The sequence below is a fragment of the Actinomadura litoris genome, from assembly GCF_009733595.1.
Classification (GTDB): domain Bacteria; phylum Actinomycetota; class Actinomycetes; order Streptosporangiales; family Streptosporangiaceae; genus Spirillospora; species Spirillospora litoris.
In genome coordinates, this window is the sequence record NZ_WOFH01000007.1 from 171451 (window position 1) to 229121 (window position 57671).

The 57671-nt window shown below is 73.7% G+C and carries 47 protein-coding genes (2 of these 47 only partly in view); 28 read left to right on the forward strand and 19 right to left on the reverse strand.

From position 1 onward, the window contains the following. Both GNZ18_RS21195 and GNZ18_RS21200 read right to left on the reverse strand, forming a co-directional pair. Positions 1–876, reverse strand: the 5' portion of a protein-coding gene (locus GNZ18_RS21195; protein WP_156218271.1) for a hypothetical protein. It extends 291 nt beyond the left edge of the window; 876 of the gene's 1167 nt are visible here — the first part of the coding sequence; the start codon lies at positions 874–876; its stop codon lies beyond the left edge, outside the window. 684 nt (positions 877–1560) lie between these two features. After that, complete coding sequence (locus tag GNZ18_RS21200) at positions 1561–2055, reverse strand: luciferase domain-containing protein (RefSeq protein WP_156218272.1); 495 nt, start codon at positions 2053–2055, stop codon at positions 1561–1563. A gap of 241 nt (positions 2056–2296) precedes the next feature. Between GNZ18_RS21200 and GNZ18_RS21205 the strand changes: the two genes are divergently transcribed. Next, on the forward strand, positions 2297–4150 hold the full coding sequence (locus GNZ18_RS21205) for a substrate-binding domain-containing protein (protein ID WP_156218273.1): 1854 nt from the start codon (positions 2297–2299) through the stop codon (positions 4148–4150). A gap of 5 nt (positions 4151–4155) precedes the next feature. Here the strand turns inward: GNZ18_RS21205 and GNZ18_RS21210 are convergent, their stop codons facing one another. Further along, entirely contained in the window at positions 4156–4326 is a 171-nt protein-coding gene (locus tag GNZ18_RS21210; RefSeq protein ID WP_156218274.1) for a hypothetical protein, read from the reverse strand. Positions 4327–4420: 94 nt separating this feature from the next. Beyond that, complete coding sequence (locus GNZ18_RS43725; protein ID WP_156218275.1) at positions 4421–9154, reverse strand: non-ribosomal peptide synthetase; 4734 nt, start codon at positions 9152–9154, stop codon at positions 4421–4423. Between the two features lie 392 nt (positions 9155–9546). On the opposite strand from GNZ18_RS43725, the gene GNZ18_RS21220 reads away from it, so the two are divergent. From GNZ18_RS21220 to GNZ18_RS21255, 8 genes are all read left to right on the forward strand, one after another. After that, a complete protein-coding gene (locus tag GNZ18_RS21220; protein ID WP_156218276.1) occupies positions 9547–10236 on the forward strand; it encodes a LuxR C-terminal-related transcriptional regulator in 690 nt (229 codons plus the stop codon). Positions 10237–10441: 205 nt separating this feature from the next. Then, a complete protein-coding gene (locus tag GNZ18_RS21225) occupies positions 10442–12463 on the forward strand; it encodes a hypothetical protein (protein WP_214617966.1) in 2022 nt (673 codons plus the stop codon). A gap of 16 nt (positions 12464–12479) precedes the next feature. Further along, positions 12480–13916, forward strand: a complete 1437-nt coding sequence (gene pelF / locus GNZ18_RS21230) for a GT4 family glycosyltransferase PelF (RefSeq protein WP_214617965.1) — start codon at positions 12480–12482, stop codon at positions 13914–13916. Next, on the forward strand, positions 13913–15292 hold the full coding sequence (locus GNZ18_RS21235) for a hypothetical protein (RefSeq protein ID WP_156218278.1): 1380 nt from the start codon (positions 13913–13915) through the stop codon (positions 15290–15292). Before pelF ends, GNZ18_RS21235 begins: the two co-directional genes overlap by 4 nt. Positions 15293–15383: 91 nt before the next feature. After that, positions 15384–16379, forward strand: a complete 996-nt coding sequence (locus GNZ18_RS21240; protein WP_156218279.1) for a GDP-mannose 4,6-dehydratase — start codon at positions 15384–15386, stop codon at positions 16377–16379. A gap of 15 nt (positions 16380–16394) precedes the next feature. Continuing rightward, the gene (locus GNZ18_RS21245) at positions 16395–17171 is read left to right on the forward strand and encodes a sugar phosphate nucleotidyltransferase (RefSeq protein ID WP_156218280.1); all 777 of its coding nucleotides are present in this window, start codon (positions 16395–16397) and stop codon (positions 17169–17171) included. Then, a complete protein-coding gene (locus GNZ18_RS21250) occupies positions 17168–18061 on the forward strand; it encodes an NAD-dependent epimerase/dehydratase family protein (RefSeq protein ID WP_156218281.1) in 894 nt (297 codons plus the stop codon). The genes GNZ18_RS21245 and GNZ18_RS21250 overlap by 4 nt, the downstream gene beginning before the upstream one ends. Beyond that, on the forward strand, positions 18049–18738 hold the full coding sequence (locus GNZ18_RS21255) for a spherulation-specific family 4 protein (protein WP_173390845.1): 690 nt from the start codon (positions 18049–18051) through the stop codon (positions 18736–18738). The genes GNZ18_RS21250 and GNZ18_RS21255 overlap by 13 nt, the downstream gene beginning before the upstream one ends. A 24-nt stretch (positions 18739–18762) precedes the next feature. Here the strand turns inward: GNZ18_RS21255 and pqqE are convergent, their stop codons facing one another. From pqqE to pqqA, 5 genes are read right to left on the reverse strand one after another with little or no spacing between them, the layout of a single operon-like run. Then, positions 18763–19884 carry a pyrroloquinoline quinone biosynthesis protein PqqE gene (gene pqqE / locus GNZ18_RS21260; protein WP_156218283.1) on the reverse strand — a complete coding sequence of 374 codons (1122 nt, stop codon included), beginning with the start codon at positions 19882–19884 and terminating at the stop codon, positions 18763–18765. Beyond that, complete coding sequence (gene pqqD / locus GNZ18_RS21265; RefSeq protein WP_156218284.1) at positions 19881–20147, reverse strand: pyrroloquinoline quinone biosynthesis peptide chaperone PqqD; 267 nt, start codon at positions 20145–20147, stop codon at positions 19881–19883. Before pqqD ends, pqqE begins: the two co-directional genes overlap by 4 nt. After that, positions 20137–20919, reverse strand: a complete 783-nt coding sequence (pqqC, locus tag GNZ18_RS21270; protein ID WP_214617963.1) for a pyrroloquinoline-quinone synthase PqqC — start codon at positions 20917–20919, stop codon at positions 20137–20139. Before pqqC ends, pqqD begins: the two co-directional genes overlap by 11 nt. After that, a complete protein-coding gene (pqqB, locus tag GNZ18_RS21275) occupies positions 20916–21839 on the reverse strand; it encodes a pyrroloquinoline quinone biosynthesis protein PqqB (RefSeq protein WP_156218285.1) in 924 nt (307 codons plus the stop codon). Before pqqB ends, pqqC begins: the two co-directional genes overlap by 4 nt. A 9-nt stretch (positions 21840–21848) precedes the next feature. Beyond that, positions 21849–21968 carry a pyrroloquinoline quinone precursor peptide PqqA gene (pqqA, locus tag GNZ18_RS21280; RefSeq protein WP_156218286.1) on the reverse strand — a complete coding sequence of 40 codons (120 nt, stop codon included), beginning with the start codon at positions 21966–21968 and terminating at the stop codon, positions 21849–21851. A gap of 231 nt (positions 21969–22199) precedes the next feature. Here pqqA and GNZ18_RS21285 point away from each other — a divergent pair, with 231 nt between their 5' ends. Beyond that, positions 22200–22793: a lytic polysaccharide monooxygenase auxiliary activity family 9 protein gene (locus GNZ18_RS21285; protein ID WP_156218287.1), complete on the forward strand. Its 594-nt coding sequence runs from the start codon at positions 22200–22202 to the stop codon at positions 22791–22793. A gap of 154 nt (positions 22794–22947) precedes the next feature. Continuing rightward, on the forward strand, positions 22948–23787 hold the full coding sequence (locus GNZ18_RS21290) for a DUF72 domain-containing protein (protein WP_512698846.1): 840 nt from the start codon (positions 22948–22950) through the stop codon (positions 23785–23787). A gap of 4 nt (positions 23788–23791) precedes the next feature. Here the strand turns inward: GNZ18_RS21290 and GNZ18_RS21295 are convergent, their stop codons facing one another. After that, positions 23792–27562 (reverse strand): nSTAND1 domain-containing NTPase, encoded by a 3771-nt coding sequence (locus tag GNZ18_RS21295; RefSeq protein WP_156218289.1) that lies wholly within the window; start codon positions 27560–27562, stop codon positions 23792–23794. Between the two features lie 399 nt (positions 27563–27961). Between GNZ18_RS21295 and GNZ18_RS21300 the strand changes: the two genes are divergently transcribed. The 3 genes from GNZ18_RS21300 to GNZ18_RS21310 all read left to right on the forward strand — a co-directional run bounded on the left by GNZ18_RS21300 (position 27962) and on the right by GNZ18_RS21310 (position 35792). Next, positions 27962–28309 (forward strand): MmcQ/YjbR family DNA-binding protein, encoded by a 348-nt coding sequence (locus GNZ18_RS21300; protein ID WP_156218290.1) that lies wholly within the window; start codon positions 27962–27964, stop codon positions 28307–28309. Between the two features lie 167 nt (positions 28310–28476). Next, positions 28477–29772 carry a class I adenylate-forming enzyme family protein gene (locus GNZ18_RS21305; RefSeq protein ID WP_156218291.1) on the forward strand — a complete coding sequence of 432 codons (1296 nt, stop codon included), beginning with the start codon at positions 28477–28479 and terminating at the stop codon, positions 29770–29772. Beyond that, positions 29769–35792, forward strand: coding sequence for a type I polyketide synthase (locus GNZ18_RS21310; RefSeq protein ID WP_156218292.1), 6024 nt, complete (start codon positions 29769–29771; stop codon positions 35790–35792). The genes GNZ18_RS21305 and GNZ18_RS21310 overlap by 4 nt, the downstream gene beginning before the upstream one ends. Positions 35793–35995: 203 nt before the next feature. Here the strand turns inward: GNZ18_RS21310 and GNZ18_RS21315 are convergent, their stop codons facing one another. Further along, on the reverse strand, positions 35996–36580 hold the full coding sequence (locus GNZ18_RS21315) for a TetR/AcrR family transcriptional regulator (RefSeq protein ID WP_156218293.1): 585 nt from the start codon (positions 36578–36580) through the stop codon (positions 35996–35998). Between the two features lie 73 nt (positions 36581–36653). Between GNZ18_RS21315 and GNZ18_RS21320 the strand changes: the two genes are divergently transcribed. Beyond that, a complete protein-coding gene (locus tag GNZ18_RS21320) occupies positions 36654–37082 on the forward strand; it encodes a nuclear transport factor 2 family protein (protein ID WP_156218294.1) in 429 nt (142 codons plus the stop codon). Between the two features lie 142 nt (positions 37083–37224). On the opposite strand, the gene GNZ18_RS21325 is transcribed toward GNZ18_RS21320, so the two are convergent. Further along, positions 37225–38388 carry an MFS transporter gene (locus GNZ18_RS21325; protein WP_216651393.1) on the reverse strand — a complete coding sequence of 388 codons (1164 nt, stop codon included), beginning with the start codon at positions 38386–38388 and terminating at the stop codon, positions 37225–37227. Between the two features lie 151 nt (positions 38389–38539). On the opposite strand from GNZ18_RS21325, the gene GNZ18_RS21330 reads away from it, so the two are divergent. Together GNZ18_RS21330 and GNZ18_RS21335 are read left to right on the forward strand one after the other, a co-directional pair. Further along, positions 38540–38887, forward strand: coding sequence for an ArsR/SmtB family transcription factor (locus GNZ18_RS21330; RefSeq protein WP_156218295.1), 348 nt, complete (start codon positions 38540–38542; stop codon positions 38885–38887). A 455-nt stretch (positions 38888–39342) separates the two neighbouring features. Then, positions 39343–39642: a putative quinol monooxygenase gene (locus tag GNZ18_RS21335; RefSeq protein ID WP_156218296.1), complete on the forward strand. Its 300-nt coding sequence runs from the start codon at positions 39343–39345 to the stop codon at positions 39640–39642. Between the two features lie 441 nt (positions 39643–40083). Here the strand turns inward: GNZ18_RS21335 and vph are convergent, their stop codons facing one another. The 4 genes from vph to GNZ18_RS21355 all read right to left on the reverse strand — a co-directional run bounded on the left by vph (position 40084) and on the right by GNZ18_RS21355 (position 44279). Beyond that, entirely contained in the window at positions 40084–40947 is an 864-nt protein-coding gene (gene vph, locus GNZ18_RS21340) for a viomycin phosphotransferase (protein WP_312874651.1), read from the reverse strand. A gap of 875 nt (positions 40948–41822) precedes the next feature. After that, positions 41823–42293, reverse strand: coding sequence for a hypothetical protein (locus GNZ18_RS21345; protein ID WP_156218298.1), 471 nt, complete (start codon positions 42291–42293; stop codon positions 41823–41825). A 149-nt stretch (positions 42294–42442) separates the two neighbouring features. Continuing rightward, complete coding sequence (locus GNZ18_RS21350; RefSeq protein ID WP_156218299.1) at positions 42443–43252, reverse strand: type IV toxin-antitoxin system AbiEi family antitoxin; 810 nt, start codon at positions 43250–43252, stop codon at positions 42443–42445. A gap of 211 nt (positions 43253–43463) precedes the next feature. Further along, a complete protein-coding gene (locus tag GNZ18_RS21355; protein WP_156218300.1) occupies positions 43464–44279 on the reverse strand; it encodes an alpha/beta hydrolase in 816 nt (271 codons plus the stop codon). 1045 nt (positions 44280–45324) lie between these two features. Here GNZ18_RS21355 and GNZ18_RS21360 point away from each other — a divergent pair. After that, positions 45325–45498, forward strand: a complete 174-nt coding sequence (locus tag GNZ18_RS21360; protein ID WP_156218301.1) for a hypothetical protein — start codon at positions 45325–45327, stop codon at positions 45496–45498. A 54-nt stretch (positions 45499–45552) separates the two neighbouring features. Then, entirely contained in the window at positions 45553–46194 is a 642-nt protein-coding gene (locus GNZ18_RS21365; protein ID WP_216651394.1) for a hypothetical protein, read from the forward strand. A gap of 3 nt (positions 46195–46197) precedes the next feature. Here the strand turns inward: GNZ18_RS21365 and GNZ18_RS21370 are convergent, their stop codons facing one another. Further along, positions 46198–46575 carry a VOC family protein gene (locus GNZ18_RS21370; protein ID WP_156218302.1) on the reverse strand — a complete coding sequence of 126 codons (378 nt, stop codon included), beginning with the start codon at positions 46573–46575 and terminating at the stop codon, positions 46198–46200. Continuing rightward, on the reverse strand, positions 46572–47177 hold the full coding sequence (locus GNZ18_RS21375; protein ID WP_246250111.1) for a TetR/AcrR family transcriptional regulator: 606 nt from the start codon (positions 47175–47177) through the stop codon (positions 46572–46574). Before GNZ18_RS21375 ends, GNZ18_RS21370 begins: the two co-directional genes overlap by 4 nt. 280 nt (positions 47178–47457) lie before the next feature. On the opposite strand from GNZ18_RS21375, the gene GNZ18_RS21380 reads away from it, so the two are divergent. From GNZ18_RS21380 to GNZ18_RS21395, 4 genes are all read left to right on the forward strand, one after another. After that, positions 47458–48378: an ABC transporter substrate-binding protein gene (locus GNZ18_RS21380; RefSeq protein WP_312874653.1), complete on the forward strand. Its 921-nt coding sequence runs from the start codon at positions 47458–47460 to the stop codon at positions 48376–48378. A gap of 64 nt (positions 48379–48442) precedes the next feature. Continuing rightward, a complete protein-coding gene (locus GNZ18_RS21385; RefSeq protein ID WP_156218478.1) occupies positions 48443–49459 on the forward strand; it encodes a FecCD family ABC transporter permease in 1017 nt (338 codons plus the stop codon). Further along, the gene (locus GNZ18_RS21390; RefSeq protein ID WP_214617947.1) at positions 49456–50226 is read left to right on the forward strand and encodes an ABC transporter ATP-binding protein; all 771 of its coding nucleotides are present in this window, start codon (positions 49456–49458) and stop codon (positions 50224–50226) included. The genes GNZ18_RS21385 and GNZ18_RS21390 overlap by 4 nt, the downstream gene beginning before the upstream one ends. Positions 50227–50228: 2 nt before the next feature. Beyond that, the gene (locus GNZ18_RS21395) at positions 50229–50918 is read left to right on the forward strand and encodes an adenosylcobinamide amidohydrolase (protein WP_156218480.1); all 690 of its coding nucleotides are present in this window, start codon (positions 50229–50231) and stop codon (positions 50916–50918) included. Here the strand turns inward: GNZ18_RS21395 and GNZ18_RS21400 are convergent. Next, on the reverse strand, positions 50901–51485 hold the full coding sequence (locus tag GNZ18_RS21400) for an SACE_7040 family transcriptional regulator (protein WP_156218303.1): 585 nt from the start codon (positions 51483–51485) through the stop codon (positions 50901–50903). The two genes, GNZ18_RS21395 and GNZ18_RS21400, sit on opposite strands and share 18 nt — an antisense overlap. Positions 51486–51561: 76 nt before the next feature. Here GNZ18_RS21400 and GNZ18_RS21405 point away from each other — a divergent pair, with 76 nt between their 5' ends. The 5 genes in view from GNZ18_RS21405 to GNZ18_RS21425 are tightly spaced (at most 44 nt apart) and all read left to right on the forward strand, a layout consistent with a single transcriptional unit that may run on beyond the window. Continuing rightward, positions 51562–53175 carry a carboxyl transferase domain-containing protein gene (locus GNZ18_RS21405; protein ID WP_156218304.1) on the forward strand — a complete coding sequence of 538 codons (1614 nt, stop codon included), beginning with the start codon at positions 51562–51564 and terminating at the stop codon, positions 53173–53175. A 31-nt stretch (positions 53176–53206) separates the two neighbouring features. Then, positions 53207–55159 carry an acetyl/propionyl/methylcrotonyl-CoA carboxylase subunit alpha gene (locus GNZ18_RS21410; protein ID WP_156218481.1) on the forward strand — a complete coding sequence of 651 codons (1953 nt, stop codon included), beginning with the start codon at positions 53207–53209 and terminating at the stop codon, positions 55157–55159. Continuing rightward, positions 55156–56088, forward strand: coding sequence for a hydroxymethylglutaryl-CoA lyase (locus GNZ18_RS21415; RefSeq protein ID WP_156218305.1), 933 nt, complete (start codon positions 55156–55158; stop codon positions 56086–56088). Before GNZ18_RS21410 ends, GNZ18_RS21415 begins: the two co-directional genes overlap by 4 nt. Beyond that, positions 56085–57233 (forward strand): acyl-CoA dehydrogenase family protein, encoded by a 1149-nt coding sequence (locus GNZ18_RS21420; RefSeq protein ID WP_156218306.1) that lies wholly within the window; start codon positions 56085–56087, stop codon positions 57231–57233. The genes GNZ18_RS21415 and GNZ18_RS21420 overlap by 4 nt, the downstream gene beginning before the upstream one ends. A 44-nt stretch (positions 57234–57277) precedes the next feature. Then, positions 57278–57671, forward strand: partial view of an NACHT N-terminal Helical domain 1-containing protein gene (locus GNZ18_RS21425; protein WP_156218307.1) — the start only. 2867 nt of this gene lie beyond the right edge of the window; 394 of the gene's 3261 nt are visible here — the first part of the coding sequence; it begins with the start codon at positions 57278–57280; its stop codon lies off the right edge, out of view.

Genomic DNA, 57671 nt, shown 5'->3' on the forward strand with positions numbered 1-57671 from the left:
GAGCAGCACGGCCTGGCTTCGCGTACCCGCCTTCAGCATCGCCTCCAGCAGGCAGGCCACATCTGCCGTGTCGCGCACGAACGCCTCGGCGGCCACACGGTCGGCGAGCACCTCGACCTGCTCGCGCATGGCGGCCTTCAGCATCGCGTCCATAAGGTCGGTGACGGCGTTGGGGTCCGTCAGGTCGATGCCTCTGAGGAAGTCGTGCGTGGCGGGAAGCGCGGGGCCTTCGAGCTGGTCGAGGAGCCGTTCGAGATGGTGGCATCGCGATTCGGCATCGGCGGCCCGCTCGCGTGCCCGAGCCAGCCGGGACGCGAGAGCGGCGATCTCCTGGTCGAGGTGGTCCTTCTCGGCACGCGCGGCCATCCGGTCGGCGTCCCATGCGGCACGCAGCCGCTCGTGCTGCTCCTTCAACTCGCCGACCTGACGGACGCGCTCGGCGAGTTCCTCCTCGATGCAGCGCGCGTAGCGTTCGGCCTCGTCCCGCCGGATGACGGCGATCTCCAGTTCGTCACTGGCCAGACGCCGCCTGTACTCGCCGGGCTGGGCGGACTCCAGCGCCGCCGGTTGCAGCCCGATCAGGTGATCGCGGACGTCCTTCGAGACCTCCTTGCCCCGCTCGGCCAGGAGGGTCAGCAGAGTGTTCAGGAACCACTGTTCGCGGGGGACGCGCTTGCCGTTGAGATAACGCGAAAGAGTGCCCTTGTCGATGGGGTAGCGCCCGGCGAACCGACTCAGCGACATCCCCGTGGCGACCCAGATCCTGCGCAGCTCGTTCGTCCAGGCCAGCACCTCGGGGCTTAACCCGGGATCCAGTGGCTTGAACCCGGTCGGTGTCCGGGGCGCAGCCGAGGTGCTGTAGGCGATGTCGGTCATGCCCTTCATCATCGGCTCCCGGCCCCGCCCGCGCAGGGTATGCCCGGACTCCGGTGTTGCCACCTGCGCGCAACCCGGCGGCGCCTCCTGTTGCGGTCTGGCGCAACGCCTCGTGGGGGTGGCCTCATGGAGGCCCCGCGTCGCTCCGGCGCGGGCCTCGGCAAGGAAGGTCCCCATGCGCCCGTCACCTCCCCCGGACAGGATGATCGGGCCGCGCGCGGCGGTCATCCTGGCGGCGTCCGCCGTCGTCGGCGTGGTCGCCGGTGGGCTCACCTGGTGGGGGACCAGGTCGGTCGTTCAGGCGCTGACGGCCGGCGCCGCGGCCGGGGGCGCGTGCGGGCTGCTCGAACGCCTCATCGCAGGCCCCGGTCCTTGCGCGTGCCGCCCCGGACGTCCGCGGAGGTGCGACGGTCGTGCCCGCGGGCGGAAGTGAGGGCCCTCCAGAGGCGGTGTTCGTCGGAGGTCAGGGGGTGCCAGCCTTCCGGATGGGCTCTCGGCAGGTCCGGGCCGGTCCATATCTGGTGCTCGGCGCAGTGGCCGTGAGCGAGGACCGCCATTCTGCTCGCGTAGCCGAGCAGGGCGGACGCCAGTTTGAGGGCTTTCGGCGGTACGGCCACGCAGTAAGCATCCTGGGCCGTTCTAAAGCGCCTCTAGTGGACCATTGGACCGGCCCGGTCCCGCCGGCTAGGGATGCGGTTGCGCGTCCAGGGTCCAGGGGAGGTCGAGGGGGGCCGGTTCGCCCCGGCGGGCGGGCGGGACGCCGTCGCGGGCGAGGATCCGCCGCCCGCGCACGGCGGGGCGCACGTGCGGGCAGTCCCGGACGCCGTGCCGGTACGGGCCCCGAGCGGACTCGTTGGCCTGGATGGCCAGGCTGACGAGCGACTGGAGCAGGAAGAGGTCGTTGTCGGTGTCCAGGTGCACCTGGACCCAGCCTGAGTCCGGGGGGATGATGACACGATCGGTCGCGGTGAGAGCATCGGTCATGCGGCGGGCGACCGACTCGGTGAGGAGCACCTCGGCCATGTTCCCCTGGTGCAGGTGGACGATCTGCCTACCGTGGACGGCGAGCGCGCGGCCGGGCGGACAGTCGGCGCGGCAGGCCGTCAACGGCCAGTCCCGGAACCGGCCGAGCGCGAGGTCGGCGTAGCAAACGGAGCGTGGGCTGCGTCCTCGTCTCATGGTTGCCAGCGTTGCCGGTTACCCGGGCGTAGCGGTGGACAGGGGACATCCTGGTTCGATTCGGCGGTTCCTGGTGTCTTCCAGGAATTCGTGGACCGTTCTGGAAGCGTCCAAGACGGGGCCGCGCGCCGACCAGTCGGCCACCAGTACGCGAACTTCTGGGGAACTCCGGGATCTTGCGCCCGTTCGGCCTGCATCGTAAGGGTTCGCCTCGTTGCGGTGTCGAGGCGGGCATAAGTGGATGGAGCAGGCGTTGGACTCCTATCTCGACCAGAAAGCGGATTTTCACCGTTATCTGGTCGGCCGGCTGGGAGAGAGCGGCGCGGCGGCGCTGGCGCGGCACACCGGCCTGCTGGAGGTGACGGCGCGGGCGCTGCTCGACGGCGAGTTCCTGTCGTGGGAGGTCGTCAGCGCGTGCCTGGCGGCGGCGGGCGTCGACAGCGGCGAGGTGGGGCAGGCGCGGCGCCGGTGGGCGGCGGTCGAGCACGCGATGTGGGACGAGCGGGGCGACGCCCTGCGCGCGGCGTTCGAGCAGAACGGGCACGCCAAGCCGGCGCGGCTCGTCGAGGCGCACCAGCGGGAGGTGCCCTGGCGGCGGCTCATGGCGCGGCTGCCGGTGACGTTCAAACCGTGGGTCGAGCCGGCGTTCGGGACCGGGCGCAGGCTGCCCGACCCGGCGGCGGCCAAGGACATCCGGGACTTCTACGCGCTGCTGCGGGAGCTGCGCGCCTGGGCGGGCTCGCCCCGGCAGTCGGAGATCGAGAAGCGCTCGTGGGGGACGCTGCCGGACGCCACGATCAGCGCGATGCTCCAGAAGGACCGCTGGCGGACGCCCAGCGACCGGGACCTCGCCCGGGTCGGGTACTTCGCGACGGCCTGCGGGCTCCCCCGGACGGAGGTGACGCGCTGGGTCGAGGCGTACGAGCGCGTCCGGCACGTCCCCCCGCCGGACGACCTGGCCATGGCCCGCGCTGAGGCGGCCGAGCTGAGGTCCGGGCTCGCCGCCGCCCAGGCCGAGGCCGACAAGCTCCGGAAACGGCTCATCGCGTATACGGAGCAGCCTTCCGAGGCCGCTCCCCCGGAGCCCGACGCGGAGACACCCGGCGCGCGGGAGCCGTGGGGCGTCCGCGGGCGGTGGACGGCGGTGGCCGCCGCGGCGGTGGTGTTCGCCGCCGGAGCCGGGACGGGCGCGGTCCTCGGGCGCGGGTCGTCCGCCGAGGCGCCGATGTGCTTCCGCGGGAAGCTGCGGCTGGTCGGCTCCACCGCGTTCGAGCGGACGGCGGCCGTCCTGCGGCGCGGCTATGAGGACCTGTGCCCCGACGCGCGCGTCAGCGTGGAGGCGGTCGGCTCCAACGAGGGGGTCCGCGTGCTCACCCGGGACAACGCCGGGGCGACGGTCGCGATGCACGACGGGCATCTCCGGGCCGATTCCGACGAGGTCCGGCTGCGGGGGTTCCGGGGGTTCCCGGTGGCGCTGGTGGGGTTCGCGGTCATCGTCAACAAGGACACGAACGTGACGGGGCTGAGCGTCCAGGAGCTGAGGTCGATCTACGCGCGGGACTCGGGGCCCACCAACTGGAGGCAGGTCCCGGGCGGCGCGAACGTCCCGATCCGGCTGGTCAGCAGGACGGAGGGCTCGGGGACGCGGGGGATCTTCGAGGAGCGGCTGCTCGACGAGCCCGAGCCGGACCTGTCGTCGGGCGACTGCCGGCGCAAGGACGAGATCCGCGCGAGCTACCGCACCATCCGGTGCGAGCGCAGCAGCCAGGGGCAGGTGCTGGAGACGGTCAACACGGTCCCCGGCACGATCGGCTACGCGGAGCTGCACGTGGCGGGGGACGCGCGCCGCTACCCGAACGTGCGGGTCCTCAGCCTGGACGGCCGCAGGGCCGGGGGCCCTCCGGCGATGGGGACCTATCCGTTCGTCGCCCCGGAGGTCTTCTACACCGCCGGTCTGCCGCCGAACGGCAGCCCGGCGGCGGCGTTCCTGACCTTCCTCGCCGGTGCCGAGGCCCGCGGGATCCTGCAGCGGGCGGGGTCGTCGGTGTGCGTCGGCGCGGACGCGCAGGTCGTCGCCCGCTGCCAGGTCACCTGAACGCCTCAGACGTTGCCGCCCGGCAGGACGGCGGTCACCGGCCCCGGCGGGAGGGCGTCCCGGTGGAGCGGGTGGGCGGCCGCGGCGACGGTGCCGCTGGGCTCGGCGCGTTCGGCCGGCGACGTGTGGAGCAGGTCCGCCGCCACGGTGATCGTCTCCTCGTCCACCGTGGGCATGTCGTCGACCGGGGGGCGCGCAGCCCGTCGGCGATGGCGCGGTAGGTCTCCTCCACGGGCCAGGCGACGTCGGCGTAGTGCAGCGCGGGCGGCGTCATGGCGCGTCCCCCGGGGTGGTCTTCGGATCGGTGGCGGCCAGCTCGGCCAGCAGGAGCTCCTCCAACGCCGCCGCGAAGTCGGCGAGCACCGGCCGGTCGAACAGCAGCCGGACCGGGACCGCGAGGCCGAGGGTCTCCCGGATGCGGCCGGTCACGCGGGTGGCGGCGAAGGAGTGCCCGCCGAGCGCGAGGAAGTCGTCGTCGGCCCACACGGTGGGCAGCTCCAGCACCGCCGACCAGATGTCGGCCACCAGGTGCTCGGCGTCGGTCCCGGGCGCGGGCCGGTCGGCCGCCGACCGCGCCTCCGGCACGGGCAGCGCGGACCGGTCGGCCTTGCCGCTCGGCAGCCTCGGCAGCGCGTCCAGCGCCGACCAGCGGCGCGGCACCATGTGCTCGGGCAGCCGGGCGCGCAGGTGCTTCTGGACGACGTCGAGGTCGACGTCGGCGGGGGCGACGTGCCCGACGAGGTGCGCCTCCGGACCCGACCCGGCGGCGGTCACGACGCCGTCGGCCACCTCGTGCAGGACGGCCTCGATCTCGCCCAGCTCGATCCGGTGGCCGCGCACCTTCACCTGGTGGTCGCGGCGGCCGTGGAACTCCAGCGTCCCGTCCGGCCGCCAGCGCGCGAGGTCGCCGGTGCGGTAGCGGCGACCGCCGGGGTGGTGGGGGTCGGCGGAGAACGCCGCGCCGGTCAGGTCGGGGCGGCCGCGGTAGCCGCGCGCGACCCCGGCGCCGCCGAGCACCAGCTCGCCGAGCGCGCCGGGGGGCAGCAGCCGCAGCCAGGGGTCGGTCACGTAGGCGCGCTCGCCCGCCATCGGCGTGCCGATCGGCACCGTCGTGGCGGTGGGCGCGATCGCGCCGGGGGCGACCGGGTGCATCGTGGAGCCGACCGTCGCCTCGGACGGGCCGTAGCCGTTCCACAGCCGCCCGACGAGGGGCGCGAGCCGCGCGGCCAGCGCCGGGTCGAGCGCCTCCCCGCCGCTGATCACCTGGAGGCGGGGGTCGCCCTCCCAGCCGGCCTCCAGCAGCATCCGCAGCGTGGTCGGGACGAGGTCCACCAGCGTCGCGCCGCAGTCGCGGAGCCGCGCGGCGAGCGCGTAGCCGTCCACGGCGTCGGCGCGGTCGAGCAGGACGCAGGTCCCGCCGGCGCTCAGCGGCAGCCACAGCTCCTCGGCGAAGATGTCGAAGGTGACGGGCGCGGCGGCCGGCATGACCTCCTCGGGCCCGAGCCCCATCAGCGCGATCGAGCCCGCGACGAACGCGGCCAGGTTCCCGTGGGTGATCTCCACGCCCTTCGGCCGCCCGGTGGAGCCCGAGGTGAACAACACGTAGGCGAGGTCGTCCGCGTGCGGCGGCTCCGGCTCGGGCGGGTCGCCCTCGACGGGCGGGAGAGCGTCCAGGTCGAGCGTCTCCATGCCGGGGAAGGCCGCCGCCCCCCGGACGAGCATCAGCCGCGCCCCCGCGTCCTCGGCGAGCAGGTGGGAGCGCTCCGGCGGATGGTCGGGGTCGAGCAGCACGTACGCCGCGCCCGCCCGCCACACCCCGAGCAGCGCGGCCGGGAGCCGGTGGTCGCGGGGCAGCACGGCGCCGACCAGCGCGCCGCGTCCGGCGCCGCGCGCCCGCAGCGCGGCGGCGACGCGGGCGGCCTCGGCGTGCAGGTCCGCGTAGTCGTGGGACGCGCCGTCCGGGCCGACCACCGCCGTGCCCCCGGTGCGCGGCAGCGCCTCCGGGACGGTCGCGGGGAACTCCGGCAGCCCGGGACCGGCGGCCCAGGCGAGCAGGGCCTCCCGCTCCTCCAGGCTGACCAGCTCGTACTCCGCGAGCGGACGGCCCGGGTCGGCCAGCGCCGCGCGCAGCACCCGCAGGAACCGGTCCAGCTCCGCCTCGGCCCAGTCCCGGTCGTAGCGGGCGGTGGAGTATTCGAGCTGGATCTCGGGGCCGTCCACGGTCCGGTTGACGAGCCAGCTCAGCTCCTGCGCCGCCGCGCCCGCCCCCGGGTCGGACAGGAGCTCGATCCGGACGCCGCCGCCGGTCGCCTCCATCGGCACCTCGCCGTGCTGGACGGCCAGCATCACCGGGACGCGCGGCAGCTCGGCGGACGGCGTCTCCTGGTGCGCGAGGGCCCGCGCGGTCGCGGCAGCGGCCCGCCGCACCAGCGCGCGGAAGTCGGCCGCGCCGCCCGGCCGCGCCCGCACGGGCAGCGCGTCCACCAGCGGGCCGATCAGCCCCGCCAGCTGGGGCCTGGCCCGGCGCGCCGCCGCCGCCCCGATCACCGGGTCGGCCTCGCCCGACAGCAGGACCAGCGCGGCCAGGTACACCGCGAACGGCGTCGCGCCGCAGTCGCGGGCCAGCGCGGCGACGGCCGGCTCCACCTCCCACGGCAGCGGCCGGCCGGCGCGCGCGGCCGACGGGTCGATGCCGAACGGCGCCGGTTCCGGCACGCCGTCCAGCTCCGCCCGCCAGAACGCGCGGTGCGCGCCGGGCGCCGTCTCGGCGGCCTGCGCGGCGGCCACGTCCCCGACCTGCACGGCCGGTTCGGGGACCGCGCGGCCGGCCAGCTCGGCGGCGAGCTCGTCCATCAGGATCCCGACCGAGGCGCCGTCGAAGGCGATGTGGTCCACGGCGACGGTCAGCTCGGCGGCGGTGTCGCCCCGCCAGGCCAGGTCGGCGCGGATCAGCGGCACCTCGGAGCCGAGGTCGAACACGTGCGCCGCGCGCGCCGCGTCCGCCTCGACCGGGCTCTCGGTGAGGGGGACGGGGACCGGCGGGTGGACGACGGCCACCGGGATCCCGTCCTCGCCGGTGACGACCGTGCTGCGCAGCACCTCGTGCCTGCGCACGACCGCGTCGAGCGCGTCGCGCAGCGGCGCGGCGTCGGGGAGGCCGCGTACCCAGAAGCGGAGCAGGAGCGTGGTGACCGGGCGGTCCGGGTGGAGCTGGCGCAGCGTCCAGAACTCGCGCTGCGCGTCGGTGAGCGGGACGGTCGTGCGGCCCGCGTGCCGGACCGGCGGCGCGGCGCCGGACGGGCCCACCGCCGCCAGGCCCGCCGCCGTGGGCGCGGCGAGGAACGCCGCCAGCGGGACGAGGTACCCGCGCCGCCGGGACATCTCGCTCACCACGCGGGCGGCCTGCAGGGAGTGCCCGCCGAGGTCGGCGAACACCGCGTGCGGCCCGACCTCCGGCAGGCCGAGCACGTCCGCGATGACCTCGGCCGCCTCCCGCTCGGCGTCCGCGCGGAACGCCTCGCCGGACGGGTCGGACGGGCGGGCCGCGCCCAGCTCGGGCAGCGCGTCGCGGTCGACCTCGCCGGTGGGGCCGGTCGGCAGCCGGTCGAGCACGCCGATCCCGGAGGGCACCATGTACTCCGGCAGCAGCCGCGCCAGGTGCGCCCTCAGCTCGTCCTCGATGTCGGCGCCGATGTCGGCGCCGATGGCGGGGTCGGCCTCGACGTACGCGACGAGGCGGTCGGCGCGGGCCAGCACGACGGCGTCGCGGACGGCCGGATGCCCGGTCAGCGCGTGCCGCACCTCCCCCGGCTCCACCCGGTACCCGCGGATCTTCACCTGGTCGTCGGCGCGGCCGAGGAAGTGCAGGACGCCGTCCACGGAGCGGACCCGGTCGCCGGTGCGGTACCCGCCCGCGGTGAACGACCGGGCGGTCAGGGCGGGGCGGTTCAGGTACCCGCGCGCCACGCACGGCCCCGACACCCACAGCTCGCCGGGCGTCCCGTCCGGGACCGGGTCGCCGCGCCCGTCCCGCACCGACGTCACCGCGCCGGTCACCGGGAACCCGATCGGCGGCGCGCCGGTCTCATCCCGGCGCAGCTCGTAGGCGGTGCACAGCGTGGTGCACTCGGTGGGCCCGTAGGTGTTCACGACGCGGCGCACGCCGGGGTTGGCCCAGATCCGGGCGGCCAGCGACGCGGTGAGCGCCTCCCCGCCGGTGCCCACCACGCGCACCCCGGGCGGGAGCGGCCGGGTGAGCACGGCGGCCAGCACCGACGGGACGCCGTGGACGGCCGTGACCTCCTCGCGCGCGGGCAGCTCGGGCAGCGCCAGCAGGTTCTCGGCCAGGATCACCGTGCCCCCGGCGGCCAGCGGCACCGCGATCTCCAGGATCGAGGCGTCGAAGCAGATCGAGGCGGCGGCCAGGTGGCCGGCCGTCTCCTCCCGCGAGTAGAAGCCGTCGGCCCAGGTGAGCAGGTTCACCGTGTTGCGGTGCTCCACGACGACGCCCTTGGGCCGCCCGGTCGAGCCGGACGTGTAGATCACGTACGCCGGGTCGCCGCCGCCGCCGGGCACCCGCGGCGGTTCGGCGCCCTCCGGCACGTCCTGGACGATCATCGGCTCGGCGCCGGTCGCGGCGGCCGTCGCGGCGAGCGCGGCGCTGGTCAGCACGACCGGGAACCCGGCGTCCGCGCCGATCAACCGCAGCCGCTCGGCGGGGTAGGCCGCGTCGAGCGGCACGTAGGCCGCGCCCGCCTTCCAGACCGCCAGCAGCGCCGGGACGAGCCATTCGTCCCGCTCCAGGCAGATCCCGACCAGGTCGCCGCGGCCGATCCCCCGATTCGCCAGCGCGCGGGCGAGCGCGCCGGCCCGGCGCTCCAGCTCGGCGTAGCTCGACCGGTGCGCGCCGGCGACGACGGCGGTCCGCTCGGGCGCGCGGCGTGCCCGGTCCTCGATGATCTCGTGCGCGCGCTCCGGCGCGCCCGACCCCGAACCCTGTGTCACGTGCTCACATCTCCTTCGATGTCAGTACGAGTCCGTGATCGCGATGTCTGACCGCGGGCCCCCGGCCCGAATGATCGGGATTGTCGATCATGAAGACTTATCTGACAAATCAGACACCGCCCCCGGATTCGGCCCCGTCGCGAGAACGCGCCGGCTCCGATCCCCCGCGGCCGCGGACCCGCCTTCGTGGCCACCGGATCTGACGGCGGACTCCGCCAATTCGACCGCCCCGAAGATGACCACATGTGGCCCTCCGATCGGGCACTCCGATGCCGGCGCACAGCGTGACCATCCCGTCTCGCTGCAGGAACACCGCTCCATCGACGGCAACTTTGTGAGATGTGTAATTAACACTGGAATGGCATGTCAATGGGCAGGGAGAATGATCTCCCATGAGGTCCGACGCCACCATGGAACAGCGTTCCCACGCGGTCAGGGTGCTGATTGTCAGCAATAACCCGGTGGTGCGCATCGGGCTGCACGCCTTGCTGCGCTCGGCTCCGATGTTGGATGTCGTCGGCAATGGCGGGCTCGGCAACTCCACGGCCGAGGCCCGCCGGCTCGCCCCCGATGTGGTGCTGCTGGACGCGACCCCGCCACCGACCGCTGATATCGGCGCGCTCGGCCGGGCCGGCCACGGCGGCCGAATCATCGTGGTGACCGCCGAGCATGATCCGGCCGTACTCGTCGAGACGCTCATGGCGGGCGCGCACTGCTGCCTCGTCTACGGTCATTTCGAGCCGCAGGGCCTCGCCGAGGTGGTGCTGGCCGCCGACCGGGGCGAGTCGCACCTGTCGCCGCCCGCGGCGACGGCGCTCGTCCAGTGGGTGCACGACGGGCGCCCGGCGCGGGTGCGGCCCGCCCCCGCGCTCACCCCCCGCGAGGTCGAGATCATCGAACTGATCGCCGGCGGGCTGACCAACCGGCAGATTGCGCGGCACCTCGTCATCTCCGAGAAGACGGTCAAGAACCACGCCCATCAGATCTATAAGCGGCTGGACGCCGACGGCAGGGAACATGCCATCACCCGCTGGCGAGAATTGAATTCGGCAGCCACCGGGGATGGCGCGGGCCGGTCATAAAACCGGTTACCGGCGAGTTCTATAGGGATAACCCCTGCCCAGGACAGTCCTAGGACCGGGCCCACGTCAAGTTGGGCCCCGCTCCCGCTTTACTTGAACATCGGCGTGCCGCATGCTCTGGGAGCCGAGTTCCCGACCCCCTCAATTCTATTTGAATGTGGATGTGAAGAGCTGTGAAATTCCTCGAACGCGCCGGAGATGCGTCGTGAGCCAGGCCCGCCGTCCCGTCCGCGGCGCCCTTTTCGGCGTCCTGACGGCGGCCGCCCTGACCGTCTGCCCGCAGCTGAGCGCATCGGCCGTCGGCCCCCGGATCGACCTGCAGGTCCTCGTCGTCACCAACGGCAGCTCCTCGGTGGCGGCGGTCGCCGCCCAGCTGAAGAGCGAGGGCGTCCCGTACCGGACCGTCGACCTGCGCCAGGCCGGCCGACCGGTGATCGACGCGGCGTTCCTGTCCGACACCGTCGACGGGGTGCCCCGCGCCAAGTACCAGGCGATCGTCCTGCCCAACGCCGCGCCGTTCGACCGGGCGAACCAGGCCGAGATGGACGCGATCGCGGCGTACGAGGCCAAGTTCGGGATCCGCCAGCTCGACGCCTACGTGTACCCGGGCGCGAACGTCGGGCTGAAGCCGCCCGGCTACTCCGGCACGCTGGACGGCACGCAGGCCCAGGTCACTCCCGCCGGGAAGGCCGACGCGTTCCGCTACCTGCGGGGGCCGCTCAAGTTCGACGACCTCGCCGCCGACGTCTCCGAGAGCTACGGCTTCCTCGCGAACCCGCTGCCCGACGACCCGGCGCACGGCAAGTCCTTCCAGCCGCTCATCACCGCCACCGTCAAGAACGTCACGGGGACGCTCGCCGGCGTCTACAACCACGACGGGCGCAGCGAGCTGCTGCTCACCTACTCGGCCAACAACGAGCAGTGGCAGTTCCGGACCGTCGCGCACGGCCTGGTCACCTGGCTCACCAAGGGCGTCCACCTCGGCCAGAACCGCAACTACTTCGGCGTCCACGTCGACGACGTCTTCCTGCCCGACTCGCGCTGGAGCGTCGAGGACGACTGCACGCCCGGCGAGGACTGCGCCGACGGCGTCGACACCCCGGACATCCGCATGGAGTCCGAGGACGTGGCGTACGCCAACCAGTGGCAGCGGCAGCACGGCTACGCCATCGACCTGGCCTTCAACGCCGCCGGCAGCGACGAGGAGATCAGGAAGCACGGCGACGACCCGCTCACCGACGCCCTCGTCGAGAACCGGGACAGGTTCCGCTGGATCAACCACACCTACGGCCACAGCTACCTCGGCTGCGTGCAGGACAACTCCGTCAGGCCGTGGCGGTGCCAGACCGACCCGCAGACCGGCCAGCCGGTCTGGGTGAAGGCCGAGGACATCAACCAGGAGGTCACCAGGAACATCGAGTGGGCGAAGGCGCGCGGGGTCACCATCGATCCCGCCGAGCTGGTGACCGGCGAGCACTCCGGCCTGCGGATCCTGCCGCAGCAGCCCGAGGACAACCCGAACCTCGTCCCCGGCCTGGAGGGCACCGGCGTCAAGTGGCTGGCCGGTGACGCCTCGCGCGACCCGGCGCAGCGCTCGCTGAGCGGGGTCCGGACCGTCCCGCGCCACCCGTTCAACGTGTTCTTCAACGTCGCCACCGAGGCGGAGGAGGTGGACGAGTACAACTGGATCTACACCAAGCGCGCCGACGGCGGCAGCGGCCTGTGCGAGGACAACCCGTCCACGGTGACGTGCATCGAGCCGCTCAACGCCGACACGGGCTACACCTCCTACATCGTCCCGGTGGACACGCGGATCGCGCTGTCGCACATCGTCAGCAACGACCCGCGCCCGCACTACGCCCACCAGTCGAACATCACCGAGGACAGGATCCTCTACAGGCTGCTCGAAAGCGTCCTGACCTCCTACCGCGCCACGTTCGCCGACAGCTCGCCCGTCATCAACGACGACATGGCGGGGCTCGGCACCGAACTGCGCCGCCAGGCGGCCTGGCGCGACGCGCTGGGCGCGGGCGCCTTCGACAGCGGCGAGGTGACCGCCTACCTCCAGGACGGCACGCTGACCGTCAAGGCACCCGGCGGGCTCGACGTGCCGGTCACGGCGCCGGAGGGCACGCGGCAGGGATCCGACCCGTTCGGCCAGGCGTACGCCGGTGAGCGGTCCGCCTACAAGGCGGGTGACTTCACGATCACGCCGCCCGGGGCCTGATTTGGACATCACCCTTGTGACAGAGGGAACCTATCCGCACAGTTTCGGCGGTGTCAGTGTCTGGTGCGACCAGCTCGTCCGGGGCATGCCCGAGCACGCCTTCAACGTCCTCGCCATCACCGCCTCCGGCTCGGAGCCGGTGGTGTGGGACCTCCCCGGACATGTCACCGCCGAGTCGGTGCCGATGTGGGGGCCGCCCGGTGGGCGGCCCCCGTCCGGCGGGCTCGCCCGCCGGTTCGAGAAGCTGTGCCGGGCCTTCCTCCATGCGATCCTCGCCCCCTCCGGCCCCGAAGCGGAAGTCTTCCCCCACATCCTGAGGGGCCTCTTCGAGTTCGGGCGGGAGGCCGACCTCCAGGCGGCCATGCGCATGGAGGGCCCGGTGCGGTGGCTCATGGACGAGTGGGGCTCGCGCAAGGAGGAGTACGAGCGGATCGGGGTCCGGCCGAGCGTCCACGACGCCCTGACCACGATCGACCTCCTGGAGCACCAGCTGCGCCCGCTGATGCGCCCCGCGCCGGTCGGCGACGTCACGCACGCGGTCTCCAACGGCATCCCCGTGCTGCCCGGCCTGGCCGCCAAATGGACCTACCAGACCCCGCTCTGCCTCACCGAGCACGGCATCTACCTGCGGGAGCGCTATATCGGGTTCGGCCGGTCGCCGTACGCGTGGCCGGTCAAGGCGGCGCTGCTGGGGTTCATGCGGCTGCTGTGCTCCGCCGGGTACCGCGCCGCCGACCTGGTGACGCCGTCCAACCTCTACAACCAGCGCTGGCAGATCCGGTGCGGCGCCGACCCCGAGAACATGGAGACCGTCTACAACGGCGTCGACCCCGACGCGTTCCCGGCGGCGGGCGCGGAACCCGCCGTCCCCACGATCAGCTGGGCCGGGCGCGTCGACCCGATCAAGGACCTGGAGACGCTCATCCGCGCGTTCGCCCTGGTCGCCGAGCACATGCCGCAGGCCAGGCTGCGGATGTTCGGGGGGACGCCGAAGGGCGGCGAGAAGTACCGCACCCGCTGCGAGGCGCTCGCCGCCGACCTCGGCGTCGCCGACCGCGCCGTCTTCGAGGGCCGGGTCGACGACATCCGCGACGCCTACGCCGCGGGGTCGGTGGTCGTGCTCTCCAGCATCTCCGAGGGCTTCCCCTACACGCTCATCGAGGCGATGACCTGCGGGCGCGCGACCGTCGCCACCAACGTCGGCGGGGTCACCGAGGCCGTCGGCGACACCGGGCTCGTCGTCCCGCCGCGCGACCCCGAGGCGATGGCGGCGGCCTGCCTGAAGCTGCTCGGGGACGAGGTGACGCGGCGGCGGCTCGGCCACGCCGCCCGCGACCGGGCGCTGGAGTACTTCACCGTCGACCGTGCCGTGGACGCGTTCCGGGCGATCTATGCCGGCCTGGCCGGGCCGGGACCGTCCGGAACCCGACCCGCCGAAGCGAGGCTCGCATGACCACCGCCGTCCAGGACGCGTTCGGGGAGCTCCAGGAGCGCATGGCGGACCTGTGCGGAAACGCCGTCGACCCGCTGGAGGTGACCGCCGGCCTGGAGGCCGACGGGATCAACGACGACGGGGCGCGCCGGTACGGACACACCGACGTGTTCGCGCTCGCCGAGGACCTCTACGACCGGTCGCCGCGCCACCCGCCGGTGCCCGAGGCGGTCGAGGCGCCGTGGCGGGCGGTGCCCTGGCGGCACCTGCTGCGCGGCGTGCTGTTCGGCCTCCCCGGGCTCTGCTTCTTCGCCGCCGAGCCGGTGCTGGCGCGGTCCGCCGCGGGTGTGCTGCTCGTGCTGTCGCTGCTGCTGTCGTGGACGCTGAGCCAGGGGACGGCCTACCTCGGCTACATCCGGCTCGGGCTCGGGAACCGGGCGGCGGCGGCGCGGGTGCTGCGCTACGGGCTCGCCGCCGGGCTCCTGGTGGTGATGCCCGTGACGGCGCTGGCCGGGGCCGTGCTCGCCGCGGGCCCGGCGGCGACGGGGCTCGCGCTCGGGCTGTGCGGCTACCTGCTGTCGGCGATGGTCGTGCAGGTGCACAACGGGGAGCGGCGGCTGTTCCTGGCGCTGATGCCGGGCGCCGCGTCCGTGATCGTCTACCTCGCCCTGCACGGGCTCGGGACGCCGACGGCGGTGCCGCCGTGGGTCTGGGGCTCCTGGCTCACGACGCTGCTGGCCACGGTCGCCCTCGCGATCGTGGCCACGGCGGGGGCCGGGAGGCCCGCCGGGCGCGTGGCGACGCTCCGCGACGTCGTCTCGGCGCTGCCGTTCGCGGTCTTCGGCCTGCTGACCGGCGGGCTGCTGACGTTCACGCTGCTGTGCGCGATCGCCGGGCGGCCCGTGCCGTCCGGCGCCACGACGGTGGCGGTCCTGTCGCTGTCGCTGTCGATGGGCGTCGCCGAGTGGATCCTGTACGTCTACCGCAGGCGCGTGCACGACCTGCTGCGCCTGCACACCGACATCGCGGGCTTCGCGCGGGCGGCCCGCGCCGCGCTGGCGGGGGCGCTCGCCCGCTACCTCGCCGCGCTCACCGCGCTCGTCGCGGCCATCGCGCCGCTCGCCGGGCTGCCGCTCACGGCCGCGACGCTCCGGATCCTGCTGGGGTTCGTCGGCCTGGGCGGCGCGTTCTTCATCGCGCTCGTCCTCCAGGCGTGCGGACGGGTCGGCGTCGTCCTCGCCGCCTCCGCGTCCGCGCTGCTCACCGAGGTGGCCTCCGCCGTCGGCGTCCCCGGGGCCGACCCGGGGACGGTCCAGATGGCGGTGGCCGCCGGGCTCCTGCTCGTCCTCACGGTCTACGCGGGCACGGTCCTCGCCCGCGCGACCTCGCACCGGTAAGTCTCCCGAACGCCCACGTCTCGTATCGACAAGCTCCCAGAAGTCTCCCCGCAAGTCTCCCGCAAGTCCCCCCGTCGAAAGGCAGTGTCCGATGAAGAGCATGGTGGCCGTGACGGGAGCCGACGGATTCATCGGCTCCCACCTCGTCGAGTTGCTCGTGGAACGCGGACACCGGGTCCGCGCCATGGTCCAGTACAACTCGTTCGGGTCGTGGGGCTGGCTCGACTCCCTCCCCCCTGGCGTCCTCGACACCGTCGAGGTCGTCCCGGGCGACGTCCGCGACCCGGAGTCGGTGTACGACCTGGTCAACAAGTCCGACGTCGTCTACCACCTGGCCGCGCTGATCGCGATCCCCTACTCCTACAAGGCCCCGCAGTCCTATGTGGAGACCAACGTCCTCGGGACCCTGAACGTCCTGGAGGCCGTGCGGAGCCTGTGCACGCCGCGGCTGGTGCACACCTCGACGAGCGAGACCTACGGCACCGCCCGCGAGGTCCCGATCGCCGAGACGCACCCGCTGCAGGCACAGTCCCCCTACGCCGCGACGAAGATATCGGCCGACAAGCTCGTCGAGAGCTACCACGCGTCGTTCGGGCTGCCGGTGGTGACGCTGCGCCCGTTCAACACCTTCGGGCCGCGCCAGTCGGCGCGCGCGTTCATCCCCACCGTCATCAGCCAGATCGCCGCCAAGAACGAGGTCGTGAAGGTCGGGGCACTGGAGCCCACCCGCGACTTCACGTTCGTCAAGGACACCGCCGAAGCCTTCTACACCCTCGGCACCGCGCCCGAGCACGCGGTCGCCGGGGAGCTGTTCAACTCCGGGACCGGTCAGGAGATCTCGATGGGCCGGCTCGCCCGGACGATCGCCGACCTGATGGGCGCGGAGACCGAGTTCCGCTCCGAGGCGGCGCGGGAGCGCCCCGCCCGCTCGGAGGTCATGCGGCTGGTCTGCGACAGCGGACGGCTGCGCCGCGACACCGGCTGGCGCCCCCGGTACACGCTGGAGGAGGGTTTGAAGGACACCATCGAGTGGTTCCTCGACCCGCTCAACCTCGCGCGCTACCGGCCGTCCATGTACAACATCTAGGCACGGAGGGGCAACATGCACGCCGTTATTCTCGCTGGCGGCAAAGGAGTGCGGCTCCGGCCGTACACGACCACGCTGCCGAAGCCGCTCGTCCCGATCGGCGACGAGTACGCCATCCTGGAGATCCTCCTCCACCAGCTCTCCCGCCAGGGCTTCCGGTCGGTGACGCTGGCCATCGGCCACCTCGGCCACCTCATCCGCTCCTACGTCGGCAACGGAAGCCGGTGGGGGCTGCGCATCGACTACGCCTCCGAGACGGCGCCGCTCGGCACGATCGGGCCGCTGCTGACGATGCGCGACCGGCTCCCGCAGGACTTCCTCGTGATGAACGGCGACGTCCTCACCGACCTCGACTTCGCCGACCTGCTGGAGGAGCACAACGCGACCCGCCCGCCGCTGACCGTCGCGACCTACGCGCGGCAGGTCTCCATCGACTTCGGCGTCCTCACGACCCGGAACGGCCAGGTCATCGAGTTCAGCGAGAAGCCGACGCTGGACTACCAGGTCAGCATGGGCGTCTACGGCGTCTCGCGCGACTGCATCGCCAAGTACGAGGCGGGCCTGTCGCTCGGCTTCGACGAGCTGGTCCTCGACCTGCTCGCCGAGGGGCGGCACCCGCGCGAGTACCGCTTCGACGGGTACTGGCTCGACATCGGCCGCCCCGACGACTACGACCGCGCCAACGCCGAGTTCCCGCACCTGCGCCCCCAACTGCTGGAGGGCCCGGTCCGGGTGGCGGCCGGAGGGTGCGGGGAGCCCTCCCCGCGCCGGGCGCCGGCGAGCCGGCGATGAGCCGGATCCTGCTGGTCGGCGCCACGGGTTTCGTGGGACGGCACGTCCGGGCACGGGCGGCCGCGACGGGGGTCGAGATCGTCGCGGCGTCGCGGTCGCCGGAGCCGGGCGTGCTCGGGCTGGACCTCGCGGCCGGGGCCGCGCGGGTCGGCGACGCGCTGCGCGACATCGCGCCGGACGTCGTCGTCAACTGCGCCGGGGTCACCGCGGGCTCCCCCGCCGACCTCGTCCGGGGCAACGTCGTGGCGGTCGCGAACCTGGTGACGGCGCTGGCCGCCGCCGAGCGCCCGGTACGGCTCGTCCACCTGGGGTCGGCCGCCGAGTACGGGGAGGTGGAGCACGGGACGCCGGTCACCGAGTCGACGCGGCCGCGCCCGCACAGCCTCTACGGCGTCACCAAGCTCGCCGGGACGGAGCTGGTCGGCGGCGCGCCCGGGGCCGTCGTGCTGCGGGTGTTCAACCCGGTGGGCCCCGGCTCGCCCGGGTCGACGCTCGCGGGACGGCTCGCCGGCGAGCTGCGCCGCACGGACGGCACCGACGAGGACGTCCACGTCGGCCCGCTGACCGCGAGCCGCGACCTCGTGGACGTCCGCGATGTCGCCGACGCCGTGCTCACCGCCGCGCTCGCCCCGGGCGCGCTGCCGCCCGTCCTGAACGTGGGCAGCGGGCGGGCGACGCCGCTGCGCGACCTCGCGGCGCTGCTGCTGCGCGTCACGGGGTCGCGGCGGCGGGTGCTGGAGGCCGCCGCGACCGGGTCGGAGCGCTCGTCGGGCGTCGCCTGGCAGCAGGCCGACATCCGCGCGATCGGCCACGTCCTCGGCTGGGCCCCCGCGACCGACCTGGCCACGTCCCTGCGGGACCTCTGGGCGGAGACCGCGTGCCCGGGCTGAACGGCCGGGTCGGGGCGGTCGCCGTGCCCGCCTACTTCCACCCGGCCGCGGTGGACTGGGCGGCGCTCGCCGACGCCCGCCTCGGCGTCGTCGTCCTCAACGTCGACAGCGGCGCGGGCACCGTCCGCGACCGCGCCTTCGCCGAGGTGGCGAGCCGCGCGTCCGACGCGGGCGTGCGGCTCGCCGGGTACGTCGACACCGCCTACGGCGGGCGCCCCGCCTGCGAGGTCGAGGACGAGCTGGTGCGGTACCGGACCTGGTACGGCATCCGCATGGCCTTCCTCGACCAGGTGTCGGCGGAGCCGGGGCACGTGCTGCGGTACCGGCGGATCACGGCGGGCGCGCGGGGACGGGGCATGACCTACATCGTCCTCAACCACGGCACCTACCCCGACGCCGCGTACTCGGCGCTCGCGGACCTCCTCGTCACCTTTGAGGGGCCCTGGTCGGCGTACCGGCACCTCCGCGTTCCGGCGTGGGCGCGGCGGCTCCCCGCCGAGCGGTTCTGCCACCTGGTGTACGCGGCGCCGCGTCCGGTGCTGGCCCGCGCGCTGGCCCGCGCGCAGCGGTGCAACGCGGGCGTCGTGTACGTCACCGACCGGACCGGCGCCAACCCGTGGGACGGGCTGCCCGAGTACTTCTCCAGCGAACTGGCCCTCGTCTACGCGGAGCGCTGACGAGGGCCGGCCCGCGAACCCGTCTCAGGTGGGACGGCGGTAGACGAAGCCGGACGGCACGGTGGCGGCCGTCCGGCTTTCGCCGCCGTCCACGGCGGTCTCGTGGAGGCCCTCGACCAGGTCCCGGATCAGGTGGTGGTCGGGGGACAGGGAGCAGGCGGGGTCGGTGCGCGCGGCGTCGCCGGTCAGCGCGAACGCCTGGCAGCGGCAGCCGCCGAAGTCGGTCTCGCGGCGCGGGCAGGTGCCGCACGGCCCGGTCATCCAGCCGGTGCCGCGGTAGGCGGCGAACGCCGGCGACTCCGTCCAGATCCACGACAGCGACCGGTCGCGGACGTTCGGCGGCGCCAACCCCTCGATCGCGTAGGCGGCGGGGCAGGGCAGCGCGGTGCCGTCCGGACCGACGGTGATGGAGCGCATCCCCCATCCGCCCATGCAGGGCTTGGGCACGCCCTCGTAGTAGTCGGGCATGACCCACACCAGCTCGGGGCCGCCCTCCGGGTGGGCGTCGCGGTGCGCCGCGAGCGTCGCCTTCGCGCGGTCGAGCTGCTCGCGGGCGGGCAGCAGCGCGGCGCGGTTGCGCAGCGCCCAGCCGTAGAACTGGACGTTCGCCAGCTCGATCCGCTCGGCGCCCCACGCGGCGCCGAGCGCGATGATCTCCGGCAGGTGGTCGAGGTTGTGCCGGTGCAGGACGACGTTCAGCCCGAACGGCACCCCGGCCGCGCGGATCACCCCGGCGGCGCGCCCCTTGTCGGCGTAGGACACGCGCCCGGCGATGAGGTCGGAGCCGGGCGCGCGGGCGTCCTGCACCGAGAGCTGGACGCTGTTCAGCCCGGCCTTCACCAGTTCCTCCAGCCGGGTCGCGGTGAGGCCGACGCCGCTGGTGACGAGCTGGGTGTAGACCCCGGCGCGGTGCGCGGCCGCGACGATCGCGGCCAGGTCGGGGCGCAGCAGCGGCTCGCCGCCGGACACGTGCGCCTGGACGACGCCGAGGTCGGCGGCCTCGCCGAACACGCGCTCCCAGTCGGCGGTGGCCAACTCCCTGCTCCGGCGCACCAGCTCCACGGGGTTCGAGCAGTACGGGCAGTGCAGCGGGCACGCGTGGGTGACCTCGGCGAGCAGCGCCCACGGCGCGGGCGGGACGGTCATCGCAGCCACCCCTCCGCCCGGATCCGCTCCAGGAACGCGGGCACCTCCTCGCCGAGCGGCGCGTCCGGGAACGTTCCGCGCAGCTCGGCGATGATGCCCTCGACGGTGCGGCTGCCGTCGCACAGCCGCAGGATGCGCCCGCCCTCGCCGCTGAGCCGCACCGCGCGCTCGGGCATCAGCAGCAGGTCGCCGCCCCGGACGCGGTCGTGCCGCAGGACGACCGACCCGTCCAGCACGGGGCGCCACACGTCCTCACCCGGCATCGTGCACCTCCGCGCCGGCCCGGCCGGCGAACTCGACCGCGTCGAGCAGCGACCAGAGCACCTCGCACTTGAACGTGAACGCCGCGAGCACCCGCTCCTCGTCGGCCCGCGAACCGCACCAGGCGCGGACGAGGTCCATCGCCTCGCCGGAGTCGCGGCGGCCCTGCCCGACCCGCACCTGGAAGTAGCGCAGCCCCTCGGGCTCCACCCACGGGTAGTGGCGCTCCCACGCGGCGATCCGGGTGGCCATCAGGTCGGGCGCGAACAGCTCGGTCAGCGAGGACGCGACGGCCTCCAGCACGGTCGCGTTCCGGCAGAAGTTCACGTAGCCGTCCACGGCCATCCGGACGCCGGGCAGGACGCCCTCGCCCGACAGCAGCAGGTCGCGGTCCAGGCCCGCGGCCTCGCCGAGGCGCAGCCAGCGCTCGATCCCGCCCTCGCTCCTGGGCGCCTCGCCCCTCGCGGTGTCGGCCGGGCCGTCGAGGGCGGGCGGCCCGTCGTGGTCGTGGATGCGCCGGATCCAGGAGCGCCGCAGCTCGCGCGTGCCGAGCCGGGCGAGGATCAGCGCGTCCTTCACCGGGATGTGGCGCTGGTAGTGGAAGCGGTTGAGGATCCAGCGGCGCAGCTCGTCGGGGGTCAGCGCCCCCTCGTGCATGCGGAGGTTGAACGGGTGCCGGTGGTGGTACCGCCGCTCCCCCAGCGCGCGGAGCCGCTCCTCCAGCGACCCGTCGGGGCGCCCGTTCGGGCCTCCCTCGGGCAGGGTCGCGCTCACAGTTCGATCACCATTCTCTCCCGGGCGACCTCGATCCCGGACGCGGCGAGCCGGCGGTGCCCGGCGTCGTCCGGATCGACGAGCGGGTTGGTGTTGTTGAGGTGGGTGTACAGGCGCCGCGCGGCGGGGACGTCCGCGAGCCGCTCGGCCGTGCCGCCCGGTCCCGTGATCGGCAGATGGCCCATCTCGGTGGAGGTGCGGCTGGAGCAGCCCGTGCGGCGGGGCTCCTCATCGTCCCAGAACGTGCCGTCGACGAGGACGCAGTCGGCGTCCTTGATGGCGCGGTCCAGCTCGTCCGGCCAGACGCCGAGGGCGGGCGCGTAGACGACCGCCCTGCCGTCCCGCCGGTCGCGGATGCGCAGGGCCACCACCCAGGCGTCGTCGCCGCCCGGGGCGCCCGGCAGCTCGACCGCGTAGCGGGGGCGCTTGCCGGAGACCCTGATCCCCTGCACCTCCAGCGGCCCGCCCTCCAGCGGCCCGCCCTCCAGCGGCTCGGGCGCCGTCAGCGCGAGGTCCGTCCAGGTCAGCCGCGTGTAGGGGGCGAGGACGCGGTCGAGCCGGAGCCCGGCCGACAGCGCGGACCGGACGGCGCCGGTCGCGACGATCCGCACCCCGTCGGCCTCCCGCAGCCGCGGCAGGCCGAGCGTGTGGTCGAGTTCGGCGTCGGTGAGGATGACGCCGGCGACCGGGGTGGCGCGCCGCTCCGGTCCGGGGTGCAGCGGCCCGCACTCCTCGATCTGCTCGCCGATGTCGGGCGTCGCGTTGACGATGTACCACCGTCCCGCGCCCGCCTCGACGGCGATCGAGGCGTGCCGGCGCCGCCGTCCCGGCTCGGCGCGGGCGGCGGCGCACCCGGGGCACGCGCAGTTCCACTGGGGAACGCCGCCGCCCGCCGCGGTGCCGAGAACCAGCAGCCGCATCGAGGCGGGTCAGATCTCGGCGCCGAAGTAGGCCGTGACCTCAAGTGCCGTGTCGATGACCTGGTAGTCGGGCGTCGCCCACACGGTCGTGGCGGTCCGCTCGTGCTCGGTCTCGGTCGTGTTCTCCATGGCGGGGCACCTTCCTCTGGGTTTGCCCGGAGCGTATGCCGGGCCCGTGCGCGGGCCTAGTCATGGCCTGCCAGGAACGTGCGTCCCAGTGACCACTTCGTTCCTTCAGGGGTTGACGGAGCGCCGCCGACGCGTCACCTTACTGACAGGAAAGTTTCCTTTGAGTTGGTTTTGCCGGGCCGGCTCGCTCCGCTCCAGGCACCGCGGTGCCTCCCCGCCAAGGAGAAGCAGATGCCCAGGAAGTCAAGCCTCGCCGTCGCCGCCGCCGTGACCGTAGGACTCCCGCTGGCGCTCGCCGTGCCCGCGTGGTCGCACGGGTACACCACCTCCCCGGCCAGCCGCAGCTACCTGTGCGGCCAGCACAAGGTGAACAACTGCGGCCAGGTCCAGTGGGACCCGGACGGCGTCGAGGGCCCGAAGGGGTTCCCGAAGTCCGGCCCGCGCGACGGCACGATCTGCGCCGGCGCCGACAGCCGCTGGTCGCCGCTGGACGACCAGCGCGGCGGCACCGGCTGGCCCGCGACGAAGGTGACCTCCGGTTCGGCGTTCAGCATCAGCTGGCGCTTCACCGCCGCGCACTCGACCTCGTCGTTCCGCTACTTCCTCACCAAGGACGGCTGGAACAGCACGCAGCCGCTGACCCGCGCCGCGCTGGACCCGACGCCGTTCATCCAGCAGAACATGGGCGGCCGGCAGCCCTCCAACCCCACCGTCCACAACGGCACGCTCCCGCAGCGGACCGGCCGGCACGTCCTGCTCGCGGTCTGGGACATCGCCGACACCGGGAACGCGTTCTACCAGTGCTCGGACCTCGACTTCGGCTGAGGTCCGCGGGCTGACGGCGGCCACCGGCCGGTGACGCCGTGAGCCGGCCCCGAACGGGGACGGGAGGTCGCGCCAGGGCTACGCGCGGCCTCCCGTCCCGCCATGCCTCCGGCACGGGCGTCAGGGCGGTAACGTGGCGTACGTGCGCCTTCACGTGGGATGTGCGATGTGGACTCACGCGCCCTGGCAGGGGCGCCTGCTGCCCCACCCGCTGCCCCCGAAGGAGCGCCTGCGCGCGTACGCGACGTGGTGCAACGCGGTGGAGGGCAACACGACCTTCTACGCGACGCCGCCGCGCGGCTCGGTGGAGTCGTGGGCGGCGCAGACCGCGCCCGACTTCCGCTTCGTGGCCAAGCTGCCGAAGCCGGTGACGCATCAGCACCGCCTCGCCGGCGGCGACGACGAGGTCCGGGCGTTCCTGCACGCGATCGAGCCGCTCGGGACGCGCGTCCACGCGCTGTGGGTCCAGCTCCCCGCGTCGTTCGGCCCGGCCGACGTCGGCACGCTGGCCCGGTTCATGCGCCGCCTCCCCCGCCACTACGGGCAGGCGGTCGAGGTCAGGCACCGCGCGTTCTTCGAGGACGCGCGCGCCGAGCGCGAGCTGGAGCGCGCCCTCGCCGCGACCGGCGCCGAGTGGGTGCCCTTCGACACCACCGCGCTGTTCCGGAACCGGCCGGCGACCGACGCCGAGCGCGACGCCTGGACGAGGAAGCCGCGCCTGCCCCGGCGATCGCGCGCGCTGACGGGCCGGCCGATCGTCCGCTACCTGGGCCGCGACGACACCGACGCGACCGTCGAGGGCTGGCGCGACTGGGTGCCGACCGTCGCCGGGTGGCTGCGGGAGGGCCGCTCGCCGACCGTGTTCGTCCACACGCCCGACAACGCCGAGGCGCTGACGCTCGCGCGCCGGTTCCACGACGAGGTCAGGGCGCTGGTGCCGGAGGTCGAGCCGCTGCCCGAGCCGCTCCCGGCGGGGCCGCCCGCCCTGTTCTGACCCCTCACGAGCCGGGGTAGATCCGCTTCTCCTCGTCCGTCAGCCCCCGGACGGCGCGCCGCCGCGCCAGCTCCAGGACCTCCGCGCCGGGGCCGCAGATCTCGCACTTCCACGTCCGGACGAACCGTCCGGCGAGGCCGGTGGGCCGCCACGCGCCGCCCGCGAGCACCGACGCCGACCCGAGCGGGGCGACCAGCCGCCCGCCTGGGGCGAACGCGGGCCGGACGACGGTGCCGCCGAAGCCGTCCAGCACGACGGGGTCGGTGCCGCCGTCGGTGCGCCAGAGCCGCAGGGAGCCGTCGGCCTCGGTGGTGGCGAGCCAGGCCCCGTCCGGGCTGAACGCCAGGTCCCGGGTCACGATCGTGTCATCGCCCGGCAGGACGGCCGTGGGCGCGCCGTGTCCGCCGGCGTCCATCAGGCGGACGGAGCCGTCGTCGGAGGCCACGGCGAGGCGCCGGCCGTCCGGGCTGAACGCGATCGTCTCCGCCTCATCGCGCAGACCCCGCAGGATCGTCGGCTTCCGCTTGCCGGTCAGGTCCCAGATCCCCACGGTGTCGCCCTCGGCGGCGCCCGCCAGGAAGCGCCCGTCGGGGCTGAACGCGGGGGCGGCCGCCCGGCCGAGGGCGCCGCTCTCCCCAGGCCGGTCCCCCCAGCCCAGCAGCGGCGCCAGGTCGCCGCGCGCGCCGACCTCCCAGACCTGGGCGGGCGCGGCGCCGTGGCCGGACGCCGCGAGGCGCCGCCCGCCGGGGCCGAACGCGAGCGCCCACACCGTCAGGTGGCCGGTGTCCGCGGTGACCGGCCGCGCCGCGCCGTCCCGCAGGTCCAGCAAATGGACGGCGTGCCCGTCGCCGCCGTAGGCGAGCCACCGCCCGTCCGGGCTCAGCGCGACGGCCCGCGTGGACCCGGCGGGCCCCGCCACGACGCGCGGTGCGCCGCCGCGCGCGGTGTCCCAGACGCGGATCGTGTCGCCGCCGAGCGGCGTCGTCGCGACCGTCCGCCCGTCGGCGCTGGTCGCGCGGACCGCGCCGGTCGCGGGCTCGGAGCCGAACGGCGGCCCGGACGGGCCCGCGCCGCCGGAGGCGATGTCGAAGATCCGTGCCGTGCCGTCGGTGGAGACCGTCGCCAGCGACCGGCCGTCGGGGCTGAACGCGGCGCCGACCTGCGCGCCGACCGGGACGCGGAGGGGGAGCGGCCCGACGTCGGCGCCCATCGTCCACACCCGCACGACCCGGTCGATCCCGAACGTCGCCATCCGGCGGCCGTCGGCGCTGACGGCCAGGCCCTTGACGCCGCCCTCGCTCGTGCCGTCCAGCACGGCCTGCGGTTCCCACCGGCCGCGCTCGGGCCAGCCGGGCACGTTCCACACCTTCGCCCTGCCCCGGTCGACGGCGGCGAGCATCGTCCCGCCGGGGCTGAAGGCGACGGCGCCCGCGTCGCGCTGGTCCCCGCCGCCGCGCGCCGCGTCCCGGACGACCCTGGGCCGGTCCCCGGTCACGTCCCAGATCCGGACCGGCGAGCCGATCCCGCCCGCGGCGATCCGCGCGCCGTCCGGGCTGAACGCGACCGCGCTCACCGCGAACCGGTCGTGGACGCGGAACACCACCGGCTTGCGCCTCCCCACGAGATCGAAGATCCAGACCTCGTTGCCGCGCGTCCCGGCGAGCCTGCGCCCGTCGGGGCTGAAGTCCAGCCCGCGGACGCCGAGCCCGCCCTCGCCCCGCAGCACCCTGCCCGTGGTCCGGTGCCGCCCGTCCCACAGCTTCACCCGGCCGTTGACCTCGCCGGTCGCGAGCCACCGGCCGTCGGGGCTGAACGCGGCGCTGCTCCAGGCGCCCGCGAGACGCGCGGCCGGGAAGCCGCCGCCGGGGACGAGGTCCGCGCCGCGCCAGCTCATGACCTGGAGCCCCTTCTGGTCCCAGATCGCGATCCGGCTCCGGTCGGGGCTGGACACCATGGCGCCGTCCACGCTCGGTCTCATGCCCGCCAGCGGGACGGCGCGCCGCAGCCGCGCGTCGCGCACGGCCTGCCGCAGCACCAGGTCGGCCTCCCGCGTCGGCTCCACCTCGTAGGCGCGGGTCGCGAGCAGCAGCGCCAGCTCGGGGTCGAGGTCGAGCTGCCGCCGCGCGTTGGCCGCGAGCTGCCGGGACAGGGCGCGGTCGCGCTCCTGCGCCGTCCGGTCCGCCTGGACGAACGCGACGACGGCCAGCACCCCGACCACCGCCGCGACCAGCCCGAGACCGCCGAACCCGGCCCGGACGCGGCGCCGCGCCGCGACCCTGCGGTGCTCCTCCCGCTCGCGGCCGGCGGCCAGGAACGACCGTTCGAGCTCGTTCAGCGCCGCGGCGGCGCCGTCCCACTCCGCGAGCCGTCCGCCCCGGTAGAGGAACTCCTCGTCGCGGCCTCCCCGCTCCCAGTCCGCGGCGGCCGCCGTGAGCCGGTGGTGCCGCAGCAGCGCCTCGCGGTCGTCGGTCAGCCATCCCCGCAGCCGCGGCCAGGCCCGGATCAGCGCCTCGTGCGCGACGTCGACGGTGTCGCCGTCCACCACGATGAGGCGGGCGGCGGCGAGCACGTCCAGGACGGCGTCCACCTCGCCCGGCTCGCCGACGCCGGTCAGCTCGTCCCGGTCCATCCGGCGGCGGGTGTCCTCGGTGCCCTCGCCGAGCGCGGTGAGGCGCAGGAACACGGCGCGGGCGAGCGCGCGGCGGGGCGGGTCCAGGTCCTCGTAGACGCGTTCGGCCGTCCTCGCGATCGCCTCCCGCACCCCGCCGGTCGCCGTGTAGTCGGCGAGCCGCAGCACGGGGCCCGGCGCGCGGGTCCACGTCTCGCGGAGCGCGTGCGCGGCGAGCGGGAGCGCGCCCGGCCGCCCCGCCGCCTCCGCGACCACGGTCGCGACGAGGTCCGGCTCCACCGCCAGGCCCACCCGCGCGGCGGGCTCGACGACGATGTCGCGCAGCTCCTCGGCGGTCAGGGGTCCGACCGGCACCTGCACGCCCGCGCGCAGCGCCGCGACGAGCCCGGGGTGCCGCGCGCAGTGCCCGTAGAAGTCGGTGCGGACGCCGATGACGAACGCCAGCCGGTCCCCCGCCAGCGCGGTGAGGACGTCGAGGAAGCGGTCGCGCTCCTCCTCCGCGCAGAGCGTGAACACCTCCTCGAACTGGTCGACGACCACGAACGCCCGCTCCACCGGCACCTCCGGCGGGTCGGCGGCGAGCGCCGTCCGCGGGTCGGAGCCGGAGATCGGGGCGAGGGCCGCGGCCAGCTCGTCCAGGGGGTGCTCCCCCGGCGCCAGCAGGACGGTCGGCGTCCCCGTCTCGGCGAGGCCCGGGAGCAGCCCCGCGCGCAGGATCGAGGACTTGCCGCTGCCGGACGCGCCGAACACCGCCGTCAGCGGCGCGCGGGCCGCCGCCTTGAGCAGGTCCCCGACCAGCTCGGAGCGGCCGTAGAACAGGTCGGCGTCGCCCTCCTGCAGGGGCGCGAGGCCGGGGTAGGGGCAGCGGCGCCGGTCCCGCTCGACCTCCTGCGCCGCCTCCCGCCAGCGGCGCTCCCACTCGTCCCGGTCGCCGCCGCAGGCGCCCGCGTAGGCGAGCGCGGCCTCCAGCGTCGGCAGCCGGACGCCGGTCGCCGCCTCCGCCAGCGTGCTCCGGGAGAAGTGCGCGCGCCGCGCCAGCTCGCGGTAGCTCGGCCGCCCCGCCTCGTTCCGCAGCCGCCGCAGCTCCCAGGCCAGCCGCTCGACCGGCCCCGCCTCCGGATCCAGCGGACGTTCGGGCCGTCCCATGCCACCCCCCGGTAGTGATCCTGGACGGAAACCCTAGAGAGCGGCCGATCCACCGACAAGTTCGTCGTTTCCGGGTGGAACCGGTGTTGACCCAGAGCGCGCTCCAGCTCCTGACGTCTCGGATCAACCACCGAGGAGGGGCCTTGTCTGCGGTACCGCAAGCTCGGACGCACCGGCGTCGAGGTGAGCACCCAGTGCCTCGGCGCGATGACGTTCGGCGAGCAGGCAACGCCGACCACGACGACGGCGTCCGCGCGCTCGACGCGGGGACGTGCGCGAGCCGTCCCCGCGGCCCGAGGGGCGGCGCTCCTCGCGGTGGCCCCGCCGGTGACCTGGGGTTCGTCGGAGGTGGCGGCTAGCATCGGCTGACGGCACCCCGGCGGCGAGAGAGGCACCGAAATGGACGTGTTGGAACGGCTCCGCGAGATCTCCCTGGCGCTTCCCGAGGCGGCGGAGAAGCCCTTCGGCGGCCACACCGCCCCCTCTTTCCGGGTCCGCGACAAGCTCTTCCTGATGACGAGCGAGGACGGCCTCTCGGCGATGTTCAAGGCCGGGCCGGGGGTCCAGGAGGCCCTGGTCGCGGAGTCGCCCGAGCGGTTCTTCGTCCCGAAGTACGTGGGGAGCAAGGGCTGGGTGGGCGCGCGGCTCGACGTCGACCACGACTGGGACGAGATCGCCGAGCTGGTCGAGGACAGCTACCGCCTGATCGCTCCCAAGCGGCTGTCCGCGCTCCTCGACCGGGGCTAGCCTCCGCCCGGCCCCGGGTGCGCCGCGCGCCGCTCCACGCGCCGCCGCTGGACGGCGTTATCGCGCGATTGCGGGCGGAAGCGTGATATACGGGAACCGACCATGATCAGCGGGGTGGCCGCGCCGTACGGCGGCCCCCCGCTTCCATTTCGGGGAATGGACATCGGATGCGACGCCCACCGGGCCCGCAGGCGCTTATCGATGCCGTGCGGTCGGCGGCGCACCGGTCGCCGGACCGCCCCGCGCTCCGTGGCGCGGGCGGCGAGATCGGCTACGGCGACCTGGCCGACCGGCTGGCCTCGGCCGAGCCGGGGAGCGACCGGCGGGTGCTGCCCGTGTCCGGCACGGTCGACGACGTCGTCGCGCTGCTGCGCCTGGCCTGCGGCGGGCACGACGTGCTGCTGCTCGACGCCGCCGCCACGGCCTGGGAGGCCGAACGCGCACGCGGGCTGTTCCAGGGGGCCGGGGCCGGGGACGGGCCGCCCGTCCTCGGCCTGTGCACCTCGGGGACCACCGGCCTGCCGAAGATCGTCGAGGTCGGCTGGCCGGAGCTGCTGGCGAACGCGCGGGCCTGCGCGCGGGCGCTGCGGTTCGGCGAGCGCGACGTCGTGTGGAGCACCGCCGCGATGCCGCACCGGATGAGCCTCGACCGGGCCCTGCTCGCCGGGCTGCTGTCCGGCGCGACCGTGGTGATGCGCTCGGGGCTGCTCGGACCGGCCGAGTTCCACCGCACGCTGCTGGAGGGGCGGGTGACCGTCCTGCTGACGATCCCGTTCCTGTACCGCGGCTACGCCGAGCGGCTGGCGCGCGAGCCCGACGTGGTCCGGAGCTGGGCGCTGCGCGCCTGCGTCGCGGGAGGCGAGGTGCTGCCCGACGACCTGCGCGCGAGGTGGCCGGAGGTGACCGGCCTGCCGCTGCTCCCCGCCTACGGCACCACCGAGGACGGCTCGCTGACCCTCGGACGCGGCGACCCCGGCGAGGGCGTCGGCACGCCGCTGGAGGGCGTCGAGCTGACGGCCGACGCGTCCGGCGAGGTCATGGCCCGCCACGCCCGGGCGGACGGCACGCCCACGCCGTGGCGGCGCACCGGCGACCTGGGCCGCCTCGACGACCGCGGCCGCCTCCACCTCACCGGACGGCGCGGCGGGCTGATGAACATCGGCGGGCGGCGGGTCGACCCGCACGAGGTCGAGCAGGCGCTGCGGATGAACGGCCGCGTCGTCGACTGCGTCGTCGCGGGAACGCCAGGGGCGAACGGGGAGGAGATGGTGGCCTTCGTGGTGACCGACGGAGACGTGCCGAACGCGGAGATGCGCCGGAGCCTGGCCGCCCTGCTGTCGCCGCACAAGCTCCCGAGCCGGTTCGTCCGGCTCCCGGAGATACCGCGCGGCCTCACCGGGAAGGCGCGCCGCGGCATGCTCGTCGCCGACCTGATGCGCCGCGCCGAGGCGGAGGGCCGATGAGCTGGTTCGCGACAGGCGCGCCCCGTTCCGGGGCGCGGACGCGGCTGCTGTGCCTGCCCTATGCGGGGGGCGGCGCGGGCGCCTTCCGCGGCTGGGCCGAGCTGCTCCCGGACGTGGAGGTCGTGCCCGTCCGGCTGCCCGGACGCGAGGCCCGCGCCGACGAGCCGCCGGCCGTGGACCTCGACGCCCTCGCCCGCGCGGCGCTGCCGCTGACCGACCGCCCCTACGCCGTGTTCGGCCACAGTATGGGGGGCCTGCTGGGGTTCGAGCTGTGCAGGCGGCTGCGCCGCCTCGGCGCTCCCCCGCCCGAGCGGCTGTTCGTGAGCGGCTCCCCCGTCCCGCACGTCCCGCTGTCGCGCCCGCGCGTCGCCGACATGCCCGACGGCGAGCTGACCGCCTGGCTGGCCGCGCTGGGCGGCGCCCCGCACGAGGTGCTGGACGACCCGGCGATGCGCGCCGTCTGGCTCCCGATCCTGCGCTCCGACTTCGCCTTCACCGACGACTACCGCTACACGGCGGAGGCGCCGTTCGGCTTTCCCGTCACCGCGTTCGCGGGCGGCGAGGACGCGATGGCCGGTCCCGGTGAGATGTCCGGATGGCGGGCGCACACCTCCGCGGGATTCACCCTCCGGGTTCTTCCGGGCGACCATTTCTTCCTGCATTCGGCGCGCCGGGAACTGCTCGCGTCCATCGCCCGCGACCTCCGTCCGGAACCGGCGGCGGCCCCGGCCGACGAGCCGATCGCCATCATCGGGATGAGCGGGCGCTTCCCGGGCGCGCACGACCTCGACGCCTACTGGCAGAACCTGATCGGCGGGGTGGAGTCGATCCGCCGCTCCACGCCCGAGGAGCAGATCGCGCTCGGGGTCCCCGAGCACGTCGCGCGGCATCCGGCGTTCGTGCCCGCCGCGTCCGTCCTGGACGGCGCCGACCGCTTCGACGCGGCGTTCTTCGGCCTCACCCCGCGCGAGGCGGAGATCCGCGACCCGCAGCACCGCCTCCTGCTGGAGACCGCGCACGCCGCGCTGGAGCACGCCGGATACGACCCCGGCCGCTACGCGGGCGACATCGGCCTCTACGCCGGGACGGGACGCGGCACCTACGGCTTCGAGCTGGTGCGGGCCAACCGCGCGGTGGTGGACAGCGTCGGCACGCTGGCCGTCTCGTCCGCGAACGACCCCGACTTCCTGGCGACGTTCGTGTCGCACCGGCTGAACCTGCGCGGGCCGTCCATGACCGTGCAGACGGCGTGCTCGACGTCGCTGGTCGCGGTGCACCTGGCCGCCGAGGCGCTGCGCCGCGGCGACTGCCGCATGGCGCTGGCCGGCGCGTCCTCGATCGTGATCCCGCACGGTCACGGCTACCTGTACCAGGACGGCGGCGTCGTCTCCCCGGACGGAAGCTGCCGCCCCTTCGACGCCGACGCCCGGGGGACGATCTGGGGCAGCGGCGCCGGTGTGGTGGTCCTCAAGCCGCTGTCCGCCGCGCTCGCCGACGGCGACACGGTGCACGCGGTGGTGCTCGGCTCGGCGGTCAACAACGACGGCTCCGCCAAGGAGGGCTTCTCCGCGCCGGGCGTCGACGGCCAGGCCGCCGTCGCCGCGCGGGCGCTGGCCAGGGCGGGCGTCGACCCCCGCAGCGTCGGCTACGTGGAGGCGCACGGCACGGCGACCGCGCTCGGCGACCCCGTCGAGGTCGAGGCGCTCAGCCGCGCGTACGGCGCGGGCGGCGCGGGCGGCGCGGGCGGCGCGGGCGGCGCGGGCGGTCGCGGATGGTGCGGGATCGGCTCGGTGAAGTCGAACATCGGGCACCTCATCAGCGCGGCGGGCATCGCGGGCCTCATCAAGACCGTGCTCGCGCTGAACGAGGAGCTGATCCCGCGCACGCTCCACTTCGAGCGGCCCAACCCCCGGATCGACTTCGCGAACGGCCCCTTCCGCGTCGTCGACACGCTGACCCCGTGGCCGCGCGGCCCCCGGCCCAGGCGCGCCGGGGTGAGCGCCTTCGGCATCGGCGGCACCAACGCGCACGTGATCGTCGAGGAGGGCCCGGCGCCGCGTCCGGCGGAGCCGCCGCGAGCGCCGTGGCACCTGCTGCCGCTGTCGGCGAGGACCGGGGCCGCGCTCGACGACATGCGCGCGAACCTGGGCGCCCATCTGGCGTCCGAGGACGGCGCGGACATCGCCGACGTGGCCCACACCCTCCAGGTCGGACGCGCCGAGCACCCGCACCGCGCCGTCGTCGTGGTCCGCGACGGGCAGGACGCCGCCCTCGCGCTGGCCTCCGACCGCGTCCGCTCCGGCTCCGTCGAGGGTCCGCCCGCCACGCCCGTGTTCCTCTTTCCCGGCCAGGGCGCGCAGTATCCGGGCATGGGCGGCGGCCTCCACCGCGCCTACCCCGCCTTCCGTGACGCCGTCGACAGGTGCGCCGACCTGCTCGAACCGCACCTGGGCCTGGACATCCGCGACCACCTCCTCGCCGACTCCCCGCGTTCGCCGGACCGGACCGAGCTGGCCCAGCCCGCGCTGTTCACCGTCCAGTACGCGCTCGCGGAACTCCTGCGCTCATGGGGGATCCGGCCCGCGGCGATGCTGGGGCACAGCGTCGGCGAACTCACCGCGGCGTGCCTCGCCGGGGTCTTCGCGCTGCCGGACGCCCTCGCGCTGGTCGCGGCGCGCGGCCGTCTCATGGGGCGGATGCCCGCCGGGGCGATGCTCGCGGTGCCGCTGCCCGAGGACGAGGTCGCCGCGATCCTGCCGGAGGCGGTGTCGGTCGCGGCGGTCAACGGGCCCGGCACGTGCGTCGTGGCCGGGCCGACCGAGGCGGTGGAGGCGTTCGCCGCAGCGCTCGCCGGGCGCCGCACGCCCAGCCGGAGGCTGCGCACGTCCCACGCCTTCCACTCGGCGATGATGGACCCGGTGCTGGAGGAGTTCGCCGAACTGGTCGCGAAGGTGCCGAGGAACCGGCCGAACGTCCCGTTCCCGTCCTGTGTCACCGGCGACTGGATCACGGCGGAGCAGGCGACCGACCCGGCGTACTGGGCCCGCCACCTGCGCGCGCCCGTCCGCTTCGGCGCGTGCGCGGAACGCCTGCTCGGAGCCGGCGACCGGGCGGCGGTCGAGGTCGGCCCGGGGCGCACGCTGACCGAGCTGTGCCGTCCGCACGGCGTCCTGCCCACGCTCGACTCCGGCGACGACGCCGCCCTGCTCGGCGCGGTCGGCGGGCTGTGGCTGCGCGGCGTCCCCGTCGACTGGGACGCGCTGTCCGGGCCGGGCCGCCGCCGGGTGCCGCTGCCGACCTACCCCTTCGACCGCCGCCGGTTCTGGGTGGACGCCCCGCCGGACGCCGGGACGGCGCCGGAGGCGCGGCGCCCGACGGTGGACGACTGGTACGAGGTTCCGGGCTGGCGGCAGGCGGCGCCCCTCCCGCGCCAGGCCGCTGGCCTGGGTCCCTGCCTGCTCCTCCACGACGAGGACGGCCCCGGCGAGGCGTTGGCGGCCCGCCTGCGAGACGGTGGCGCCGCCGTGGTGAGCGTCCTCCCCGGCCACGGCTACACGCGCCGGGACGAGGACACGTTCACGGTGGACCCGTCCGACCGCGACGACCACCTCCGGGTCCTGGAAGCACTCGCCGAGGCCGGGCGGGCACCCGGGCGGATCATCGCCGCCTGGGGGCTGCGTCTCCCGCCGGCCCCCTCGACACCGCCCGACGCGGCGTTCGCCGACCGCGCGTTCTTCGGCCTGCTCGCCCTGGCCCAGGCGCTGGCGGAGAGCCCCGCGTCCCCGCTCGCCCTGGACGTCGTCACCGCACACGCCCAGGACGTCCACGGAACCGACCTGCTCGCACCCGAACTCGCGACGGTCGCCGGGGTGGGCCGCGTCCTCCCGCGGGAGCTGCCGCACGTCACCTGCCGCCACATCGACACCGACCTCGGCGGCGCGCGGACGCTCGCGCGGCTCGCGGCGGAACTGGGCGCGGACGACGCGGAACCCGTCGTCGCCCTGCGCAACGGGCGGCGCTGGACGCCGGCGACGACGCGGGTCCGGCTGGAGGAGGGCCAGGACCCCGCCTGGCGCGACCGGGGCGTCTACCTGATCACGGGCGGGCTGGGCGGGCTCGGGATCTCGATCGCCGAGCACCTCGCCCGCGAGGCCCGCGCCCGCCTCGCGCTGCTCGGACGGTCCGGCTTCCCCGACCGCGCTTCCTGGGGCGGGTGGCTCGCCGAGCACGACCCCGGCGACCGGACCTCCCGCGCGATACGCGCGATACATCGGATGGAGGAGGCCGGAGCCGAGGTCGAGGTGTTCTCCGCCGACGTCACCGACCCCGTCGCGCTGCGCCAGGTCAGAGAGCAGATCGCGAAGCGCTTCGGGGAGGTCGCGGGCATCGTCCACGCGGCCGGCGTCCCCGGCGGGGGCCTGATCGAGGTCAAGACCGCGGCCGCGGCGCGCGCCGTGCTCGCCCCCAAGATCGCCGGTACGCTGGCGCTCGCCGAGGTCTTCGGCGACGACCCGCTGGACGTCTTCGCGCTGTGCTCCTCGGTCACCGCCCTCGCGGGCGGCCTCGGGCAGGCGGACTACTGCGCCGCCAACGCCTTCCTGGACGCCTACGCGCGCAGCCCCCGCCGCGTCTCCGCCCCGGTCGTCTCGGTGAACTGGGGCGAATGGCTCGACGTCGGCATGGCGGCGGAGGTCGGCGTCCCCTACGCCCACGCGTGGACGGCGTCCGACGCGCACCCGTGGCTCACCGCGCGCCGCGACGACCCGTCCGGCTCGTCCCACTTCCGGGGCACGATGTCGCCCGCGACCCATTGGGTGCTGGACGAGCACAGGGTGCAGAACACGCCCGTCCTCCCCGGCACGGCCCATCTCGACCTGATGCGCGCGGCCTTCCTCGCCGTGGAAAAGGGCGGAACGGGCACGGTGGAACTGCGCGACGTCGCCTTCGCCTCCCCGCTCGCCGTCCCCGACGGCGAAACGGCGGACATCGAGGTCGTGGTCGGCGCGGGCACCGGAACGCGCCGGATGACCGTCCGCAGCCTGGACGCGACCGGCCGCGCCGTCGACCACGCACACGCGACCGGAACGTCCACCACCTCTCCCCCGGCCCCGACCGCCGACCTGGCGGCCATCCGCGCTCGCTGCACGCACGAGCGCGCACCCGAAGGCGAACGAGGCGCGGTCACCCTGGGCGGACGCTGGACGAGCATCGTCACGACCCATTCGGCTCCAGGGGAGACATTGGCGACCCTGTCCGCCCCGGAATCGGTCACGACCGACGCTCTGCCCTTCCATCCCGCGCTTCTGGACGAGGCGATAGCGGCGGGCGCGGACCGCGACGGCGACTACCTGCCGGTCGGCTACGGCGGCGTCATCATGCGCGGCCCGCTCCCCGCCCGCTTCCACAGCCACATCCGCCGCCGGCCCGAAACGACAGAAGGCGTACGGGTCTTGGACGTCACCCTCCTCGACGATTCCGGCGACGAAATACTGTCGATCGACAACGTCATCCTCCGCGCGTTCGACGCCGACGCGCACCGGACCCTCGCGCCCGCCGCGCCGGGTGACCGGCCGGGCATCACACCGGCGGACGGCGCCGAAGCCCTACGCCGCCTCCTGTCCGCGGACCTCGGCCCGCAGGTCGTCGTCAGCGCGGTGCCGATCGACGACATCATCACCCGGGCCCGGCGGGCGGACCGCCGATCCATGAAAGAGGGGACACCGCCCCGCGACGGCGTCCTGGCGGCCCCGTCCGACCGCTCCGCCCTCGGCACCTATGTCGCTCCCCGCACCGAACTGGAAGCCGCGCTCGCCGATCTGTGGGCCGAGGTCCTCGGCGTCGACACGATCGGGGTCGAGGACGACTTCTTCGCCCTCGGCGGGTCGTCGCTGGTGGCCGTGCAGCTCATCTGGCGCGCGGGCGACCTGCTGGGCGACCCGCCGTCCATGCGCTCCCTGTTCGAGGCCCCGACCATCGCCGGAATGGCACAGGCCCTAGAACGAGCACGCCCCACTCTTTGACCGGCGACGGCCCTCAGCCCGCGAGGGCGTACGCCAGAAAACACGAGAGCGAAACCGAGAGAACCGCGGCGACTCGGAATCGAGCAGGAAGCCGCGCGAGCGTGGAGGATCCTTTCAACAGCGCGAAGGCCGGCGGTGGTACCGCCGGCCTTCGCTGACCGGCACGTCATCAGCACCCCACAGGCCGATACCGCGCGCCTCACTCACTGGACGGGCCTCCGCTCATCCCTCTCGCGAGCGGCGAGCCCGTCGAAAACGATCCCGACCGTGCGAGCGCGGACGTGCGCGTCGAGCTGGAGGTGGGCACCGGCACGCGCGACGCCGACGAGAAGCGCGTAGACCTCCTCAAGCCGGACGTCCGCGCGCACCGCTCCCGCCTCCTGCGCGCGCACCAGCAGCACACCCACGGCCTCGCGCAGCTCCCGCGGCCTCCGCCCCGCCTGCCCTTCCGCATCGCCGCCCGCATCGGTGAACGCCTCGATGATGGCGAGCTTGCCCGCCGCGTCGTCCACGAGGTGGCCGAAGAACTCGAAGAACGCGGGGCCGGGCTCATCCGAATCGGCGAGGCCCCGCGCCCGCTCGCACAGATGGTCGAAGTGCTTCACCAGCACCGCCTCCAGCAGCGCCCGCTTGGTGGGGAAGTGCCGGAAGACGGTGGCGATGCCGACCCCGGCGAGCCGGGCGACCTCCTCGGTGGAGGCCGCGGACCCGCCCCTCGCGAAGACGTCCTCCGCCACCTCCAGAATCCGGGCCCGGTTGTCGCGGGCATCAGCGCGTGTAGGTTCCATTGACATCCGAAGTCTCCACTCCATATATTCGGAGTCTCCACTTCGGAACGATACCGCACCCACGGGAGGCATCATGACGCTCACTCCAAGCGAGGTGTTCCACAAGCTCGTATGGGGCGTCGCGGAAGGCCGCTGGGACGAGCTTCCCGAGTTGTACGCGGACGAGACCCTGGTCGAGCACCCCTTCGCGCCGACCGGAGACAAGCCGATGCGCACCCGCGAGGAACTCCGCGAGCACTTCTCTGCCGGAAAGAGCCTCCCGCCCCTCCGCCAGGAGCCGGCCAACATCACCGTGCACGAGACGACGGACCCGGAGGTGATCATCGCCGAGTTCGAATACCGAGGGACGACCGGGAGCGGCGAATCGTTCCGCGTTCCCTGCATCTTCGTCCTCCGCGTCCGGGACGGCGAAATCATCGCCTCCCACGACTACATCGACCACATCTCCTCAGCCCGCCGCCGGGGCGCCCTGAACGAACTCCTCGACGGCATCCGCACCTGACCGCGCTCGACCGAACAATCCGGAAAAGCAGGAAGCCCAAGAATCGCCGCAATCCTGATTCACGCCTCGACGGCATTTCCCGCCAGGTCATCGGCACCCCCGAAGTGCCCTGCCGTCACGGCGGACACGGTCGCCGGCCACCTCATCCCGCGAGCGACCGGCGACCGGTGCGGCCGACCGCGAGCAGAACGAGCAGGCACAGGACGGCCACGGTCCCGGCGAACCAGCTCACGGCGGTGGTGAGGCTGACGGCGGTGGCGAGGACGCCGACTCCCAGAACGGGCAGCCCGACACCCAGGTAGACGATGACGTAGAAGCCGGACAGCACCTCGGCCCGGCTGCCGTCGGGAGCGGCGTTGTTGACGGTGGTGAGTCCGCCGAGGAAGACCAACCCGTGGCCGGCGCCTGCCAGCACGGCCGCCCCCAGAAGCAGGACCAGCGAGGACCGGGCCCCGACGAGCATGAGGAGGCCGAGGGCCAACAGCGGCAGCCCGAGCAGTTGCAGGTGGCGCGGGGACCGCCCGTAGCCCAGGATCTGGACGATCGCCGAGCAGGCCAGCAGCAGCGCGGCGGTCCCACCACCGAGCAGCAGGTTCCCGCTGTCCGCGAGGGTGGCGACGTAGGTCGGGATGAGGGTGAGGAACAGCCCGATCACCGCGAACGCCAAGAAGTTGGCCGTGCCGCTGGTCGCGAACACCGCCCGCGTCGCGGCGGGGATCCCGGGCCGGCGAGGCCGCCACCGGGTCGTCTCCCTTGTGGTCGGCAGCGCCATGACGGCGACGGCGGCCGGGATCAGCAGCACGATCTCAACGGCGAAGGGCACCACGTCGGGCGCCACCGCGACATATTCGGCGAGCAGCCCCGCCAGGACGGGGCCGAGGCCCAGCCCGCCGACCGACGCCACGGTCGAGACCAGAGCGGCCTTGCGGCGGCTGCCGGAGGGTTCGAGCTCGCTCAGCGCGGCGGTCAACGCGCCCGACGCGGCGCCGACGGCGAGACCCTGCGATATCCGGGCAGCGAACAGCCACCACGTATCGGTCGCGAGCGCGAACCCCAGCGCCCCCAGACCGGCCAGCGCAAGCGCGGGTACCAGCACCCGGCGGCGGCCGACCGCGTCCGACAGCGGCCCGGCGACCAGCAAGGACGGGATGAGCACGGCCACATACACGGCGAAGATCAACGTGACGACGAAGGGCGAGAACCCGAACCGCTCCTCGTAGCCGCGGTACAGCGGAGTCGGCAGGTTCGTTCCGGCCAGCAGGATCAGCAACGTGTAGGCCGTGGCCCAGAATCGCCACCCGTTCACCCGACACGCCGACGCGCCTCGACCACGCGACCGGACCGCCGTTCCAGCAGCACCAGCGCCGTTCGCCATGTCCTCCCCCTCCATCATGTTCGGTGGCGCCGAACATAACACATGTTCAACCATACCGAACATGCTTGGCTAGGATGGGAGCATGGCAAGCCGCACCGCGACCAGGCTCGTACACCCGCAGCGGGCCGAGCTGGAGTTCACGACAGTGATGAGCGCACTGAGCGACCCCGTCCGGCTGGCCATCGTCGCCCGGCTCGCCGACGTCGAACCCGAGGGCGAACTGGCCTGCGCCACCTTCGCGCTCCCGGTCAGCAAGTCCACCCAGAGCGGCCACTTCAGGACCCTGCGCGAGGCAGGAGTGATCCATCAGCGCGACGAGGGAACGCGACGGTTGAACCGCCTCCGCCGCGACGACCTAGACGCCCGCTTCCCCGGCCTCCTCGACCTGGTCATCCCGCAAGGACACGACATCGTCGCCCGCTGGACGTAGCTCCGCCCCGAGCACCCGACCCCTGCCACACCTCACCGCGCCCGACTGGCGGCCCGCGCCGTCCCCCCGCGCCGCCGCCCCGGCGAACTCGCGCAGACAGGTCGCATTCGCCGGCACCGAGACGAAGGGCTGGCGGCGCCGAGGCCGTCAACGGAGAGAATCCGAGCGCCAGGAACGCGTAGGAGTCGGCCCCCACCCCGGCCGCGCCAGTGCCCCTGGCAGGCCCCCGCGCACAAAAGCCCGCCAGATCAGGTCACGCGCGGGCAGAACCGACCTTGAGGAGCAGTCGGCGCTTGGCCCCGATCCGCAGCCCCCGCGAGACAGCTCTGCCTGGTTCTGGCAAACCCAGGCTGAACGGAGCACTGGGCCCCCGACGACCGGGCCCGCAGGATGGACATCGTCGCCAGCGAACGAACCCCATCGAGATCGACCACTGAAAACCAGGAGTCTCCATAATGTCGAACACCCTCACCGTCGTCGCCGGTTTCGTCGCCAAGCCCGGACAGGAGCAGCGCCTGCGGGACGAACTGAACGCGATGGTCGCGCCATCGCTGGCCGAGGAGGGCTGCCTGCGCTACCAGCCGTACGTCGACCCGAACCGCCCGGACCGCATGATCATGATCGAGGAGTGGACCGACGGCGCCGCGCTCGACCACCACTTCACGCTGCCCCACTTCAAGCGCGTAGCCCAAGTCCTGGACGAGATCCTCGCCGAGCCGTTCACCCTGCGCCACCTGACCGACATCTCCCTCTGAGCACGGGGGTGCGCCCATGATCCCTATGGCAACGGCCCCTGCACCGAGCACTCCAGAGCCGTGGGTCGGCGACCTGGTCAGACCGCGCGTCCCCCCACGCCCTTCGGCAAGCCGGCCGAGCGACTGTTCGAGGCATTCGGAACGATGTATTCGTGCATGCTGCTGATCAGGTTGGCAACGGTGCCTGGACCGCGCGGCGCCAGGCTTTCTGAGTCTCGGTCGGTGGCCCGAACCGCCCGGCGGCATGAGGACGGCAGCGTGCTGGAATCACGCCCACCACTCCCCACCGACGGGTAGGTCTATGCCAGCAGGCCGCACAGCCAGGTCCCGACCAGGCGTCCACCCGACCAGGTCGCCGTCATCTCTGGTACAAGGACGACGACCTGGTCGGCTGGGCCGCTGTCGGACTGAAGTACTCGACGAAGAGAGTGAGTCGATGTGTCAGCGATAGCCGCTCAGACCGTCGGCCAGTTCTTCTTCGTCGCCATCGTGGAGGGCGGCGAGAGCCTGTTGCAGGGCGAATGTGCCACGGATCGCGGCGATGCGGGCAACCAGCCCATCGTTTGACCATTCGCCGTGCACGAGCACCCGCTCCAGGTGCTCACGGCCGTAGCTGGCATCGAGGGCTGCGAGGTCCTCGGCCGGGTCACCGAGTGTGACCTCGTCCCAGTCGAGGACACCGGACAGGCGCGGCCGGCCGTCCGTCCACTCCCACAGGACGTTCTCCGCGCCCAGATCGCCGTGGACCACCGCCGGGTTGAGGTGGGGAAGGCCGTCGAGTACCGCCAGTTCCTCCTCGGCTCGCAAGCGCCCACCGTCGGACATGAGCTGGAACAGCTCAGCACGCACGTCGTCCGCGAACCTGCGCCACCGGTCGTGTGGTTCCTGAGGGAGAACCGCTCGGACCGCCTCGTCGCCGCCTGCACGGGCGAGGTCGGTCAGAAGCGTGGCGTACTGCTCCGCCACGGCGTCGAGGACGTCGGCGTCGTCGAGTGCGTCACTGCTCAGGGGTTCACCGGGAATGCGGCTCAAGACCAGGAACGGCGTCTCATCGGTGCCGTAGGCGCCGCCCTCCAATAGCGGCTCAGGGGTGCGAAAGCCGAGGTCGAGACCGGCGAGCAGGCGTAGAGCGGCCGCCCGCTCGGGCAGCCGAGCGGCCGCTGCCCCGGTGCGCGGAAAGCACACGACGCGGTCCGAGCCCATGACGACGAGGTGAAATTGCCCCTGACGTACGACGAGGCCATCGGGGTCGTCGTCGGGCAGCAAGCGGCTCAGCAGAGTGCGATGCGTCGTAAGAATGCTCACGAGGTGACCTTCGGCTCCTTCGACAGGTGGGAGGCAACGCGGACGAGGCAGCGTCAGGCCCCGGCGGGCGAGCCTATCGCCCCTGCCAATGCCCTTCTCACTGCGGGTACGGCCACCCCCCGGAATTGAACGGCCGGGCCCTCAAGATGGCGAAGGGTGGACGTTGACGATGCGCCAGCGCAGCTAAGTGTCCAGGCCCTCGGCCCACACACATCGATGCCTGCGCGGAGTGGTCACGGGCGCAGAGTGGTCGCGGACGCAGGATGGTCGCGGACGCAGGATGGTCGCGGACGCAGGATGGTCGCGGACGCAGGATCGTCGCGAGCGCAGGATCGTCGCGAGCGCAGGATCGTCGCGAGCGCAGGATGGTCGCGAGCGCAGGATCGTCGCGAGCGCAGGATCGTCGCGAGCGCAGGATCGTCGCGAGCGCAGGATCGTCGCGAGCGCAGGATCGTCGCGGACGCAGGATCGTCGCGGACGCAGGATCGTCGCGGACGCAGGATGGTCGCGGACGCAGGATGGTCGCGAGCGCAGGATGGTCGCGAGCGCAGGATGGTCGCGAGCGCAGGATGGTCGCGGACGCAGGGTGGTTGCGAGCGCAGGGTGGTTGCGAGCGCAGCCGTGAGTCCGACCGGGCCGGTGTCATTCCCAGCCGCGCACCCGAGATGGGCGCCAACAGGATGACGGCGATGCAAGTGGTTCGGGCCGGCCAGCATGAACTGCCGCAGCGGACGAAAGCGGGCCCCGAACAGGTCGCCTCGGCAGGCGAAGTCAGCGCGAAGCACAGCTCCGCCATGTTCTTCGGGTGGGGTTTCCTCCTCGGCGGCGCTCGATCCGGTCGAGCGAGTCCGCGACTGGCCCGAACGCCTTGATGGCTACCGGTAGGCGACATGCTCGGTGCGTTGCCCCCAAAAGGTCCAGAAGGGCATTGGCAGGCAGCCGCTGAGCCCTGTATTCGTGGTCGCCTTGTGCTGCGATCCGTCAGGCAGAGTGACCACCGCTCTGGCGCGGTGCGGGGCCTGGATGGAGTGCACCGTGCCGTCGATGAGTGCGTGGACGAGTCGTTCGACGAATTCCAGATCCTGTGGTGTCCTCCCCAGCTCCCAACGCACGCCGCCGAGGTCGAGTTGGAAGATGACCTCCCCGGCGTCGGCGTTCCCCCAGTAGATCCAGCCGAAGCCGAGCGCGCCGGGGCGCATAGGCCGGACCCATGCCACCCACAAGTCCCCATCGTCGTCTTGAACCTCGATCGCCGAGCCCAACTCGTCCTTCAACCGCTCCAGCAGATGGCGCAGCCGAGCACGCGTCTCCGAGTCACCCACGTCCAGATGGTCGCTCTTCACCACACCCGCAACCTAGATCAGCGCATTGCCTGGTTCTCACCGATATATGCGACCCCCCAGGATTCAGGGTGGTCGGCCATCGTCGACGGGGCGGCCTCCACCGTTTGGGGGCGACCACGAGCGTCGATGGCTTGGGGGCGGCTGGGGGACGGTCAGTGGCGGCGGGTGGGGGCGGTCAGGTGGGCGGCTATTTTCGCCATGGTGGCGTCGGTGGGTTTCCAGCCGCGGGTCAGCAGGGCGGTCAGCAGGGCTTCGAGGTAGGGGGCGGGGCGGGATAAGAAGTCCTTGGTGACAGGGATGATCTCCCAGCCCTGTTCCTTCGCCAGCCAACGGCGGCGGCGGTCGTCGTGGGCGCGGGCGGCGGAGCCTGTGTGGTGGCGTTCGCCGTCGTACTCCATCCCGACGTGGAACTCCGGGTAGCCGAGGTCGACGTAGAGCCATCGCCCTTGCGGGCCTGGGACCGGCACCTGGGTGGAGGGGCGCGGGAAGCCCGTCCGCATGATCGCGGCCCGCGTCCAGCTCTCGCCGGGTGAGGCCGCGCCGGGGTCGCCGATGCTGAGGATCTCTCGCAGCCGCCTGTTGCCTCGATATCCAGGTAAGCCGCGCGCCATCGCAGGGAGTTCCGCCGCTTTCACGCCGAGGCGGAGGAACTGGTCGAGGGCGGCGACCGCCTCGGCCCGGGGAAGCCAGCGGGCGCAGTCCAGGGCCGTCCTGGGAGGGCTTGTGAGGCGCACGCCCGCCTTTTCGCGGACGTGTTCAGGGGGCAGGTCCACATGGTCGGCGGTGATGACAGGAGGATCCGCGGTGCTCTGGGAGGGGATGGGTGTGATCACCTCGATTTCCCAGTCGGCCTCGTTGACGCCCGGTGGGAGGACGTCCAGGCCCCAGATCCATGCGGCCGTACGGCGGGCGACGACGGCCTCTTCAGGTAACAGGGTGCTGAGCGCTCTTGCCCGCGTCATGAGTGAAGCTCCCTCTGGCGGGGCGGTGGGAATTCCGGGGCCGGTGGGGGCGATCGTTCCGCGGGCGTCCCGCGTCCAGGAGAGTGTGAGTGCGTCCATGGCCTTGATGATGGCGGGGCGCGGACGTCCTTCGGAAGGGCGTCGGGAGAATGTGGATAACTCTGAGTTTTCGCAGGTCAGAGCCTTCTGATCATTGTGGCGGCTTGGATGGTCACTCGCGGTCCGGTGCGGCTTCCGGCGCCTCGCGGGCGGCCTTGCTCCGTGGGAGTGCGGTGGCCGCTGACGTCCAGGCACCGATTCGCTTGATCAGGTCCGGGGAGGCCGCGGTCTCGGCGTGTCCGAACTCCGGTTCGATCCACAGCTCGCGCGGGTCGGCGGCCTCGCCGTAGAGCTGGTGGGCGTGGTCGAGGGGGAAGAACGGGTCCGCGTCGCCGTGGACGATGAGGAACGGCGTCGGCGCGATCCGTCCGGCCACCTCGTGGGGCGCTTCCGGTACGGGGTCCCATCCCTTGGAGGCGATCCGGGTGCCCCGCGCGAGCCGCACCACCATCCGCCCCACCCGTTTTTCGATCACCCAGTGGACACGCCGCATCGGAACCGTCTCGCGGTAGTACCAGCGCGCGGGCGCGCTGACCGTGACCACGGCGTCTACGCCGCCGTACAGGGCCGCGTACCGGATGGCCACCGCACCTCCCAGGGAGAACCCTGTGAGGGCTATGCGCCGGTAACCGCGACGGCGGGCCGCCGCGACCGCCGCCTCGACGTCCAGAACCTCCCTGTCGCCGACGGTCGAGTGCCCGCCGGATCGTCCGTGACCCCGGAAATCGAGCCCGATGACGCCGCCGTGGCGGTTGAGGACGGCCGCGATCCGCCGGAGCGCCGGTTGCCGCCATGAGCAGGTGAATCCGTGCGCGAGGACGAAGCACAGGTCGTCCGCGCCGTGCAGATGTCCCGCGTCGATCCGGACGTCGTCCGCGGTGTAGAGGGTGAGGGGCTCCGGTGGCTGCACCCGTCCATGATGGATCATCGCCGTCCGGGGGTTCCGTGCAGGTCGGACTGTCGGAGCGTGCCTCCACATGCCCGTCTGCGGCTTTCGTCCGCACGTGAGGCTGAACGGTGTTGTCACTGGGTAGATAGCCGAACGTGTCGGAACGGCCAGCGGTTCAACGTGCCCGGGAGACAGGCCCGTTGGTATGAGCGGCCCGGAACGCGCGCTCCGCGCGAAAGGTCCGCAAGAGCCGCCCGCCGCGACGCGCCGGGGCGGGCGGGAGGTCGAGGCCTGCACGGACGACGGACCTGGGGGGCCGGCCGCCCGTGAAGCCCCCGGGAGGCGCAAGGCCCGGAAGGTCGGCAAGACCACGGTCGGCAAGACCTCAGGGGCCAAGGTGTCGCAGGACGGTGCCGGATCGGCCACCGATGGCGCTTCCGGGACCGCTTCGGCCGCTGACGGCACGGCGAGGCGCAAGGCCGCCTCCAGGGCTTCACCCAGTCCCGTGCGCGAGGCTCGCACCACACGTGACGGCGCAACCCGGCCCGGACGCGGCGCCAAGCCCTCACGCAAGGGACGTCCATCGGGTGAGGCCAACGCCGTCCGCAGGGGCAAGGCCCCTCCCAAAGGGCGGGTCGCGCCTGTGGAGGGAGCCCGGCACAAAGGCGGAGGCACGGGCAAGAGCGCCGCTTTGCGTGAGGGACAGGCCGTCCGGAAAGGCAGGGCCTCGCGCAAAGACGGGGTCGCGCAGGAGAACCGGCGTCCGCGTGAGCCCGGGGCAGCGCTTGGGAAGGGCGCCGCGCGCGGAAAGGGAGCCGCCGGTAAGGCCACTGTGCGCAAAAGACCCGTGGTGCCCAAGAGTGGGGCCCCGCAGGGAAACGGCTCCCCGCCGGTCGCCCGTGAGAGTGAGGTCGCCCCCGAGCCTGGGAGCGGGCGTACAGGGCGTGACCGGCGCGGAATCGTTCACGAGGACGGCGGATCGCGCGGGGGCCCGCGTCGGAGGGGTGCTGGGCCCGGGTCGGGTGGTGCGGTCGGCGGGCGGCGCAGGAGGCGGTCGCTCGGCGAGGGGTATGCGTGGCGGTCCATGATCGCTTCCGCGCAGGCTCATGATCGGGCCGCCGTGCTGCTGGAGGTGATGGCGGACGCGCATCCCGAGGAGGCCGAGGCGCATCTGCATTCGGCCGCGCGGCATCGGCGGTGGGCGGACAACGACCGGGGGCTCGCGGACGAGTACGCGCCCGACGGGCCGGTGTTCTGACGGCGTGAGACCGTGTGGGGCGCCGGGCGGACTATCGGGAGAGGTGGCGGCGTCGTGGAGCTGGAGAGTCTGGAGGGAACCCGCCGTGCTCTGCACGGGGTGGCGGAGTTGGTGCTCGCCGGGCCGCAGTACCGGGAGAGCGGGACGATCCGCCTGCGGGTCGTCTGGGGCGGGTTCGAGACGGTGCGGGCGCCGGAGCTGCGGGTCAACGTGACGGAACTGGTCGCGGGTGATCGGGCGATTCCGCTGAACGGGACGACCTGCCGGGAGCTCGCCACGGCGGCGGGCATCGAGGCGGGGGCGCCGGAGGGCCTGTACGGCGACACCAGTGGGGTCGGGCTGGACGAGACGCTCGGAGTCGACGGGGAGGCCGCCGCGCACATCGTGGAGTCCTTCGCGCGGGGGCGGGAGGCACTGGTGCGGTTCGCGCCCGAGGCCGGGCCGGTGTTGTGGCCCGAGCACTTCGACCTCGGCATCACCGTGGACGAGGTCAACTACGGCGTGTCGGCCGGGGACGGCTATTTGGCCGAGCCCTATGCCTATGTGGCGCCGTGGAAGCCGCGCCAGGGGGCCTTCTGGGACGCGCCGTTCGGCGCGACGCGTCCCGTGCGGCTGCTGGCGGACGCGGCGGAGCTGCACGACTTCCTGCTGGAGGGGAGGGAGCGGGCCTCGCGCGATCCTCTCCGGCGGGCGTGAACCTCAGGGGGAGATCAGCTCGTAGAGGTTGCCGCTGGAGTCGGAGAAGTAGACGCCCCGCCCGCCCAGGGGGTGGGCGGGGTCGATCCTGCCGTTGTCGGGGCGGGCGGGGGTGTCGCCGTAGGGGATCTCGCGGTCGTCGAGGCGCCCGACGACGGTGTCGAAGGTGGCGGCGTCCACGTCGAAGGCCAGATGCTGGCCCTGCGGGAAGGCCACGGTCAGGTAGTCGAGGGTGAGCGTGTCGTTCACCTTGATGGGGACGAAGTGGCGCGCGTGGGGGTGCGGGCCGGTGTATTCCAGGCCCATCACACCGGCGAAGAAGCGCGCGGCCTCGTCGTTGTCGGCGGCGGAGACTATCGTGTGGTTCAGCGTGATCGTCATTCCGGGGCTCCTTCCTTGAGCGCGCCGTGCAGGAAGACGTCCAGGGTGTCCTCCAGGGTGGGGGCCGACGCGTCCGGTCCGGCGGGAGGGCGGGCGCGGGTGAAGGCCATCCCCATGAACATGCCCGCCACCTGGTCGGGGGGCAGGCGGAGCCGGTCGCGTTCGGGTTCGAAGAGTTCGGCCAGGGCCTCGCGGGTGCGGGTCATGGAGTTGTCGCGCTCGCCGGGCGGGTGGGCGCCGCGTCCGCCGCCGACGCGGCCGGTGGCGTGCAGGGCGCCGATGACCATGCCCATGCGGGCGAGGTAGGCCTCGATCGCGGCCGACGCCTCGGCGAGGCGGGCGGCCAGCGGCTGGTCGAGCGGGATCTCCGCGATCTCGGCCAGGACGTGGTCGCTGCGCACGGCCTCGGCCACGCAGGCGTCGAGGAGTTCGTCCTTGTCGGCGAACGCCCGGAAGATCGTCGCCTCGCCGATCCCCGCCGTGCGGGCGATCTGGGCGGTGGTGACGCCGGCGCCGTGCTCGGCGACGAGGGGCAGTGCGGTCCGGATGATCATTTCGCGCCGCTGTTCGGGACTCATACCGGGGGCTCTGCGTCGGGTCATGCCGTCCACGGTACGGAGTGAGCGCTCACTCCGTCAAGAGTGGAGTGAGTACTCACTCCGCAGCACGCGACGGAACCGGAATCCCCGGCTGATAACGTTGCAGATCAAGCGCGCCCAGGAGCGAAGACCGGTGTGAATCCGGCGCTGTCCCGCAACTGTGGTGCCCCTCTCCCCGAGTGGCCGAGCCAGGTCGCCTCCTCCGCGCGCCGACGAACCTCGACCTCGTGGAAGGGCGATCCGTCATGGACGGGCGCGGCTTCCCGGCATCCAGGAGGCTCCAGTGAGACCCGTACGTGCCCTCGGCGCGGCCCTCGTCATCGGCATGGTGACGCTCGCGGCCGGATGCGGCGGCGACGACGATCCGCCGTCGGAGGGCAAGGGCGGCGGCGCGTCCGTCACCGTGCAGGCCGCGAACGGCGCGGTGACCGTTCCGGAGAAGCCGAAGCGGATCGTGTCGCTGTCGCCCACGCACACCGAGACGCTGTTCGCCATCGGGGCCGGGCCGCAGGTCGTGGCGGTCGACGACTACTCCAACCACCCCGGCGACGCGCCCCGGACGAAGCTGTCGAGCTTCAAGCCGAACGCGGAGGCGATCATCGGCTACAAGCCCGACCTCGTCGTCGTCTCCGACGACATGGACGGCATCGTCACGGCACTGACGAAGATCAAGGTCCCGGTCCTGTTCGAGCCGTCGGCCAAGAGCCTGGACGAGGCGTACGACGAGATCAACGACCTCGGCCGGGCGACCGGGCACACGGCCGAGGCGGCGAAGCTGACCGGCGACATGCGGGCGAGCATCCAGCAGACGGTGGCGGCCTCGCCCAAGGGCAAGGGGCGCAGCTACTACCACGAGCTGGACAACCAGCTCCACACGGCGACGTCCAAGACCTTCGTCGGCCAGGTCTACGGCCTGTTCGGCATGCGCAACATCGCCGACCGGGCCGAGAAGGCGTCCGACGGATACCCGCAGCTCTCCCGCGAGTTCCTCCTCAAGCAGGACCCGGACCTGGTCTTCCTCTCCGACACCAAGTGCTGCGGCCAGAGCGCGGGCACGGTCGCCAAGCGGCCCGGCTTCCAGGCGCTGAAGGCCGTCAAGGGGCAGAACGTGGTCGCGCTGGACGACGACATCGCCTCGCGCTGGGGCCCGCGCCTGCCCCTGTTCGTCAAGGCGATCGGCGACGCGATCCAGAGGACGCGGTGACGGACGTCCGGCGGTGAGCGCCGCGTCTCCCCCCGGCCCCGCGAAGGGGAACCACGCGGCGCGGCTGCGGGCCGTGCCGCTCGCGGTCGCGGTGGCGCTGCTCGCGGCGACGCTGCTGGCCGGGCTGCTGGTGGGGGCGGCGGACCTGCCGGCGGGCGGGGTGCTGAAGGCCCTCGCCGACCGGCTGCCGTTCGTGCGCGTCGACTCGGGCCTCGGGGTCATCGAGGAGAACATCCTGTTCCAGCTCCGGGTGCCGAGGGCGCTGATGGCGGCGCTGGTCGGCGGGATGCTGGCGCTGGCGGGCGCGGGCTACCAGGGCGTGTTCCGCAACCCGCTGGCCGACCCGTACCTGCTCGGCGCGGCGGCGGGCGCCGGGGTCGGGGCGACGCTGGTGATCGTGCTGGTGCCGGGCGACCCGGGGTACGGGGTGCCGCTGGCGGCGTTCGTCGGGGCGATCTTCGGGGTCTTCCTCGCCTACGCGCTGGGCAGCACGGCGGGCCAGGGGAACGGCGTGGCGACGCTGGTGCTCGCGGGGGTCGCGGTGTCCTCGTTCCTGGCGGCGGTGCAGACGTTCCTCCAGCAGATGAAGGCGGAGGAGCTGCAGCGGATCTTCTCGTGGATCCTCGGCGGGGTCGGCTCGGCGGACTGGCACCAGCTGGCGCTGGTCGCGCCGTACTCGCTGGTGTCGACGGTGGTCCTGCTGGCGCACGGGCGGCTGCTGGACGTGCTGAGCGTCGGCGACGACGAGGCGACCTCGCTCGGCCTGTCGGCGTCGCGGGTGCGGCTGACCGTGCTGATCGCGGCGTCGCTGGCGACGGCGTGCGCGGTGGCGGTGAGCGGTCTGATCGGGTTCGTCGGGATCGTGGTGCCGCACGCGGTGCGGCGGCTGGCGGGCGGCTCGTACCGGATCGTGCTGCCGCTGTCGCTGCTGGGCGGCGCGGCGTTCCTGGAGCTGGCCGACCTGGTGGCGCGGACGGTGATCAAGCCGGGTGAGCTGCCGCTCGGCGTCGTGACGGCGTTCGTCGGCGGGCCGTTCTTCGTCCTGGTGCTGCGCGCGAGCCGCAGGCAGGTGGAGACGTGACGGTCGCGGTGCGGGGCCTGGACGTCGCGCTCGGCGGCCGCCCCGTGCTCAGGAAGGTGTCGCTGGACGTGCCCGCCGGGTCGTGGACGGCGATCATCGGCCCGAACGGCGCGGGCAAGTCGACGCTGCTGCGCGCCGTCCTCGGGCTGCTGCCCTCCGACGGCGAGATCAGCGTGGCGGGGGCGGACCTCGGACGGCTGAAGCCGCGGCAGCGTGCGAAAGTGGTCGCCTACGCGCCACAGAACCCCAACCTCCCGGTGGGCATGTCGGTGTTCGACTACACGCTCCTGGGCCGCTCCCCCTACATCCCCCATCTCGGACGGGAGAGCGCCCGCGACCGCGCCGTCGCGGCGGAGGTGCTCGACCGGCTCGACCTCGCGGGCCTGGCGGGCCGCCCCATGAACCAGCTGTCGGGCGGTGAGCGGCAGCGGGTGGTGCTGGCGCGCGCGCTGGCGCAGCAGACGTCGGTGCTGCTGCTGGACGAGCCGACCACCGCGCTCGACATCGGCCACCAGCAGCAGGTGATGGAGCTGGTCGACCAGCTCCGCCTGTCCGACGAGCTGACCGTGGTGACGACGATCCACGACCTGACGCTCGCCGGGCAGTACGCCGACGACCTGGTGCTCCTGTCCGGGGGACGGGTCGCCGCCGCCGGGCCGCCCGCCGAGGTGCTGACCCGCGAGGCGATCGAGGAGCACTTCGACGCGCGCGTGCGGGTCCTCCCCGGGCCCGACGGGCGCCCCCTCCTCTCCCTGGAGCGGCCGTGAGACTGGACCTGGTGTGGCGGGAGGAGGACGGCGCCCGGCTCGCCGCGACCCTCTGGCGGACGGGTCCCGGCCGCCGCACGATCTCCTCGGCGATGCTCGGCGGCGGCATCGGTGGAACGTCATGGGTGCTGAACGCGCAGGTCGCGGGCACCTACTCGCGCACCGACCCGGTGGCGCACCTCGGTGAGCTGGCGGCGTCCCACGGGCTGGAGGGCCCGGGGGTCGGCATGCTGACCGCCGCGTCCGTCGACCGGACCATGCGCCGGGACGACCAGGGCGTCCACGTCTCGGCGACCGTGGGCCTGCGCGTCCCGACGTGGGCGGCCTCCCCCGAGGGCGCACCCGATCCCGAGCTGGCGCCGATCCACGGCAACGCCCTCCCGGCGCCGCGTCCGGGAACCATCAACATCGTCGTCGCGGTTCCCGTCGCGCTGAGCGACGCCGCTCTGGTCAACGCGGTCGTCACCGCGACCGAGGCGAAGGCGCAGGCGCTGCTGGAGGCGGGCTTCCCGTGCACGGGCACGGCGTCCGACGCGATCTGCGTGTCCGCGCCGGTGAACGGCGAGGAGGAGCCGTTCGCCGGGCCGCGCTCGACCTGGGGTTCGCGGATCGCCCGCGCCGTACATGCCGCCGTCCGCGCGGGCGCCCTCGACTACGCCGAGCAGTTGCGCGCCTCAGAAAGGCGCCTCTAGGGCGTTGCGCGCCATCGCGTGCAGCAGACCCGCCATGGCCTCGCGGTCGAGGCCGGTGGCGCTGCGGGGCGTGGAGTTCAAAAGCCCGAAGCAGGCGTGGACGGCCGCGCGCGTCGAGCCGTCCGGCAGTCCCGGCCGCAGGCGGTGCAGCACCGCCACCCATTCCTCGACATAGGCGCGCTGGAGGCGGCGGACGCGGTGCCGCTCGGGCTCGGGAACGTTGTCCAGCTCCCGCTCGTGGACGGTGATCAGAGCCGGGTTGTCCAGCGCGAACGCGATGTGCCAGCGCAGCAGCGCGTCCAGCGCCTGCCCCGGGTCGGCGATGGCCGCGCGCCGCAGGCCCTCCGCGAGGAGGCGCTCGCTGATGTCCAGCAGCATCTCGGCGAGGACGGCCTCCTTGCCGCTGAAGTGCCGGTACAGGGCGGGGCCGGTGAGCCCGACGGCGCGCCCGAGGTCGCCGATCGAGGCGCCGTGGTAGCCCCGCCGCGCGAACAGCTCGGCCGCGGCGGCGAGGATCTCCGCGCGGCGCGGGTTCGCGACGTCCGCACCGGCCGGCCGAGTGGTCATGGGCGCAGTCTAGACTAAGCTTGTTAATGGGCATTAACATCGGCGTTGTTAACGGACGTTAACCGGGAAGGGGACCATGACCGGACCGGAGATCGGCTCCCGCGCCGACGTCGCGGGCGAGGCGTTCAAGGCCAACGCCGCGCACAACGAGGCGCTGGCCGCCGAGCTGCGCGACCGGGTCGACCGGGCCGGGCGCGGCGGCCCCGAGCGGGCCCGCGAGCGGCACCTCGGGCGCGGCAAGCTGCTCCCCCGCGACCGGGTCGACACGCTGCTCGACCCCGGCTCGCCGTTCCTGGAGCTGTCACCGCTCGCGGCCGAGGGCATGTACGACGGCGAGGCCCCCGGCGCCGGGATCATCACCGGGGTCGGACGGGTCGCCGGGCGCGAGTGCGTGGTCGTCGCCAACGACGCGACCGTCAAGGGCGGCACGTACTACCCGGTCACGGTGAAGAAGCACCTGCGGGCGCAGGAGGTGGCGCTGCACAACCGGCTGCCCTGCCTCTACCTGGTCGACTCCGGCGGCGCGTTCCTGCCGCGGCAGGACGAGGTCTTCCCCGACCGCGAGCACTTCGGCCGCATCTTCTACAACCAGGCGACGCTGTCGGGGCGCGGCATCCCGCAGATCGCGGCGGTGCTGGGCTCGTGCACGGCGGGCGGCGCCTACGTCCCGGCGATGAGCGACGAGGCCGTGATCGTGCGCGGCCAGGGGACGATCTTCCTGGGCGGCCCGCCGCTGGTGAAGGCCGCGACGGGCGAGGTCGTGACGGCCGAGGAGCTGGGCGGCGGCGAGCTGCACTCCCGCACGTCCGGGGTGACCGACCATCTCGCGGAGGACGACGCGCACGCGCTGCGCGTCGTCCGCGACATCGTCGGCACGCTCGGCCCCCGCGAGCCGCGCCCCTGGGACGTCGTCCCCTCGCGGGACCCGGCCGCCGACCCCGCCGAGCTGTACGGGGTCGTCCCACCCGACCCGCGCACCCCCTACGACGTCCGCGAGGTCATCGCGCGCGTCGTGGACGGCAGCCGCTTCCAGGAGTTCAAGAAGGAGTACGGCACGACGCTCGTCACCGGCTTCGCGCGCATCCACGGGCATCCGGTCGGGATCGTCGCCAACAACGGCATCCTGTTCGGCGAGTCCGCGCTGAAGGGCGCGCACTTCATCGAGCTGTGCGACCGGCGCAGCGTCCCGCTGGTGTTCCTGCAGAACATCACCGGCTTCATGGTCGGCCGCGAGTACGAGGCGGGCGGGATCGCCAAGCACGGCGCGAAGATGGTCACGGCCGTGTCGTGCGCGCGCGTCCCGAAGTTCACCGTCGTGATCGGCGGCTCGTTCGGCGCGGGCAACTACGCCATGTGCGGGCGCGCCTATGCGCCGCGCTTCCTGTGGATGTGGCCGAACGCGCGTATCTCGGTGATGGGCGGCGAGCAGGCGGCGAGCGTCCTCGCGACCGTCCGCCGCGACCAGATGGAGGCGCGCGGGCAGGAGTGGCCGCAGGACGCCGAGGAGGCGTTCAAGGCGCCGATCCGCGACCAGTACGAGGCGCAGGGCAACCCGTACTACTCGACGGCGCGGCTGTGGGACGACGGGGTCATCGACCCGCGCGACACGCGCCGCGTCCTCGGGCTCGGGCTGTCGGCCGCCGCGAACGCACCGCTGGAGCCGGTCGGCTACGGCGTCTTCCGGATGTGAGGGACTCATGACATCCCGACCCGAAAAGGCGATGTTCGACAGCGTCCTGGTCGCCAACCGGGGCGAGATCGCCGTCCGCGTGTTCCGGACGCTGCGCCGCCTCGGCGTCCGGTCGGTGGCCGTGTACACCGCCGCCGACGCGGGCGCCCGGCACGTGCGCGAGGCCGACGAGGCGCTGCGCGTGCCCTCCTACCTCGACATCGAGGCCGTCGTCGGCGCGGCGCTCGCGTCGGGCGCGCGGGCCGTCCACCCCGGCTACGGGTTCCTCGCCGAGAACACCGGGTTCGCGCGCGCCTGCGACGAGGCGGGCCTCGTGTTCGTCGGCCCGCCCGCCGAGGCGATCGACGCGATGGGCGACAAGATCCGCGCGAAGGCCACGGTCGCGGCGGCGGGCGTGCCGGTCGTGCCCGGCAGCTCGCTGGGCGGGCTGTCGGACACGGAGCTGGCGGAGGCCGCGTCGAAGGTCGGGCTGCCGGTGCTGATCAAGCCGTCGGCGGGCGGCGGCGGCAAGGGCATGCGCCTCGTCCGGGACGCGGCGGACCTCCCCGAGGCCATCGCGTCCGCCCGCCGCGAGGCGCGCGGCTCGTTCGGCGACGACACGCTGCTCGTCGAGCGGTTCGTGGAGAACCCCCGGCACATCGAGATCCAGGTGTTCGCGGACGCCCACGGCGACGCGGTCCACCTGGGCGAGCGCGAGTGCAGCCTGCAACGCCGGCACCAGAAGATCATCGAGGAGGCGCCGTCGCCGCTGCTGGACGCCGCCGCCCGCGACCGGATGGGCGCCGCCGCCGTCGCCGCCGCGCAGTCGGTCGGCTACGTGGGCGCGGGGACGGTCGAGTACATCGTCTCGGCCGACCGCCCCGACGAGTTCTTCTTCATGGAGATGAACACCCGGCTCCAGGTCGAGCACCCCGTCACCGAGCTGGTCACCGGCCTTGACCTGGTCGAACTCCAACTGCGGGTCGCGGCCGGGCACCCCCTCCCGCTCGCGCAGGCGGACGTCCGCCTGGACGGCCACGCCATCGAGGCCCGCGTCTACGCCGAGGACCCCTCGCGCGGCTTCCTGCCCACCGGCGGCCGCGTCCTCGCCCTGGCCGAGCCGGACGCCGCGCGCGTCGACTCCGGCCTGGACCCCGGGACCGAGATCGGCGGCTCCTACGACCCGATGCTCGCCAAGGTCGTCGTCCACGGCGCCGACCGGGCCGAGGCGCTGCGCCGCCTCGACCGCGCGCTCGCCTCCTACACGCTGCTCGGCGTGCAGGCGAACGTCGGGTTCCTGCGCGCGCTGCTCTCCCACCCGTCGGTCGTGTCGGGCGATCTCGACACGGGCCTGGTCGAACGCGCGCTGGACGACCTGCTCGCCGGCGCCGCCGTCCCGCCCGAGGCGTTCGCCGCCGCCGCGCTGGAACGGATGCTCGCCCTCGAACCCGGGGACTCCGGCGACCCGTGGGCGGTCCCGGACGGCTGGCGTCCCGGCGCCCACGCCTGGACCCCGTGGATCATCACCCCGTCCGGCGGCGACCCGGTCGAGGTCCGCGTCCAGGGGCGCGCCGCGTCCGCGAGGGTCCGGATCGGCGACGACCCGCCGGTCGACGCCGCCCTGACCGCCACACCCTCCGGCCTGGCCCTCTCCTACGGCGGCCGGACGATCCCGTTCGCCGCCGCCCGCGACGGGCACACCCTGTGGCTCGGCCGGGAAGGCCACGCCTGGGCGCTGACCGAGCACGTCCGCGCCGAGGGCGGCGCCACGTCCGCCGCGGCCGGTGACGGGGTGTTGCGCAGCCCGATGCCGGGCACGGTCCTCGCCGTCAAGGCCGCCGAGGGCGACCACGTCGACGCGGGGCAGCCGCTCGTGGTGGTCGAGGCGATGAAGATGGAGCACACCGTCACCGCGCCGCTCGCGGGCGTCGTGGCGAGCCTGCCGGTCCGCGCGGGCGCGCAGGTCGCGCTGGACGCGGTGCTGGCCGTGATCGAGGAGGCATGATGGCGACGGCGCTGCCGGGGCTTCCCGAGCGTGTCACGATCTACGAGGTCGGCCCGCGCGACGGGCTGCAGAACGAGGACACGGTCCTCCCCGCCGGGGTCAAGGCCGAGTTCGTGACCCGGCTCGCCGGGGCGGGCCTGCGCACGATCGAGACGACGAGCTTCGTCCACCCGAAGTGGGTCCCGCAGCTCGCCGACGCCGAGGAGCTGCTCGGCCTGCTGCCGCGCTCCCCCGGCGTGCGCTATCCGGTGCTCGTCCCGAACGAGCGGGGCCTGGACCGGGCGCTCGCGCTCGGCGCCACCGAGATCGCGATCTTCGGCAGCGCCACCGAGACGTTCGCGCGCCGCAACCTCAACCGCACCGTGGACGAGTCGCTCGCCATGTTCGCGCCCGTCGTGGACCGCGCACGCGCCCAGGGGCTCTGGGTGCGCGCCTACGTGTCCATGGTGTGCGGGGACCCGTGGGAGGGCGAGGTCCCGGTCGAGCAGGTCGTGTCCGTCGCGTCCCGCATGATGGACATGGGCTGCTCCCAACTCAGCCTCGGCGACACCATCGGCGTCGGCACGCCCGGCCAGGTCACCGCGCTGATCCGGGCGATCACGGACGCGGGCATCGGAACCGACCGGCTCGCCGTCCACTTCCACGACACCTACGGGCAGGCCCTCGCCAACACCCTCGCCGCCCTCCAGGCCGGCGTCACGATCGTGGACGCGTCCGCGGGCGGCCTCGGCGGCTGCCCCTACGCCGAGAGCGCCACCGGCAACCTCGCCACCGAGGACCTCGTCTGGATGCTGGACGGCCTCGGCGTCGAGACCGGCGTGGACCTCCGCGAACTCGTCTCGACCAGCCGGTGGATGGCCGGGCGCCTCGGCCGCCCGAGCCCGTCCCGCGTCGTCCAGGCCCTCTCTCCCGGATCGGAGCAATCATGATCGACTTCACGCTGACCGACGAGCAGGAGGAGCTGCGCCGCACGGTCGAGCGGTTCGCCCGCGAGACCGTCGCGCCGGTGATCGGCGACCTGTACGAGCAGGGCGAGTTCCCGTACGAGATCGTCGCGGCGATGGGCAAGATGGGCCTGTTCGGGCTGCCGTTCCCCGAGGAGCACGGCGGCATGGGCGGCGACTACTTCGCGCTCTGCCTGGCCCTGGAGGAGCTGGCGCGCGTCGACTCGTCCGTGGCGGTCACGCTGGAGGCCGGCGTCTCGCTCGGCGCGATGCCGATCTACCGGTTCGGCTCGGACGAGCAGAAGGCCCGCTGGCTGCCCATGCTGACCTCCGGCGAGAAGCTCGCCGGGTTCGGGCTGACCGAGCCGGGCGGCGGCTCCGACGTCCCCGGCGGCATGCGCACCACCGCCCACCTGGACGGCGACACCTGGGTGATCAACGGCTCCAAGTCGTTCATCACCAACTCCGGCACCGACATCACCGCCTTCGTCACCGTCACCGCCTACACCGGCGACGGCGAGATCTCCACGATCATCGTCCCGAACGGCACGCCGGGCTTCACCGTCGGCCGCAAGTACTCCAAGGTCGGCTGGTCGGCCTCCGACACCCGCGAGCTGTCGTTCGACAACGTCCGCGTCCCGGCCGACAACCTCGTGGGCGAACGCGGCCGGGGCTACGCCCAGTTCCTCCGGACGCTGGACGAGGGACGCATCGCGATCGCCGCCCTCTCGGTCGGCCTCGCCCAGGGCTGCGTGGACGAGTGCCTGCGCTACGTCCGCGAGCGCGAGGCGTTCGGCAAGGAGATCGGCCGCTACCAGGCGATCCAGTTCAAGGTCGCGGACATGGAGGTCCGCGCCCACACGGCCCGCCTCGCCTACTACGCGGCGGCGGCGAAGCTGCTCGCCGGGCAGCCGTTCAAGAAGGAGGCGTCGATCGCCAAGCTCGTCTCCTCCAACGCCGCGATGGACAACGCCCGCGACGCCACCCAGATCTTCGGCGGCTACGGCTTCATGAACGAGTACGCGGTCGGCCGCTTCTACCGCGACGCGAAGATCCTGGAGGTCGGTGAGGGAACCTCCGAGGTGCAGCGGATGCTCATCGCCCGCGCGCTCGGACTCCCTCCCTCCTGACCTTTCGCACCGTCATACTTGGAAATCCGAGGTATGGGGGTGCGATGTCGGTCGAGGTTGCCGCGTTACGGATCGGCGGCTCGGTGGCCCAGGTCGCGGCGGGACGCTGGATGGCGTCCCGCTCGACCCGGGACGCGGCGGGCAGGGACCTGGTCGAGCTGATCAAGACCGGTTTCCCGGACGAGATCAAGCGGCGCCGCGTCCACCGTCAGTTCGAGGGCATCGCGGACGCGGTCGCCGAACGGCTGCTGACGTTCGCGGGCCACGAGTTTCCCGGCCTCACCGACGGGGATCGCGACGCCGCACTCCACGAGGTCACCCGCACGATCGAGGCGGCCGACCTCTCCGACGACGCGTTCTTCGCCGCCGACGCCGACCCGGTCAAGCTCGCCCGCTCGTTGAGGTCGCGCCTCTCCACCCGCGAGGCCGAACTCGAAC

Excerpts from the sequence above, each read along its gene's own strand:
- GNZ18_RS21200 (WP_156218272.1), bottom strand. The coding sequence starts at position 2,055 with ATGAGACGAGGACGCAGCCCACGCTCCGTTTGCTACGCCGACCTCGCG.
- GNZ18_RS21205 (WP_156218273.1), top strand. The coding sequence starts at position 2,297 with ATGGAGCAGGCGTTGGACTCCTATCTCGACCAGAAAGCGGATTTTCAC.
- GNZ18_RS21210 (WP_156218274.1), bottom strand. The coding sequence starts at position 4,326 with ATGCCCACGGTGGACGAGGAGACGATCACCGTGGCGGCGGACCTGCTC.
- GNZ18_RS21220 (WP_156218276.1), top strand. The coding sequence starts at position 9,547 with ATGAGGTCCGACGCCACCATGGAACAGCGTTCCCACGCGGTCAGGGTG.
- GNZ18_RS21235 (WP_156218278.1), top strand. The coding sequence starts at position 13,913 with ATGACCACCGCCGTCCAGGACGCGTTCGGGGAGCTCCAGGAGCGCATG.
- GNZ18_RS21240 (WP_156218279.1), top strand. The coding sequence starts at position 15,384 with ATGAAGAGCATGGTGGCCGTGACGGGAGCCGACGGATTCATCGGCTCC.
- GNZ18_RS21245 (WP_156218280.1), top strand. The coding sequence starts at position 16,395 with ATGCACGCCGTTATTCTCGCTGGCGGCAAAGGAGTGCGGCTCCGGCCG.
- GNZ18_RS21250 (WP_156218281.1), top strand. The coding sequence starts at position 17,168 with ATGAGCCGGATCCTGCTGGTCGGCGCCACGGGTTTCGTGGGACGGCAC.
- pqqE (WP_156218283.1), bottom strand. The coding sequence starts at position 19,884 with ATGACCGTCCCGCCCGCGCCGTGGGCGCTGCTCGCCGAGGTCACCCAC.
- pqqD (WP_156218284.1), bottom strand. The coding sequence starts at position 20,147 with ATGCCGGGTGAGGACGTGTGGCGCCCCGTGCTGGACGGGTCGGTCGTC.
- pqqB (WP_156218285.1), bottom strand. The coding sequence starts at position 21,839 with ATGCGGCTGCTGGTTCTCGGCACCGCGGCGGGCGGCGGCGTTCCCCAG.
- pqqA (WP_156218286.1), bottom strand. The coding sequence starts at position 21,968 with ATGGAGAACACGACCGAGACCGAGCACGAGCGGACCGCCACGACCGTG.
- GNZ18_RS21285 (WP_156218287.1), top strand. The coding sequence starts at position 22,200 with ATGCCCAGGAAGTCAAGCCTCGCCGTCGCCGCCGCCGTGACCGTAGGA.
- GNZ18_RS21295 (WP_156218289.1), bottom strand. The coding sequence starts at position 27,562 with ATGGGACGGCCCGAACGTCCGCTGGATCCGGAGGCGGGGCCGGTCGAG.
- GNZ18_RS21300 (WP_156218290.1), top strand. The coding sequence starts at position 27,962 with ATGGACGTGTTGGAACGGCTCCGCGAGATCTCCCTGGCGCTTCCCGAG.
- GNZ18_RS21305 (WP_156218291.1), top strand. The coding sequence starts at position 28,477 with ATGCGACGCCCACCGGGCCCGCAGGCGCTTATCGATGCCGTGCGGTCG.
- GNZ18_RS21310 (WP_156218292.1), top strand. The coding sequence starts at position 29,769 with ATGAGCTGGTTCGCGACAGGCGCGCCCCGTTCCGGGGCGCGGACGCGG.
- GNZ18_RS21315 (WP_156218293.1), bottom strand. The coding sequence starts at position 36,580 with ATGGAACCTACACGCGCTGATGCCCGCGACAACCGGGCCCGGATTCTG.
- GNZ18_RS21320 (WP_156218294.1), top strand. The coding sequence starts at position 36,654 with ATGACGCTCACTCCAAGCGAGGTGTTCCACAAGCTCGTATGGGGCGTC.
- GNZ18_RS21330 (WP_156218295.1), top strand. The coding sequence starts at position 38,540 with ATGGCAAGCCGCACCGCGACCAGGCTCGTACACCCGCAGCGGGCCGAG.
- GNZ18_RS21335 (WP_156218296.1), top strand. The coding sequence starts at position 39,343 with ATGTCGAACACCCTCACCGTCGTCGCCGGTTTCGTCGCCAAGCCCGGA.
- GNZ18_RS21350 (WP_156218299.1), bottom strand. The coding sequence starts at position 43,252 with ATGACGCGGGCAAGAGCGCTCAGCACCCTGTTACCTGAAGAGGCCGTC.
- GNZ18_RS21355 (WP_156218300.1), bottom strand. The coding sequence starts at position 44,279 with ATGATCCATCATGGACGGGTGCAGCCACCGGAGCCCCTCACCCTCTAC.
- GNZ18_RS21360 (WP_156218301.1), top strand. The coding sequence starts at position 45,325 with ATGATCGCTTCCGCGCAGGCTCATGATCGGGCCGCCGTGCTGCTGGAG.
- GNZ18_RS21370 (WP_156218302.1), bottom strand. The coding sequence starts at position 46,575 with ATGACGATCACGCTGAACCACACGATAGTCTCCGCCGCCGACAACGAC.
- GNZ18_RS21375 (WP_246250111.1), bottom strand. The coding sequence starts at position 47,177 with ATGACCCGACGCAGAGCCCCCGGTATGAGTCCCGAACAGCGGCGCGAA.
- GNZ18_RS21400 (WP_156218303.1), bottom strand. The coding sequence starts at position 51,485 with ATGACCACTCGGCCGGCCGGTGCGGACGTCGCGAACCCGCGCCGCGCG.
- GNZ18_RS21405 (WP_156218304.1), top strand. The coding sequence starts at position 51,562 with ATGACCGGACCGGAGATCGGCTCCCGCGCCGACGTCGCGGGCGAGGCG.
- GNZ18_RS21410 (WP_156218481.1), top strand. The coding sequence starts at position 53,207 with ATGTTCGACAGCGTCCTGGTCGCCAACCGGGGCGAGATCGCCGTCCGC.
- GNZ18_RS21415 (WP_156218305.1), top strand. The coding sequence starts at position 55,156 with ATGATGGCGACGGCGCTGCCGGGGCTTCCCGAGCGTGTCACGATCTAC.
- GNZ18_RS21420 (WP_156218306.1), top strand. The coding sequence starts at position 56,085 with ATGATCGACTTCACGCTGACCGACGAGCAGGAGGAGCTGCGCCGCACG.